Raw genomic sequence first — 56,704 nt, 5'->3', positions numbered from 1 at the left:
CAAATCCCCCCGTTCGGCTCTTCACCGTGGCCGATGGCATCAGCACCGAAGACCTGCTGGTCAACCTCAGCGAAACACTTGCCTCGGCCAATGCGCTGAGCTGCGACATCGCCTTTAACCTGGAAGGCGCACCACGCGAGGAATTACTGGGCGTTGCGCAGTTGATCGAGCTGGCGCAGTTGCTGGCTGATCGGGTACACGATGGTGTTGGGCAGACAACAGCCGCAGGCAGCGAATAACACGACTGTGATCGTCCCCACGCAGAGCAGGGGAACGATCAAATTAGGCAGTGGGAACTCCGTGTACCTGCATATCAACGCCCAGGGCTTTTCTAATCACCGCAAAAATCGCCGAGAGATTATCCATGCTTGGATTACCACTGGCTGATAGCATCCGATGCAGGCTTTTGCTCGGTTTGGCGGTTTCCTTTGCGAGTCCTTCAAAGCCCACTGTGGCGTTGACCAAATCGCGCAGAATCACACGTGAAATTTCCGGTTCACCATTGAGAAACAGTGTAGCGGCCTCATCAAGAAGAGCTTGGGCGAATTCAGGATCACGTTGAGCACGCTCGGCGATTGTGTGTTTGTAGCTGCGGGTAAGCGCCATGCTGGTTACCTCTTTTGTTTCACTTTCTTGTCACGCTGATACTGATCGATCAGCGACTTCACGGTCTTGATATCGCGCTTTTGACTGGACTTGTCGCCACCACCGAACAGAATGATTAATCGGTGGCCCTCTTGTATAAGATAAATTCGTAGGCCTGGCCCCCAGTCGATGCGGTATTCGCCGAGCCCATCGAACCATTTGATGTTGCTTGTATTGCCCATTTCAAGTCGAAACAAAGCAGTTGAAACTTTGGTTGCTGCCGGCACACTCAACGATGAAAACCACTCATCGAATGGGCTCAACTGGTTATCGCGTCGGTATTCTTCAATTTCAATCATTGGTCGCCCTGAAGGTAACAAATAGGTTACTAATCAAGCAAGCGAGCGATCCTGACTTATCGAATGAAATCTGCCAACGAATCGATTGTTTCCGCGGGCGACAAAAGCTCCCGATCCACAGCCGCCAACACCGGCCGCTTCATCACCAATACCGGCACCCCACGCTCCCTCGCCACTTCCAGCTTCGGCTCCGTCGCTGCGCTGCCGCTGTTCTTGCTGATCAGCACGTCAATGCCACGCCGTTCGAACAACGCCCGTTCATCCTCGATCAAGAACGGCCCGCGCGCGCCGATCACTTCACAGCGCTCATTGCCCGGATACACATCCAGCGCCCGCAGTGTCCAGAATTGCTCCGGCGGGATCTCATCAAGGTGCTGCAGCGGCTCTCGTCCCAACGTGAACAGCGGGCGCTTGAACGGTTTCAACGCTTCAATCAACGCGGCCCAATCGCTGACCTCTCGCCAATCATCCCCCGCCTGCGGCTGCCACGCCGGACGCCGCAACGCCCAACACGGCACACCGCACACCCTTGCTGCCTCGGCGGCATTGCGGCTGATCTGCGCCGCGTACGGGTGGGTGGCGTCGAGGATCAGGCTGATGTGTTCGTCGCGCACAAACTGCGCCAGCCCTTCGGCGCCGCCATAACCGCCGACACGCACTTGGCAGGCGAGATCGGTCGGCACACGGCCCACACCGGCCAGGCTGTAGATATGCTCCGGCCCCAACGTACGAGCGATAGCCAGCGCTTCGGTCACACCGCCCAGCAGCAGGATGCGTTTCATCGCGGCTTGACCACTTCCAGCAGGGTGATCGGAAGCGCTTGCCGCCACGTATCGAATTCACCCAGCGGCTGGGCCTGAGCGACGTGGATACGGGTCAGTTCACCGCCATGTTGAGCGCGCCAGTTCATCAAGGTCATCTCACTTTGCAGGGTCACGGCGTTGGCGACGAGGCGGCCGCCGGGGCGCAGGTGTTGCCAGCAGGTGTCGAGCACGCCCTCGCGGGTGACACCGCCGCCGATGAAGATGGCGTCGGGTGCTGTAAGGCCGTGCAAGGCTTCCGGGGCTTTGCCACGAATCAACTGCAAACCGGGCACGCCGAGGGCGTCGCGGTTGTGTTCAATAAGGCCCTGGCGGCCTTCGTCCGCTTCAATCGCCAGTGCGCGGCAACTGGGGTGCGCACGCATCCATTCGATGCCGATGGAGCCGCTGCCCGCACCCACGTCCCACAGCAGCTCGCCGGGCATCGGGGCGAGGCGGGCGAGGGTCATGGCGCGGACGTCGCGCTTGGTCAGTTGGCCGTCGTGCCGGAAGGCGGAATCGGGCAAGCCAGCGAGGCGCGATAGGCGGGGTGTGTCGCTGGAGGCCAGGCAGTCGATGGCGACCAGGTTCAAGTCGGCGACCGAGGCGTGTTGCCAATCCTCGGCCAAACCGTCGATGCGCCGCTCATCCGCGCCGTCCAGGTGTTCAAACACTGTCAATCGGCTGGGCCCAAACCCGGATTCGGCCAACAACGAAGCAATCAACGCGGGACTGCCGCCGTCATTACTCAGTACCAATAAACGCACACCCGTGGCCAGATGCGCATTGAGCGCCGCCACCGGCCGGGCCACCACGGACAGCGTCACCACCTCCTGCAACGGCCAGCCCAACCGCGCCGCCGCCAACGACACCGACGACGGCGCCGGCAAGATCAGCAGTTCTTCAGCCGCCACCTGGCGCGCCAAACTGGCGCCCACGCCATAGAACATCGGGTCGCCGCTGGCCAGCACGCACACAGGCTCGCCACGCCGCGCCAGTACCGGTTCCAGGGAAAACGGGCTCGGCCACACCTGGCGCTCACCACGAATACACACCGGCAACAGGTCCAACTGGCGCTGACCACCTATAATCCGCGAGGCGCGCAACAGGGCATGCCGGGCATTCCTGCCCAGCCCCTTGAAGCCGTCTTCACCGATGCCTACAACCGTCAGCCAGGGCGACATATCAATTCCTTGAACGACATCCGACGGGCAGGCTTTTCATGCCGCCGGACAAAGCAGGCATAATACCGCGCCTTTACCCGTGAACCGGTAGCCCTGTGAACCCAACGCCCGCTCTGAACACCTTGCGCCCCTCGGCTTGTCCGGGGTTGCTGCGTATCGTCCAGGCGCTGGATGGCGGCATTTGCCGGATCAAATTGGCCGGTGGCTCGATCAGCGCCGCCCAGGCCCATGCCGTGGCGGATGCGGCCCAGGCGTACGCGGGGGGCGTGATCGAGGCGACCAACCGCGCGAACCTGCAGATTCGCGGGATCGGTGTCGAGCAAGACGCCTTGATCGCCAGGCTGCTGGCCGCCGACCTGGGTCCGAGCAACGCCGCCGGGGATGACGTACGCAACCTGATGCTCAGCCCCAGTGCCGGCATTGATCCACAGATGCTGTTCGACACCCGCCCGCTGGCCGAGCAGATCCTCGCCACCCTGCAAAATCATCCGCGTTTCCATGAGTTGTCGGCCAAGTTCGCCGTGCAACTGGACGGCGGCGAGGCCCTGGCGATGCTCGAGCATCATCACGATCTGTGGCTGTCGGCGTTCGTGCGCAATGGCCAGACGCTCCTCGCGTTCGGCCTGGCAGGTTGTCCGGGGCTGGATGCGCCGTTGGCTGCCGTGCCGTTGGCGCAGGGGCATGCGTTGGTGGTGGCGGTGCTGGAGGCGTTTCTTGACCTCGCCACCCCAGAACAAACGCGCATGCGCCATCTGGCTGTGGATAAGTTGCTGAGCCGCCTCAGCCTGCCGCTGCTGCCAGCCGACGGCTTCCAGCGCCCGCCCAGCGGTGCTTTGCTGCACCTCGGGAGTTATCCACAGTCTCAAAAAAATCAATTCTACGTCGCTGCCATCGTACCCTTGGGGCGCCTGGATTCGACGATGCTCAGGGGCGTCGCGCAACTCGCCAACGAACATGGCGACGGCACATTGCGCTTCACCCCTTGGCAAGGTGTGCTGCTGCCCAACGTCGAAAAACCTCACGCCGTGACCAAACGCCTGGGGCAGTTGGGCTTCCTCTGCACGCCCGACCAACCCCTGGCGCGCATGACCGCCTGCACCGGTTCCAGTGGCTGCGTAAAGGCCCTGGCCGATACCAAGGTCGACGCCATGCGACTGGCCTCATTACAGACCGAGCACGAGGTTCACCTGTCCGGCTGCCCACGCTCCTGCGCTGCGGCACATACCGCGCCGGTCACCCTGCTGGCGGTGAGTCCTGGCCACTACGACCTCTATTTTCGCGATGCCGCCCACCCAGGCTTCGGCCGGCTGCACGCGCGCACTCTTTCCATTGAAGCGGCGGGCGCCCTGCTGCGCGCTCGCCCACGGAGCAACACCGATGATTGATTACATCCGCGACGGTCAGGAGATCTATCGCAACTCCTTCGCCATTATTCGCGCGGAAGCCAAGTTGGAGCGTATCCCGGCTGATTTGGAGAAACTCGCGGTGCGGGTGATTCATGCCTGCGGCATGGTCGAGGCCATCGACGGCCTGCAGTTTTCCGAAGGCGCGGGCAAGGCCGGGCGTGATGCGCTGGCTGCTGGCGCGCCGATTCTGTGTGATGCGCGGATGGTCTCCGAAGGCGTGACCCGCGCGCGCCTGCCGGCCAACAACGAAGTGATCTGCACCCTGCGCGACGACAGCGTGCCGGAATTGGCGCGGGAGCTGGGCAACACCCGTTCCGCCGCCGCACTGGAGCTGTGGCGCCCGCACCTGGCAGGCAGTGTGGTGGTGATCGGCAACGCGCCGACGGCTTTGTTCTACCTGCTGGAGATGCTCGACGCCGGTGCGCCGAAGCCGGCGCTGATCCTGGGGTTCCCGGTCGGTTTTGTCGGCGCCGCCGAGTCCAAGGCCATGCTGGCCGCCGATAGCCGTGGCGTGCCCTTCGTGATCATGCAAGGCCGCCTGGGCGGCAGTGCCATGGCCGCCGCCGCGGTCAATGCCCTCGCCACGGAGGTCGAATAATGCCGGCCCGCGGACGTTTGATCGGCCTGGGCGTCGGTCCCGGTGACCCGGAGCTGATCACCCTCAAGGCCCTGCGCCTGCTGCGCGAGTCGCCCGTGGTGGCGTACTTCGTGGCCAAGGGTAAGAAAGGTAACGCCTTCGGCATCATCGAAGACCATCTGGTGCCGCAACAGACCCTGATGCCGCTGGTGTACCCCGTGACCACCGAAGCGCTGCCGGCGCCGCTGTCCTATGAGCAAGTGATCAGCGACTTCTACGACGGCGCCAGCCTCGACGTCGCCGCGCATCTGGACGCCGGCCGTGACGTGGCGGTGATCTGCGAAGGCGACCCGTTCTTCTACGGCTCCTACATGTACTTGCACGACCGCCTCGCCGAGCGCTACGAAGCCCAGGTCATCCCGGGCGTGTGCTCGATGCTCGGTGGTGCCTCGGTACTCGGCGCGCCATTGGTGTATCGCAACCAGAGCCTGTCAGTGCTCTCGGGTGTGTTGCCCCATGACGACCTCAAGCGCCGCCTGGCGGATGCCGATGCGGCGGTGATCATGAAACTGGGGCGCAATTTCCCCAAGGTGCGCCAGGTGCTGGAAGAACTCGGCCTGGCCGAGCGTGCGCTGTATGTGGAGCGCGCCACCATGGCCAACCAGAAGATCGTGCCGCTGGATCAGGTGGAGCCGATGTCGTCACCGTATTTCTCATTGATCATCGTGCCCGGTGAACGGTGGCAAGGTTGATGAAGCCGGCGATTGTCATCCTTGGCCAGGGCAGCCTGGCCACTGCGCGCAAGATTCAACAGGTTTACCCTGGCGCGCTGATCCATGGCCTGGCCGGGCGGGTCGACGGCGCGGACCAAGCCTACAGTGAGTTCGGTGCGACCCTGCGCCAGCTGTACCAGCAAGGCACGCCGCTGATTGCGTTGTGCGCGGCCGGTATCGTGATCCGCACCCTGGCGCCGCTGCTGCTGGAAAAAGGCGAAGAACCCGCCGTGCTGGCCGTGGCTGAAGACGGCAGTGCCGTTGTACCGCTGCTGGGCGGCCTGGGAGGCGTAAACGTCATGGCGCGGGATATTGCCGCGGCCCTGGGCGTGCACGCTGCGATCACCACCAGCGGCGAGTTGCGTTTCGGCACCTGCCTGCTCAACCCGCCGGCGGGCTATCAACTGGGTGACCTGGAGCTGGGCAAGCGCTTTGTCTCGGACCTGCTGGCCGGCGAAAGCGTGCGCATCGAAGGTGCCGCGCCGTGGCTGGACCAGGCCAACCTGCCGCAGGATCAGCAGGCGCGCCTGGCGATTCATGTGGGCAATACCGAGCGTGCGCCTGCGGCCAATGAATTGCTGATCTATCCGAAGAACGTCTGCGCTACGTGCAAGCCCGGTGCGCAGTTGGCGGCGCGTGTGCGCACGGCGTTGCATGACGCGGGGATCGCCGTGCAATCCCTGGCCTGCCTGTTGGCCAGTGAGACGCAGATGGCGCAAGCATCGTTGCAGGATGCCGCGTTGGCGTTGGGCGTGCCGCTGCGCTTCGCCAAGGTGGAGCAAGACGCAGAGATCATGATCACTGTCGCCGAGCAGCCCCTGGATGTGTCGCAAATTGGCCGCGCGCGTGGGCGCCTCGCCGTGATCGGCCTGGGCCCTGGCGCGGCCGAACTGATGGTTCCGGCGGTGAAGGCCGAGCTGGCGCGTTGCACCGATGTACTGGGCTATGAAACCTATGTGCGCATGGCCGGGCCTTTCCGTGACGACCAGGTGCAGCACTGCACTGATAACCGTGAAGAAATGCAGCGTGCGCGCCACGCGTTCGAGCTGGCAGCCCAAGGCCGTTCGGTGGTGGTGGTGTCGTCCGGCGACCCTGGTGTATTCGCCATGGCTGCGGCGGTGATCGAGGCGTTGCACGAGTCCAGTGACCCGGCGTGGCATCAGGTCGACCTGGAAATCCTGCCGGGGGTGTCCGCCAGCCTGGCCACGGCTGCCCAGGCAGGCGCACCGTTGGGACATGATTTCTGTGTGATGTCGCTGTCGGATAACCTCAAGCCTTGGGCGATTATCGAAAAGCGCCTGGACCTCGCTTCCCAGGCCGACCTGGCCCTGGCGTTCTACAACCCGATCTCGCGGGCGCGGCCATGGCAATTGGGGCGTGCCCTGGAAATCGTCGCGCAGCACCGCACGGCCGACACGCCGGTGGTACTGGGCCGCGATATCGGTCGCCCCGGCCAGACCCTGCGGGTCACCACGCTGGGGCAACTCACGCCCGACCAGGTGGACATGCGCACCATGGTGCTGGTCGGCTCATCCACCACCTGCACGTTCCCACGTGCTGGTGGCGGTGAGTGGGTGTACACGCCGCGCTGGTACGGGGCCAAGCCCGTCGCCTGAAAACGGCCCCGCAGTGGCCCGAAAGCTCCGAGTGACGATGGGTGAACACCTGCCGTTATGCGGGGCTTTTTCTTTTTTTTGTCGATGAAAACCGGAAGGCCGGGGGATACGCCCAACGATCGCTGGGAGGCGTTTTTCGCGGTGTGTTCGCAAGCGATGTTTGTCGTCTGGAAAACCCGCCAGCCCCTGGACTAGTGTGGTCACACGCCCTATGTGGGGTGCTTGTGGAGAACTGGAAAATGGAGCGACATCACAGAAGGATCAATCACACCAAACGGCGCAAGTTGATCGCCGCGTACAAACTGCCTGGGGCGCCTGGGGCGCAGCCGGTCAAGATCGACGTCGAGGATGACTGCAATGCGGCGGTGGTGAACAACGGCGTGATTTCATTTGCCGACGGCCTGAGCGGCCTGAACCGCGAGTACATTCGCAAAAGCTATCTGCTGGCCAGCAGCTACGTGAGTGATGTGTTGAAGGTCCACCGGGGTACGGAACAGTGGTACGACGAATTCATCAAGGTCATGGTCAGCCTGGGCTGGCTGCCGGTGCGCAGTCGCTTCGAGCGGATCTCAAGCTCTGGCAAGGGCCTGACGGTGCAACTGGCAGCGTTGAATATCATTGCTGCCATGCTGGCGTCGACATCCCTGAGCGGACCCTGGCTGGAGGCGCTGCCGAAGTTGGCGGCCGATGCGTTGGAAGCCTTGAAGCAACAGCCGGCTTCTTTCGAGCTGTTCAAGCGCAACAGCACCGTACGCCAGGGCGGTGATTTTGGCCTGGCATCCTGCGCCGAGCGCGACGGCGAAGTGATGATGGTGCTGGTGACCTACAGCAGCCAGGGCGTGAGCAAGCAGGTGGGCTTGCCGTTTCTGGAGTGGGACAGCTCGTCGTTCGAGGCTTTCAGCGGGCAAACCTGCCTGGTGCTGAATACCTCGGTGGTCAACGAAAAAACCATCCAATTGATGCGTGAGAGTGCGGGCGACAAGGTCCAGCTGGCAATCGCCAAGTACCGGATCTAGGGCACCAGGTAACCGCGCACGCCGGTAAAGATGATTTGCGCAGCGAGGGCGCACACGAACAACCCCATCAACCGGCTGACAATCTGTAAGCCCTGGTCGCCGAGAATGCGTTCGATACGGTTGGACAGGTACAGCACCACGCCCACTGTGAGGCTGGCCAGGGCGATGCTGAGGATGGCGGAGATCTTGTCATCCCAATGGGGCTGGCTGACGCCCATCACCAGCAGCGCACCGATAGTGCCGGGGCCGACCGTGAGCGGGATCGTCAGCGGCACAATGGTGACGTCCTGTTGCACGTTGTCGGTCTGTACCGCCGACTTGCCCTGGGCCATCCCCAGGGCGGAGATAAACAGCACACTGCCGGCGCCGATGCGGAACGCATCCACGGTGATGCCGAACACACTGAAAATCACCCGGCCGAACAGGTAGAGCAGCACGCTTGAGATCAGGGTCGCCAGCGCCACTTTCCAGGCCAGGCGCCGCCGCTCCTTGCTGGAGTAGCCACGGGTCAGGCTGATAAAGCAGGACAGTACGAAGAACGGGCTGTAGAGCACCAGCATCTTCAGGTAAACGCTGAATAGCACGTGGAGCATGGGAGCGGCTCGTGGGCGGGGAAAGTGTGGAGAGTCTATCAGGCGCCAGAGATCAAATGTGGGAGGGCGCGTGCCCCGATGACCATGGGTATCTGCCCCACTTTTCAGCCCCAGACAAATCCCCCTGTGGCGAGCGGGCTTGCCCCGCGTTGGGCTGCGAAGCGGCCCCAAGCCCAGCCTCTACAGAGTGTCTGATACACCGCGTTCTTTTTTTACTGGGGCTGCTGCGCAGCCCAACGCGGGGCAAGCCCTAATGCCGTTCAGTTAAGCGTACATCGCCTTCTGTAGGAGCGAGCTTGCTCGCGAAAAACGTCAACGATAACGCGTGTTTCCTGAGTGAACGCGGCGCCTGTGAGTTCTTCGCGAGCAAGCTCGCTCCTACAAAAAAGCCTTAACTGAACGGCATTAGGGCAAGCCCGCTTGCCACAACAAGCGGGCTTGCCACAACAGTTCTATCTGCCGGGTGTTCTGCGTTCAGGACGGGGCGTGTTCCGGGCGTTGTTGACGCTGCGCCACCCAGAACTCCACCAATTCGCGCAGCTGCGACAGCTCTACCGGCTTGGCCATATGCCCGTCCATTCCGGCCTGGCGTGCGCGTTCTTTATGTTCCGAGAGGATGTGCGCCGTGAGGGCGACGATCGGCGTGCGGATGCGTTGGTGGCTGACCTCCCACGCACGCAATTGCTGGGTCGCCGAGAAGCCGTCGAGGATCGGCATTTCACAGTCCATCAATACCAGGTCGTAGCGCTGGGCTTTCATCGCTTCCAGGGCTTCTTCGCCATTGCTGGCGGTGTCCGGGTTGAGGTTGAGCTTGCCCAGCATGCCGCGGATCACTTTGGTGGAGATGCTGTTGTCTTCAGCGACCAGGATGCGGAAATCACTGGGCACGATGACAGGCGCTGGCACGCTCAGGGGCGCGCGGGGCTGTACATTGCCTTTGCTGCGCTGGGTCAGCTCGTCGGCCAGGGTGGTCTTGAGGGTATAGCCGGCCACCGGCTTGGCGAGGATGCGCTTGATTCCGCAATTGCGCGCAATGATCTTGCTCGGCGCGTTGCTGATGCCGGTGAGCATGATCAGCAGGATGTCGTGGTTCAGGCTCGGGTCTTCCTTGATTTTCGCCGCCAGTTGCATGCCGGTCATGCCCGGCATGTTCTGGTCGAGCAGCACCACATCGAAGTAATCACGCAGGTGCGCCTTGGTGCGCAGCAGCGCCAGGGCTTCCTTGCCCGACGGCACGGCGCTGACGTTGAGGCCCCAGGCGGTGCATTGCTGCACGAGCACTTTGCGGCAGGTGTCGTTGTCGTCCACCACCAGTACCCGCGCGCCCTTGAGCGGGCCATCGAGGTCGGAGGTCGGGTGCTCCAGGCGTTCCGGGTCCAGCGGCAGGGTCAGCCACAGGGTGCTGCCCTGTTGCGCGCCACTCTTGATACCAAATTCGCCATTCATCAACAGGATCAGTTGGCGTGCGATCACCAGGCCCAGGTGGCCGGTCAAGCGCGTCTCCGACAGGAAGTTCTTGCTGTGCAACTCACTGTGCAGCAACGCGTCGCGCTCGGCGGCTTCCATCGGCAGGCCGCTGTCTTGTACGGCAATGCGCAGGCGCGGCTTGGTGCTGCGTTCGTCCAGTGCCACGACGATCAGCACTTCACCTTCGTCGGTTTTCTGCAGGGCGTTTTCCAGCAGGCTCAGCATCGCCTGGCGCAGGCGTGTCGGGTCGCCGCTGATCACGCGCGGCACCTGGGGCTGGATAAAACTGATCAGCTCGACGTTCTGCTGCTCGGCCTTGGCGCGGAAGATGCTCAGGCAGTCTTCGATCAGGGCATTCAGGTCGAACTGCACGTCGTCCAGTTCGATTTGCCCGGATTCGAGCTTGGAGATATCGAGAATCTCGTTGATCAGCGTGAGCAGTTCATTACCGGCGCTGTGAATGGTCTGCACATAGTCGCGCTGCTTCACCGACAAAGGCGTGCCCAACAGCAGTTCGGTCATGCCCAGCACGCCGTTCATGGGGGTACGGATTTCGTGGCTGATTTTCGCCAGGAACTCGGCCTTGGCGGCGATTTCGGCATTGCTGGCGGCCAGGTCGCGGCTGACACTGAAGCGTTTTTCGACAATCGCGCGCTGGCGCTCGCCCAGGGCCAGGCTCATCAGCAGGCCGCTGAGGCAGACAAACCCGAGCAAGGTGATGATCAGGCCTTGGGGTGCTACCAGGGTCAGACCGAGCAGGGCGGGCAGGATGATCAACGTGCCGATGTTGAATACGACCATCGCCGCCACGAACAGCCGCGCCGGGCGGTAGCCTTTTTGCCAGTGGTAGGCCGAGACAAACAGCATGCTCAGGCCCGCCAGCGCTACCAGGACGTAGGTGATGATGTTCAGCGGCAGGGTATTGACGAACAACAGCAACAGGCCGCACAGCACGATCAGCAGGATGTCGGCCATCAGCAGCTTGTTCAGCGGGTGCGGGCCCAGGGGCATGAAGAAGCGGTAGGCAAACATCAGCCCGCAGGGTGCAGTCAGCAGAAGGGCGAGGTAGGCGCCTGGCGTCTGGATCGCGTGCCAGTCGGGCAGCCATGGCCCCACCAGGTTGAGCAGCAGCGCCAGGCTGAGCATCAACAGGCCTTCGCACGCCGCCAGCCACAGGCTGCTGCGCGAGCGGTGGTAGGCGAAACGTGTGAGGTTGTGCAGGATCAACATCAACAGGCAGCCGAACAGCAGGCCATAGATCAGCGTCTGGTTCTGGTCGGCGGCGGCCAGGACGGCCGGCTCCAGGGTGATGTAGGGGCGCAGTTCGTGTTCCGAGACCAGGCGCAGGTACACCTCGAGGGGCTTTTGGCTCTGGGGCATCGGCAGCATGAAATCGCTGCTGGGCAACGGGCGTTCCGCCTGGGGCTGGCGGGTGCCGGTGCTCTGTTGTTCGATCAGGGTGTCGCCGTCCAGCACATAGAGGCTCAGGTGTGAGACGTCCGGGGCGAATATGCGCAGCACTTGCTCGTGCTTGCCGGGCTGCAGCTTGAAACGTACCCACAACGCACCGTCCGGCGCGGCGGCGGTAATCCGGTCCAGTTCGATGGGGCTGAATTGATTGGTGTAGCGCGAGGAACGGATGTCGCTCAGTTGCAGGTCGGCCTGTTCATCAAGCAATACCGCCCAGCCACTGCCTTGCGCGGCGGCCTGGGCCGGGAACAAACAGAGCAGTGTCAGCAGACTGACAGTAAAACCTATGGCGATCCTGAGCCAGCGCACGGCGAAATCCCTTCGTAGGTTGATGCACGGTTAACTATGCGCGGGGAGGCCTGTATACGGCAAGGGCCAGAGGCCCTTGCCTAACCGAACGGATAGCTAGTGTTACTGGTTTTCGCCACGTTCGCGTGCAATGGCGCGATAACCGATGTCCGTGCGGTAGAAACAGCCTTTCCAGTCGATCTTCGCCGCCAGCTTGTAAGCCTGTTGCTGCGCAGCGTCGACACTGGCACCCATCGCGGTAGCGCACAACACACGGCCACCCGCGGTGACAACCTTGCCATCCTTGAGCGCGGTGCCCGCATGGAACACCTTGCCTTCCAGCGTAGCAGCCGCGTCCAGGCCTTCAATCACATCGCCTTTGGCGTAGTCGGCAGGGTAGCCGCCGGCTGCCAGCACGATGCCGACGCTCGGGCGTGGATCCCACTGTGCTTCAACCTTGTCCAGCGCCTGGGCGAGGGCGGCTTCCACCAGCAGCACCAGGCTCGATTGCAGGCGCAGCATCACGGGTTGGGTTTCCGGGTCACCGAAGCGGCAGTTGAACTCGATGACTTTCGGGTTGCCGGCCTTGTCGATCATCAGGCCGGCGTACAGGAAGCCGGTGTACACGTTGCCTTCGTCGGCCATGCCGCGCACGGTTGGCCAGATCACCAGGTCCATGACGCGCTGGTGCACCTCGGCGGTCACCACCGGGGCCGGGGAGTAGGCACCCATGCCGCCGGTGTTCGGGCCGCTGTCGCCGTCGCCGACGCGCTTGTGGTCCTGGCTGGTGGCCATCGGCAGTACGTTCTTGCCGTCGACCATCACGATAAAGCTGGCTTCTTCGCCGTCGAGGAACTCCTCGATGACCACGCGCGAACCGGCATCACCAAACGCGTTGCCGGCGAGCATGTCGCGCACCGCGTCTTCGGCTTCCTGCAAGGTCATGGCGACGATCACGCCTTTACCGGCGGCCAGGCCGTCGGCCTTGATCACGATCGGTGCGCCTTTTTCACGCAGGTAGGCCAGGGCCGGCTCGATCTCGGTGAAGTTCTGGTAGTCGGCGGTCGGGATCTTGTGGCGCGCCAGGAAATCCTTGGTGAAGGCTTTCGAGCCTTCCAGCTGGGCCGCGCCAGCGATTGGGCCGAAGCAATCCAGGCCGCGGCTGCGGAACAGGTCCACGACACCGGCAACCAATGGCACTTCCGGACCGACGATGGTCAGGGAGACGTTTTTCTCGGCGAAGTCGGCCAGTTGTTCCAGGGCCAGTACGTCGATGGCGACGTTTTCGCACTTGGCTTCGATGGCGGTACCGGCGTTGCCGGGGGCGACGAAGACTTTCTGGACGCGTGGGTCCTGGGCAACTTTCCAGGCCAGGGCGTGTTCACGGCCACCGCTGCCAATGATCAAAACATTCATGTCAAAAACCTCTGTGAAACGCTGTGCTTTCCGTAGGAGCGAGCTTGCTCGCGAAGATCGTCAACGATGACGGGGGGCATCTGGCTCCCCGTGGCGTTTTCGGGCTTTTCGCGAGCAAGCTCGCTCCTACAGTAGGAAAGCAGTGGTGTTTAGTGACGGAAGTGGCGCATGCCGGTGAAGACCATGGCGATGCCGGCTTCATCAGCGGCGGCGATCACTTCGGCGTCACGCATCGAGCCGCCCGGTTGGATCACGGCAGTCACGCCAGCTTTCGCGGCATTGTCCAGACCGTCGCGGAACGGGAAGAACGCATCGGAAGCCATCACTGAACCGGCGACCTGCAACCCGGCGTGTTCGGCCTTGATCGCGGCGATACGCGCCGAGTTCACGCGGCTCATCTGGCCGGCGCCGACACCGATGGTCTGGCGGTTCTTGGCGTAGACGATGGCGTTGGACTTCACATACTTGGCCACTTTCCAGGCGAAGATCAGGTCGTTGATTTCCTGCTCGGTCGGCGCGCGCTTGGTCACTACCTTCAGGTCGGCGCTGCTGATCATGCCAATGTCGCGGCTCTGGACCAGCAAGCCGCCATTGACGCGCTTGTAGTCCCAGGCGGCGGCGCGTTCGGCCGACCACTCGCCGCAGGCCAGCAGGCGCACGTTGGCTTTCGCGGCAACAATGGCGCGGGCTTCTTCGCTGACGGAGGGCGCGATGATCACTTCGACGAACTGACGCTCGACGATGGCCTTGGCGGTCTCGGCGTCCAGTTCACGGTTGAAGGCAATGATGCCGCCGAAGGCCGACTCGGTGTCGGTGGCGTAGGCCAGTTCGTAGGCCTGGCGAATGCCGCCTTCAGCGTCGGGGCTGACGGCCACGCCGCATGGGTTGGCGTGCTTGACGATCACGCAGGCGGGCTTGACGAAGCTCTTCACGCATTCCAGCGCGGCGTCGGTATCGGCCACGTTGTTGTAGGACAGCTCTTTGCCTTGCAGTTGGGTCGCGGTGGCGATGCCCACTTCGGCCGGTTTGGCTTCCACGTAGAACGCCGCGCTCTGGTGCGGGTTCTCGCCGTAGCGCATTTCCTGGGCCTTGATGAACTGGCTGTTGAAGGTGCGCGGGAACTGGCTGCGGCCTTCAGTGCTCAGGGTTTCGGCGGCCTGGTTCACGGTGCCCATGTAGTTGGCGATCATGCCGTCGTAGGCGGCAGTGTGTTCGAACGCCTTGAGCATCAGGTCGAAACGCTGGGCGTAGGTCAGGCCACCGGCCTTCAGGCTTTCCAGTACTTGGGCGTAGTCGCTGGCGTTGACCACGATCGCCACGTCTTTGTGGTTCTTGGCCGCCGAGCGCACCATGGTCGGGCCGCCGATGTCGATGTTCTCGATGGCGGTCGGCAGGTCGCAGCCTGGCTTGTTGATGGTGGCTTCGAACGGGTAGAGGTTGACGGCCACCAGGTCGATCGGCTTGATGCCGTGTTCGTTCATGATCGCGTCGTCGACGCCGCGACGGCCGAGGATGCCGCCATGGATTTTCGGGTGCAGGGTCTTGACCCGACCGTCCATCATTTCTGCGAAACCGGTGTAGTCCGCGACTTCTACTGCGGCCACGCCGTTGTCCTGCAGCAGTTTGAAGGTCCCGCCCGTGGAGAGGATTTCCACGCCCAGGGCTTCCAGCCCCCGGGCAAATTCGAGGATCCCGGTCTTGTCGGAAACACTGATCAAGGCGCGGCGGATCGGCAGGCGGGTAGTCTGGTCGGTCATTTCAATTTCCATCAAAAGCAAAGGAGTCAGCAAAAAAGGCGACCGGTTTTACGCGGGCGCCTTTCTGGTTGGATTGAATGCTTACAGCAAATCGTATTGTTTGAGCTTTTTGCGCAAGGTGCCACGGTTGAGGCCCAGCAGCTCACTGGCTTTGGTCTGGTTGCCCTTGACGTAGTTCATCACGCTTTCGAGCAAGGGTGCCTCGACTTCGGAGAGCACCAGGTTGTACACGTCCGTGACGGAAGCGCCCTCAAGGTGGGCGAAATAATTGTGCAGCGCCTTCTCGACACTCCCGCGAAGGGTCTGGCCTTCTTCGCTCGGCGTGTTGAGGTGCTGTTTCAAATTGACGTTGTCGCTCACGGGTGTTGTTCCACTCACTAAAGTCTCGGTCATCATCGTCATGCGGCCACCCCCTTTCCGTCCCCTGTCCCCAGGCTCTTGTAACGTTCGCTGAAGAACTCACGAACGTTGGCGCACTGTGCTTCCGTATCATCCAAACGATTGAAGTGGGCGCGGAACTCCCTGGCGCCCGGCAGGGTTGCGAGATACCAGCCGACATGCTTGCGAGCAATGCGTACTCCCATCACGTCTCCATAGAAGGCGTGCAGGGCGGCCAGATGCTCTAGCAGAATACGTTCCACCTCGATCAACTCCGGTGCCGGCAGGGTTTCGCCCGTACGCAGAAAATGCTCGATCTCACGAAAAATCCACGGTCGCCCCTGGGCGGCCCGGCCAATCAACAGGCCATCGGCACCGGTTGCGTGCAGCACGCGCCGGGCTTTCTCGGCTGAATCGATATCGCCATTGGCAAACACCGGCATCGACACCGCCTGCTTGATCGCGGCAATGGTGTCGTACTCGGCTTCACCGGTGTACAGATCGGCGCGGGTGCGGCCATGTACCGCCAGCGCTGTAATACCCGCCTGTTCGGCGATCTTCGCCACCGTCAGGCCATTCTTGTTGTCCCGGTCCCAGCCGGTACGAATCTTCAGGGTCACCGGCACATCCACTGCGGCGACAACGGCCTGCAGGATCTCGGTGACCAACTGCTCGTCCTTCAACAACGCGGAACCGGCGGCCTTGTTGCAAACCTTCTTGGCCGGGCAGCCCATGTTGATATCAATGATCTGCGCACCCAGCTCCACGTTGGCTCGGGCCGCATCCGCCAGCATCTGTGCATCTCCACCGGCGATCTGTACCGAGCGGGGCTCGGGATCACCCTCGTGGATCATGCGCATCCGCGATTTGCGGGTGTTCCACAAGCTCATGTCGCTGGTGACCATTTCCGAGACTACTAGACCCGCGCCCAAACGCTTGCACAGCTGACGAAAGGGCTGGTCGGTGACGCCCGCCATGGGGGCGAGAATCAAGCCATTCTGCAATGTGTATGGGCCGATGCGTACCGCCGACATAGGACTTCCCTGTTGTGGGGCCGGATCATTAGAGTTCGAAAAAGGGTTGGCATGATACCCGCTCTCGATGACTGGATAAAGGCTGAATTGGATAAAATCTGAACAGTTATTTCTTTATCGCCACCGGTTTGGTCGCCGGTGACTCAGTCTGGAATCTGTCGTAAAGCTTCGCTGCGTGAACCGATTCACTCGGGCGAGTGGAAGCTCAGGCTGTAATTCACGGCTTTGTTGCCCGGATCGAGGATGTCCAGGGAGATATGGATCGGCGTCTGGGAGGGCATTTCGCTCACCCCGGCCAGCTCGCCACTCAGGTATTCGGCGGGCTTGAAGCGACGACTGGCGATCAGGCCGCCGTTCAAATCGGCAAAGCGCAGTTCCAGCAGCGGGAATGGCTGGGAAAACGTCGCGCGGTTATAGATGATCGCGTCCACCACCAGCGCCCCGGCGAAGTCCGGATGGCTGCGTACCACCAGGTTGCTGCTCTTGATATGGGCGATATCGACGCGCGACGGCACGGTGCAGCCCAATGTCGGGCATAACTGCTGGAACCATGGGCGGTAGGCGTCCTGGCGGGCCAGGTCGTCGAATTGGTAGGCGATGTACTGGCCGGCAAGGCCGGCGGCGGCGATCAGCACCAGCAACAGCCAGATCAGGCGACGGCCCCAACCCGACGGGCGTTTCTGCGCGTAGAGGTGCAGCGGGTCGTCTTCCAGGTCCTGGAGGACATCGTCGTGGGCACCGGTCTCGGCGCGCGGGCGTTTGCGGCGGGGCAGGGGGCGTTCTTCGGGGGCTGCCGTGTCTGCTTCGTCGGTAATGGGGGTGACGGGCGGGTCGAGTTCAGCCGCGTCATGGGTGGCATGCAGCGGTGGTTCGTCATCGATATCGTCCATGCTGAATGACATGGACGGTTCGGTGCGCTGTCGGGGCGCCGTTGCCTTGGCTGGCTCAGGCTCGTCTTCAGCGGCTTGGGTGCGTTCTTCAGGCGGCTCGCTGAACAGGCTGGCGGCCCACTTTTCTTCCTCGGCCTTGACGGTATCGCGGCTGGCGCTGAGGGGCTCTTCTTTTTGCCGGCGGTCGGAGCCGGGTTGGCGACGCTCCGCACCCACCGGCTGGGTGTGCTGAATCTCGCGGCGTTCCAGCTTGGCCAGTTCTTCGTCCAGGTCCAGGTTATCCAGGTCCAGCTCTTCGGCTGTCCACTGCTTCTGGCTGATTGCCCGTGTTGTCTCGGGCGCTGCCTGCGGGGCTGGCTCAAGGGCCGCCGGTGGTTCCACAGCGGTGGCGGGCGCGTGGGCGCGCTGCTCGAGTAACTGGCGAGCGGCGTTGAACACTTGCAGGCACGAGCCGCAGCGCACTACGCCGCGGGCCACGCTCAATTGAGCGTGGTTGACGCGAAAGCGCGTTTGGCAATGCGGACATTGGGTGACGAAACTGTCGGTCATGCGGCCATCCGATTCAGGCAAGCGCTCATTCTAGCGCCGACGCCCGCTGATGCGTACCCAGCCATCGCGGTTGGCGATCGGATCCAGCTCGAAATCCTTCGCGTACGCGGCGGCAACGTCTTCGCCTTGCTCGGCAAGGATGCCCGACAGCGCCAGGCGGCCACCCGGCTTGACCAGGCTCGACAGTTGCGGCGCCAGGGAGACCAGCGGGCCGGCGAGGATATTGGCCACCAGCACATCGGCTTGCACCTGGGGCAAGTGCTCCGGCAGGTACAGTGGGAATTTGCCTTCAGGGATGTTGTTGCGCCCGGCGTTGTCGCGGGAGGCTTCCAGGGCTTGCACGTCGATGTCGGTGCCCACGGCTTCCTTGGCGCCCAGCAGCAGGGCGGCAATCGCCAGGATCCCCGAGCCGCAGCCGAAGTCCAGCACGTGGCTGTCGGTCAGGTCCTGGCCGTCCAGCCATTCCAGGCACAGGGCCGTGGTCGGGTGGGTGCCGGTACCGAAAGCCAGGCCCGGGTCGAGCAGCAGGTTGACTGCATCCGGTTCAGGGGCGGCATGCCAGCTTGGCACGATCCACAGGCGCTGGCCGAAACGCATTGGCTGGAAGTTGTCCATCCAGCTGCGTTCCCAGTCCTGGTCTTCGATCACTTCACTGTGGTGCTCTGGCAGCGGGCCACCGGTGAGCAGTTCCATATGGGCGAGGACGGCGGAGGCATCGGTGCCGTCTTCGAACAGGGCCAGCAGATGGGTGTGGGACCACAGCGGGGTGGTATTGAGTTCCGGCTCGAAGATCGGTTGGTCTTCGGCGTCCATGAACGTCACCGACACCGCGCCCACTTCGAGGAAAGCGTCTTCGTAGGTTTCGGCTTGTTCTGGGCTGATGGCGAGGCGGACTTGCAGCCAAGGCATGGCGGGCACCTTTGAATAAAAATGAGTGTGCGACGAGCGAGGTCGCGAAAGCGCGCAAGTTTACGCCAGCGAACAGCAGAAGACGACACTACTGACTGCACGCCGGTCAAATGTGGGAGGGGGCTTGCCCCCGATGCAGTGTGTCAGTCTCAGTATCTGTCACTGATCCACCGCTATCGGGGGCAAGCCCCCTCCCACATTTGGACTGTGTACATCTTCAAAGTAGAGGGCCCACAAACAACAAAGCCGCCCGAAGGCGGCTTTGTTGGGTGGAGCACTTACTGGTTGGCCAGCTTGTGTTCCAGGTAGTGAATGTTCACACCACCTTCGCAGAAGCCTTCATCGCGAACCAGGTCCCGATGCAGCGGGATGTTGGTCTTGATGCCGTCGACCACGATTTCGTCCAGGGCGTTGCGCATACGGGCCATGGCCTCGTCGCGGGTGGCGCCCCAGGTGATCAGCTTGCCGATCAACGAGTCGTAGTTGGACGGGACCTTGTAGCCGCTGTACAGGTGCGAATCGACGCGAACGCCGTTGCCGCCTGGGGCATGGAAGTGCTTGACCAGGCCTGGGCTCGGGATAAAGGTCTTCGGGTCTTCGGCGTTGATCCGGCACTCCAGGGAGTGGCCGTGGATCTTCACGTCGTCCTGGGTGAAGGACAACACGTTGCCGGCGGCGATGCTCAGCATCTCCTTGACGATGTCGATACCGGTGACCATCTCCGAAACCGGGTGCTCTACCTGCACGCGAGTGTTCATCTCGATGAAGTAGAAGCGACCGTTCTCGTAGAGGAACTCGAAGGTACCGGCGCCACGGTAGTTGATGTCGATGCACGCCTTGACACAGCGCGCCAGGACTTCCTGGCGGGCTTTCTCGTCCAGGCCCGGTGCTGGTGCTTCTTCCAGTACCTTCTGGTGACGACGTTGCAGCGAGCAGTCGCGATCACCCAGGTGGATGGCGTGGCCCTGGCCGTCAGACAGAACCTGCACTTCCACGTGACGTGGGTTGGTCAGGTACTTTTCCAGGTAGACCATCGGGTTGCCGAACCAGGCGGCAGCTTCCGAGCGGGTCTGCTTGGCCGCTTCGATCAGTTCTTCTTCCTTGTGCACCACGCGCATGCCGCGACCACCACCGCCACCGGCGGCCTTGATGATCACCGGGTAACCGACTTCGCGACCAATGCGCAGGGCGGTTGCCTCGTCTTCAGGCAGCGGGCCGTCGGAGCCAGGCACGGTGGGTACGCCGGCGGCGATCATGGCATCCTTGGCCGAGACCTTGTCGCCCATCAGGCGAATGGTTTCGGCTTTCGGGCCGATGAAGGCAAACCCGGATTTTTCCACCTGTTCGGCGAAATCGGCGTTTTCCGCGAGGAAGCCGTAGCCCGGGTGGATGCCATCAGCGCCGGTCACTTCAGCGGCCGCGATGATGTTCGAGACTTTCAGGTACGAGTTCGTGGCCAGTGGCGGGCCGATGCAGATGCTTTCGTCCGCCAGTTTCACGTGCATCAATTCGGTATCGGCCGTCGAGTAAACAGCGACGGTCTTGATGCCCTCTTCCTTACAGGCGCGCAGGATACGCAGCGCGATCTCGCCGCGGTTGGCGATCAGGACTTTTTGCAGTTTCTTCGCAGGTTTCAACATCGAAGGCGCTCCGCGGTTCAAACGATGGTGAACAGCGGCTGGTCGTACTCAACCGGCTGACCGTTTTCTACCAGGATGGATTCGACGACGCCGGCTTTTTCAGCGGTGATGTGGTTCATCATTTTCATCGCTTCCACGATGCAGATGGTGTCGCCCACTTTCACGGTCTGGCCTACTTCAACGAAGGCTGGCGAGGTCGGTGCCGGGGTGCGGTAGAACGTACCGACCATTGGCGACTTGACCACGAAGCCGTTCAGCGCTGGCGCGGCCGGTGCGGCTGGAGCAGCGGCAGCAGCAGGTGCGGCGGCCGGCGCGGCAGCAGGTGCCGGTGCTTGCATTTGTGGTGCGTAGAACTGTTGGGCCGGGGTCTTGCTGTGACGGCTGATCCGTACGGACTCTTCGCCTTCCTTGATTTCCAGCTCGTCGATACCGGATTCTTCCAGCAGTTCGATCAGTTTCTTAACTTTACGGATATCCATGAATCATCAACTCCCAAGGGTCGGTCAGGGGCGCTTGGCCTGTTCTTCAAGCTGTTCCAGGGCGGCCTCCAGGGCCAGTCGGTAACCGCTGGCGCCAAGGCCGCAGATCACTCCTACCGCTACGTCGGAGAAGTAAGAGTGATGGCGGAAAGGTTCGCGTTTGTGCACGTTGGACAAATGCACTTCGATGAATGGGATGCTCACCGCCAGCAACGCGTCACGTAATGCAACGCTTGTATGCGTAAAAGCGGCGGGATTGATCAGGATAAAGTCCACGCCTTCGCCGCGCGCGGCATGGATGCGATCAATCAATTCGTACTCGGCATTGCTTTGCAGGTAGAGCAAATGGTGGCCGGCATCACGGGCCCGTCGTTCCAGATCGAGGTTGATCTGATCGAGGGTCACTGCCCCGTAGACGCCCGGTTCACGGGTGCCGAGCAGGTTCAGGTTGGGTCCGTGAAGAACCAGTAAGGTCGCCATCGGCTGTTCCTTGTTATTGATGTGGGTACGGCAGAACCCGGCGACTATGCCGCAAAGCCTTTGTGACTGTCCAGTTCTATGCAGTAGGCGGCACGATTAGCGAGGATAGCGCAAAATTTATGACTGAGGCCTGGGATCCGGTCATGGGTAATACCGTCTTGAAACCTGTAGCGATCAAATGTGGGAGGGGGCTTGCCCCCGATAGCGGTGGATCAGTCACATAGATGTCGACTGACACTCCGCTATCGGGGGCAAGCCCCCTCCCACATTTGATCTTCATATGATTTTGGATCTTCATGGGGCAGGTCAGACGCGGAACGCCTGGACGGCGGTATTGAGCTGCCCACCCAGCACCAGCAGGTGCTCACCCTGGCTACGTCCCTGGCCGATGCGCAGCAAATTATCCTCACCCAGTTGGTGAATCCGCTCGCTGTTATCGCGAATCTCACTCACCGCGCCACTCTGCTGCGCGGTCACATCGGCGATGCGCACGGCGGTGTCGGAGATGGTCTGGATCGCGCTGACGATTTCATCCAGGGCGCCGTCCGCTGCCTGGGCTTGCTGGGCGGTGGCCTCGGCGTGTTCGACCTGGGCGCGCATGCCCTGCACCGATTGGTGGGCCGCGGTTTGCAGGCCGGTGATCAAGCCCTGGATTTCGGCGGTGGCGCCAGCGGTACGTTGGGCCAGGGTGCGTACTTCGTCGGCGACCACGGCAAAACCGCGCCCGGCCTCACCGGCACGTGCGGCTTCGATGGCGGCGTTGAGTGCCAGCAGGTTGGTCTGGTCGGCAATCGAACGGATCACTGTCAGCACCCCACCGATAGTCGCGGACTCTTCGGCGAGTTTTTCGATCATCTGTGCGTTTTGCTGCACTTCGCCTACCAGCGCATGCAGTCCGGTCAGGCTCAGGCCGATCACCCGCTGGCCTTGCTCGACCGCCTGGCCCGCGCTGCGGCTGGCGCCGGCAGCCTGGCTGGCATCGCCGGCCACCTGCTGGATGGTCGCTTCCAGTTCGCCCAGGGAATCGCGGATCTGCGCGGTATCCCCGGCCTGGCGTTCGGCGCCATCGTGCAGGCCGCTGCTCAACTCGGCCAGGGCCCGGCTGCTGCCGGCCACTTCTTCGGCATTGCCGCGAATGGTGCCCACCAGGTCCACCAGATAGGCGCGCAGCCGGTTCAAGGACGCCTCGATATCGCGCAGTTCGCGGTTGGTCTTGCCCAGGGCAATTGGCTGGCTGAAGTCACCTTCGGCCCATGTCGACAAGGCCGGTGCCAGGTTGGTCAGCACCCTTGCCAAGCGCCGTTGGAGGGTGTCGATCAGCAGCGCGATCAACAGGATCAGGCCAATCATCACCCCTTGCATCAGGCGCACTTCGCCCTGGATCTGCGCATGCTGCGCGCGCACCACCGGTTCCAGGCTGGCGATGGCCTGCTGCACGGCGGTGATTTTCAGGTGGGTGCTGGCGGCCAGGGCGGTGCGTTGCTGGATCTGCTCGCGGGTGCGCTTGAGTTCGGCGGGGTAGCGGGTCAGCAGGCTGTTGAGTTCGCGCTTGAGGTCGACGCCCGTGTCCTGGGCTTCGGTTTTTTCGCTGTTTTCCAGGCCCATCAAAGCGGAAAAGTCATCGGTGTTGGACTCGGTGCTGGCCTTGACGCCAAGCAATGGCAATTGCTCCAGCAGGTCTGCCTGGCTGCGGATATTGCCGACTTCACGCTCCACATCATCGGCCAGCTCCGCGCGACCGCTGCTCACCAGCTTGTCGCGGGCCAGGGACAGCTTGCCCAGGTGTTGGGCGGCGGCTAAAAGCGGCGGCAAGTAGCGCGCGGCGTCCGGCGTGTTGACGCCGATGGCGTACCGGCTCAACTGCTCCAGGTTTGCGCCCAGTTCGCGCTCGGCTTGCAGCAACAGGGCTTGTGGGTCGCCGGCCAGTTTGCCAGCGGCGAGCAGGTCGGTTTTGCTGAAGGCATCCAGTTCCACCAGGCTGGGCCGCAGGTTTTGCGCCAGTGCCGTCGGCAGTTCGTCCAGGTGTTTCAGCAGGTTTTCCAGGCTCTGGCTGGCGCTGCTCAAGCGCAGGGCATCGCCACTGGCCAGGTAGTCGTCGATATTGCGCGCGGCCTGGTTCTGGAAGGTCTGCGACAGGCTCAGGTAGCGTTCCATCAGCAAATAGGGGCGCTCAAGCGCTCGTTGCGACCACCACAGCGTCGCCCCAAGGGCCAGGCATACGGCCACCAGCAGGAGGGTATTGAGATTGGTCAGCAGCTTCAGGCGCATGCGTAATTTCAACCGACAGCGAAGATAAGTGCCTGAAGTTATTGCGTTTGCGTTACAGAGTTATGACGGAATCACTGGATTCCGGTGAAAAGATGGCACTTTGCTTTGATGTGCGCGCCGCTTGTACGCGATTGCGCCCGGCGTCCTTGGCGCGGTACAGCGCTTCATCGGCCTGGGCGGCCATCATCAGGCTGTCGGAGCCGTCGCACAGCTCCACCAGCCCGGCGCTGAAGGTGCACCACAAATCCTGTGGCTGGGCCGGGTAGTGAATTTCGGCAAAGCGGCCACGAATTTCATCCAGCACCTTGCAGGCCGATTCCAAGTCGGTGTCGGGCATGACAATCGCAAATTCTTCACCGCCATAGCGACCGATGTAGTCGGTCTTGCGCAAACGTTGCTTGAGAAACAACGCCAGGCTCTTGATCACCCGGTCGCCCATGGGGTGGCCGTGGCTGTCATTGACTCGCTTGAAGTGGTCGATATCGAGCATGGCGAAGCTCAACGGCTTGTTCTCGCGGCGCGCGCGGAAGCTACAGTCTTCGAGCAATTGCAGGATGTGGGTGTGGTTGTACAGCCCGGTCAGGCTGTCACGCACCATCCGCGCCTTGAGGTTGCGCGCACGGGCGGCGCGGTTGCGCACCGTGGTGATCAGGTGGCGCGGCTTGATCGGCTTGGTGAGGAAGTCGTCGCCGCCTTCGCTCATGGCGTCCAGCTGTTTATCCAAGTCGTCTTCGGCCGACAGGTAGATGATCGGTACGCTGACATAGCGGTCATTGTGGCGAATCACCTTGGCCAGTTCAGTGCCGGTGCAGGCCGGCATATACATGTCGAGGATGATCAGGTCGGGCTGGAAGTCCGCCAGTTCGGCCATGGCCTGGATCGGTTCGATCAAGGTGCGGGTGACGATGCCGGCGCTGTTGAGCAAACGCTCGGTGTGCAGGGCCTGGGCCCGCGAGTCGTCGATGATCAACACTTTATAGGGTTCGTACTGGGCGACGCAGGTCAGCACTTCGATCTTTTCCAGCAGGCTCGAGGCTTCCAGCGTACCGGTGAGGAATTCCTGGCCGCCAGCGCGTACGGCCGCCAGGCGGGTCGGGGTATCGGTTTCGTGCAGGCTGAAAAACAGCAACGGCAGCTTTTGCTCCAGACCTTCCTGGGCTTCGGCGGCCAACTGGAGGCCCAGGCCCGGGCCGCAAAAATCCACGTCCATCACAATCGCCGATGGCAGGCGGTCGGCCATGCATGCGCGGAACGCTGCCACGCTGTCCAGGGACTGGGCGCTCAAACCGAAGAACTCCAGCTGCTTGGCCAGGCGTTCGGCGCGGTCATGATCGGCCAGCATTACGTAGATCGGCTTGCGCATCGGCGGCAGGAAGGTTTGTTCCAGCTGGTCGCCCTGGCGCAGGCCGGTGCGGGACAGACGTTGCATCAAGCGGTTGAGTTCGGTGATCAGTTGGCTGCTCAGGCGGCCGCGATTTTCGTCCACGGCCTTGAGTGACTCGCCGATATGGTGCGCCAGTTGACCGTGCTCCGGCTGTTCGAAGCGCTCGGCGAAGCGCAGCAGGCGCAGGTTGGCTTCGCTGAGTTCGGAAAGGTCGGCGCTGGACCATTCGCTGCGTTGCAGGCGCTGCCAGATCTCAAGAATTTGACGTGCCTGATGAATTACCCGCTGGGCAAAATGGTGCTTGAGGCGCTCACGGCTGGGATCTTCTGGCTCGGTCATATCCTGACTACTAGTTAGGGTGCATGCTGAGGTCGAACTGATGGCTCTATGCTAGCACCTCTTTTCCGTTCGATGAGTGTCATACGTCAATTAACTGCATGTCCCTGGTATTCAGTTACCGACCTATTAGTCGCGCAGCGGAAATGGCGTGCATCCTTTATAGTCGGAAGTTCGCCAACCGCCCGTTTGATTAAAAGCGCCGCACGCGCTGGCACGATGGGGTAGGGTTGTGGTCGTAGTTTTTGAACGCACGCCGTCGATTAGAAGTGCATGAACTCAAGTGATTGAAAGGATATCGCCATGCTGGACTGGAAAAACCGTGAAGGCAGCGCAAAGGGCCCGGCCCCTGCGCCCAAGTCGGCTCGCCGCGGCTACCTGGGTAACCTGTTGATGAGTCGGGCCTTGCTCTCCCTGGTTGGCCTGTATTTGGTCGTGACCGGTGCCCTGGGTTGGTACTGGAGCGAAGAACCGGCCTTGTTTCCGGTCCAGCAAAATGCGCAAATCGCCGCCGAAAAGGATGGCAAGCAGATGGTGGTGGGCTTTACCACCGTCGAAACCCTGAAGACCGTGGTCGGCACCTTGCTCAATAAGCCGGGTGGCTACATCTCCAACGACCGCTTCCCGCCGGGCCTGTGGATGGACAACATGCCCAGTTGGGAATACGGCGTGCTGGTGCAAGTGCGCGACCTGACCCGCGCCCTGCGTAAAGACTTCGCCCGCTCGCAATCACAGTCGGCCGAAGACAGCGACCTGGCCAAGGCCGAGCCGCGCTTCAATTTCGACAACAAGAGCTGGGTGCTGCCCTCCAGCGAGTCGGAATACCAGGAAGGCATCAACTCCCTGAGCCGCTATGAAGCGCGCCTGTCTGACCCGAACCAGAAGGGCGCGTTGTTCTATGCCCGCGCCGATAACTTGAACAACTGGTTGGGCGACGTCGCCACGCGCCTGGGTTCGTTGTCGCAACGCCTGTCGGCAAGTGTCGGCCGCGTCAAGCTGAACACCGCCCTGAAAACCGAAGCCCTGGCGCCCGGTGAAGTGCCGCAGGTTGATGAAGAAGTGGTGGAAACCCCCTGGATGCAGATCGACAACGTGTTCTACGAGGCCCGTGGCCAGGCCTGGGCCCTGTCCCACCTGCTGCGCGCCATCGAAGTCGACTTTGCCGACGTGCTGGCCAAGAAAAACGCCACCGTCAGCGTCCGCCAGATCATTCGTGAGCTGGAGGCGTCGCAGGAGCCGGTGTGGAGCCCTATGATTCTTAACGGCAGTGGCTTTGGCGTATTGGCCAACCACTCGCTGGTCATGGCTAACTACATTTCCCGGGCCAATGCGGCGGTGATCGATCTGCGCCAGTTACTCAACCAGGGTTGATGATGGACGCGACTCAAAAGGAGGCCGCGCACCGTGCGGCCTCTGATGCCGAACTGATCTGCTGGGTCGACGAGCAGGACAATCTGCTCGGCCACCTCGTCAGGTCCGACCTTCGCCAGCGCGGTCTGATCGGCCGTTGCACCTTTATCTTCCTGTTCAATTCGGCCGATGAGTTGTGTGTGCATCGGCGCACCCTGAGCAAAGCCCTGTACCCCGGATTCTGGGACACGGCAGCGGGGGGCATGGTCGCGGCCGGTGAGTCCTATGCATTGTCGGCGGCTCGCGAGCTGGAGGAAGAGTTGGGCGTCAGCGGGGTAGCGTTGACCGAGCACGACCATTTCTACTTCGAAGATGGCGAGAGCCGCCTCTGGTGCAAATCCTACTCCGCCGTGTGGGACGGCCCGCTGCAATTGCAGCCCGAAGAAGTCATGGAAGCACGCTTTTTGCCGATTGAAACGGTCCTGCAGGATGCGGAACAAAAGCCCTACTGCCCGGACGCCCAGGAGGGCTTGCGCCGCTATCTGGCCCTGCGTCGCTAAAGTTGTATAAATTGGCGCCATTTGGCTCTTAGCAAGTCGGCTTTTTGCCGTTACACTGCGCGACTTTTCACCCGAACCGCCATTGTTTCACCCTGGGATCACTGTAGGAGCGTGACCTTGGCGGGTCGGTAGCGCTGCCCCTGCCTGAGTGGGGCTTCGCGGTCGGTGGCGCCTGGCGCGCCGATCAGTCTTTGTCCTCCCAAGAGGATTGCCGGTGGCCAAAAAAGCCGCATCCTTCGCCGCCCTTGGTGGCCTGGTATTTTCCACCGACGCAGGTCGACACTGCCCGGACTGTCGTCAGCCCGTGGACGCGTGTACCTGTAAACAGACCCTGATCCCCGAAGGCGACGGCATTGCCCGCGTGCGCCGCGAGAGCAAAGGCCGTGGCGGCAAGACGGTGACCACCATCACCGGCGTGCCCCTGGCTGAAGACGCGCTCAAGGAGCTGGCTACCACGCTGAAGAAGCGTTGTGGAACCGGTGGCGCGTTGAAAGACGGCGTCATCGAAATCCAGGGCGATCACGTCGAGTTGCTGTTGGCCGAGTTGATCAAGCTCGGTTACAAGGCCAAGAAGTCCGGCGGCTGAAAGCCTCTTCGCAACCTGTGTCTAAACTCTGTCCTGCGAGTGGGGTCTACCTCCCTTACAGGCAAATCGTCATTTTCATTCTTTAGACTGCGCCTGCCTCCACGAGGGGCAGCGCCTTCGCCTTCATTTATAGGGGACTTCGATGTCCGTACGACGCACACGCAAAGACGATGGCAGCCAATGGACAGTTGCGGACAGCCGCAGTGTTTACGGGATTCGCCATTGGGGGGCCGGGTATTTCGCGATCAATGAAGCCGGTCGCGTTGAAGTCCGTCCGAACGGCCCGAACAGCACGCCGGTCGACCTGTACGAGCAAGTGGACGAACTGCGCAAAAGCGGCCTGTCGTTGCCGCTGCTGGTGCGTTTCCCCGACATTCTGCAAGATCGCGTGCGCCAGCTGACCGGTGCTTTCGATTCGAACATCGAACGCCTGGAATACCAGAGCAAATACACCGCGCTGTACCCGATCAAGGTCAACCAGCAGGAAGCGGTGATCGAAAACATCATCGCCACCCAGAACGTGTCCATCGGCCTGGAAGCCGGCTCCAAGCCGGAGCTGCTGGCCGTGCTGGCCCTGGCACCGAAGGGCGGCACCATTGTCTGCAACGGCTATAAAGACCGCGAGTTCATCCGCCTGGCGTTGATGGGCCAGAAGCTCGGCCACAACGTGTTCATCGTGATCGAGAAAGAATCCGAAGTTGAGCTGGTGATCGAAGAAGCCGCCAACCTCAAGGTCAAGCCACAGGTCGGCCTGCGCGTGCGCCTGTCGTCCCTGGCGTCGAGCAAGTGGGCCGACACCGGTGGCGAGAAGTCCAAGTTCGGTTTGTCCGCGGCGCAATTGTTGTCGGTGGTCGAGCGCTTCCGCGTGGCCGGCCTGGACCAGGGCATCCGCCTGCTGCACTTCCACATGGGTTCGCAGATCGCCAACCTGGCCGATTACCAGCACGGCTTCAAGGAAGCCATTCGTTACTACGGCGAACTGCGTAACCTCGGCCTGCCGGTGGACCATATCGACGTGGGCGGTGGCCTGGGCGTGGACTACGACGGTACTCACTCCCGTAACGCCAGCTCCATCAACTACGACATGGACGACTACGCCGGTGTGGTCGTGGGCATGCTCAAGGAATTCTGCGATGCGCAGAGCCTGCCGCACCCGAACATTTTCTCCGAAAGCGGCCGCTCCCTGACCGCCCACCACGCCATGCTGGTGGTGCAAGTCACTGACGTCGAGAAGCACAACGACGACGTACCGGTGATTGAGAACAAGGAAAACCTGCCGGAAACCGTGCAGTGGCTGGTGGACCTGCTCGGCCCGACCGACATCGAGATGGTCACCGAGACTTACTGGCGTGCCACCCACTACATGAGCGACGTGGCCAGCCAATACGCCGACGGCAAGCTGACCCTGGCCGAAAAAGCCTTGGCCGAGCAGTGCTACTTCGCCGTGTGCCGCCGCCTGCATAACTCGCTGAAAGCCCGCCAGCGCTCGCATCGCCAGGTGCTGGACGAACTCAACGACAAGCTGGCCGACAAGTACATCTGCAACTTCTCGGTGTTCCAGAGCCTGCCGGACACTTGGGCCATCGGCCAGGTATTGCCGATCCTGCCGCTGCACCGTCTTGACGAAGAACCGTTGCGTCGTGCCGTGCTGCAAGACTTGACCTGCGACTCCGACGGCAAGATCAAGCAATACGTCGACGAGCAGAGCATCGAGACCAGCCTGCCGGTGCACGCCTTGAACGATGGCGAGGACTACCTGCTGGGTATCTTCCTCGTCGGCGCCTACCAGGAAATCCTCGGTGACATGCACAACCTGTTCGGTGACACCGACTCGGTGAACATCTACCAGCGTGAAGACGGTTCGGTGTACAGCGCCGGTATCGAGACCCACGACACCATCGAAGACATGCTGCGCTACGTGCATTTGTCGCCGGAGGAACTGATGACGCATTACCGTGACAAGTGTGCGAGTGCGAAGATCAGTGCATCTGAGCGCACGCAGTTCCTCGATGCCTTGCGCCTGGGGCTGACGCGGTCTTCATACCTGTCTTCCTGACACCCATTGGTCTTTAACGGGGGGATTGGCAGCGTCTGCGGCTATCCTCCTAAACCATGTGTGGGGGCTCCTCCACGTCATATCGATCCCGCAGCGGTACGTTCATTTCTGCGCGCAGGGCGTTTTCGTTGAATGGCCAGGGGTTGGTTGTGATGGGAGGGGTCAGCGGGTTGTTGTCGTGATCGAAGGGTGGAAGGCCTACGGCTTGATACTCGCGGTTCTCCACTTGCAACTGCTGGCCCTGGTCCATGGCCGGGCTGCCATCTTTGTTAAATATCAGCGAAGTGCCTGGTATGAACCGCCCGGTGGCGCCGTCATAGGCATGACTCATCTCGTGGTACAGCGCAATCAAGGGCGATAGGGTAAAGGTCTTTTCGAAGTGATCGGGGTCAAAGGCTATCTTTGCATGTGTGGCGGGCGACCCGGCAACACCATCTTTTATATAGCCAAGCTCAGGCCGGTACTGGAATTTTTCATACTCCCCGTCAGGTATGTTGTCGCTGAACGCATTGGCGAATTGATAAGAGTTTATCGCGATGAAGTCGGAGAGCATTATGGTCACCGGCCCGCCATTTTTCTCGGCAAGGCGGTCCATTTCCTGAAACATTTTCTGCCCCGCCGGCGACCCCCTGAGTTGCTCGAGATAGTCCTCTACCCGTTCAACGAATTCTGCGGGGCCCTCTATCTTGAAGCCTTGTTTGCCTGCGTTGGTGTATTCGACTGAGGCTGGTGTTACCTGTTCGGGGGCGTGGACCCTATCGGTTTTTTTGGCGTAGATCCGATCCTGAGTGTCGTAGGAGTGGACCGAATCCTGGCCCGCCCCGGTATAGATCGTGGTCTGGCGGTAGCCAACGAGTTTATCGTCGCCAAGTCCACCGTTTAAGATGCTTTTACCCGTCCCCGCATAGAGTTCGTCGTTACCCTGGTCGCCATTGAGGTACACCTGGCGCAGATCTGTCTTTTGTGCGGGGTAGCTGGCGTACAGCTTGTCATTGCCTTTGCCGCCCGATATCACGGCATTGCCGGCGCCTGCGATCATGATATCGTCGCCGTCACCGCCAAACGCCACGACATGGCCGGTTCCCAAACGTATGTAGTCGTTGCCTGTATCGCCGGTTACGCTGCCCACACGTCCATTCGCCACAATAAAATCGTCGCCGTCGCCACCGTGTATGTGCATTTCGATGTTGATCTGCTCGTCGACGTTAATACGGTCATTTCCTCCTGCAGTTTTGATTCTCAGCGAGTGCGCATCGTTATTGGCGGTCAGTGGGAGTTTGTAGTCTTTGCCATTTATACGTGCGTTGAGCTGGTGGTCTGCGCCTACGCTGATACTGACAATGTCGGCCTGGTCGTAGGTGGTAATCAGGACCCTGCAGATGTCCAGGACCTGCTCGCCTTTGGCATTCGTTTCATAGGTGGACAGGCTTCGGATCCTGGCGTTTCCATCGTCCGCCAGCACAGCGAAATGCCGAGTCTTGTCCGGTTTCGCCGGTGCTTCGGCGGGGGGAGCAGAGAGGAGGGACGCCGGTGGCGTCGTAAGTATGTTCATTCAGGGGCGACCTTAATTCGGGGGGTTGGATGTCTAGCCACGCAGCTATCAAGTGCTCTGTGGTTTTTGTGTCCCGAAAATGTCAAGCCGCTTTGTAACAATCCAATGATGCCTACTGTGCTCAGGGGGGGCTGAGCCATCGGTCCTGATCGTTAAGTCGCCAGGCGATCGCCCATAACGTGAGGCTGCGCAGCGCCATGAACAGCAGAAACGTGATCCAAAGCCCGTGATTGCCCAACCCCTGCAACGCCCAGGCAACGGGCAACACCAATATCACGGTCAGCAACATCCCGTTGCGCATCTCCCGCGCCCGTGTGGCGCCGATAAACAGGCCATCGAGCAAATAACTCCACACCGCAATCAACGGCAGTAGCGCCAGGTAAGGCAAGTAGATGTCGGCGGTTTCGCGCACGCTGGGAATGTCGGTTTGCATGGCGATAAACAGGTGTCCGGCGAAGGTGAACAGCAGGGCGAAACCGACGCTGGCGATCAGCGACCAGCCACAGGCCACCACCAATGAACGCCGCAACGATTGGCGATCGCGGGCGCCGATGGCGTGGCCGCACAGGGCTTCGACCGCGTGGGCCAGGCCGTCCAACGCATGAGCAGTGAGCAGCAGGCCGTTCAGCAGCAGCGCATTGGCCGCCACCGTGGCATCCCCCAGGCGGGCGCCTTGTACCGTGATCATGAAAAACACCGACTGCAACGCCAGGCTGCGGATAAAGATGTCGCGGTTCACCGCCAGCAGCGGGCGCCAGCTTTGCCACCGCTTGAGCGCGGCCCAGGCAATATGCCCAGGATAGGCACGCAGGGCTTTTTGCGTCAGGGCCAGGCCGAGCAGCGCACCGGTCCATTCGGCGATCACCGAGGCGCGGGCGGAGCCGACTACGCCCCAGTCCAAGCCAAGGACGAACCACAGGTTGAGGGCTATGTTGACCAGGTTGGTGGTCAGCAAAATTGCCAACGGCGCCCGCGCGTTCTGCGTGCCGAGGAACCAGCCGACCAGGGCATAGCTGGCCAACGCGGCGGGCAGGCCGAACAGGCGGGTATGGAAGAATTCGCGGGTCAGTTGATTGAGTTCGGGGGAGGGCTGCATCCATTCCAGGGCCAGGTGGCTCAGCGGAATACCCACTGTGCCGAGCAACATCGCCAGGCCCAGCGCCAACAGCAAACCTTGCAACAGGATTTGCCGCAACGCCGCCCCGTCATTGCGCCCGGCGGCCTGGGCGGCGAAACCGGTGGAGCCCATGCGCAGAAAACCCATGGCCCAGGCCAGGAAGGTATACAGGCTGGCCCCGACCGCGACGGCACCCAGTTGGTGGGCATGGGGCAGGTGGCCGATGACCATGCTGTCGACCAGGGCCACCAGCGGTACCGAGATGTTCGACAGAATCATCGGCGCGGCCAGGGCCCAGACCCGGCGATGGGTGGGGCGGTGGCGCCAGTCGGTCAGTAGGGTGGGCATGCAGGCTCCTTGGTGGAGCGGCATTGTAACCGTCCCCTCGACCCGCCGCAGAACCAAACCACCCTCCGTCGGTCAATGTGACCAGCGCCACATCGGCTTGGCCGGCGCTGATATATAGTTCACCCCTCGGTTCCCTCTGACTACGAGTGCCCCATGCTTAACAAAGGACTGTTCCTGGCTTGCGCGCTGGCCCTGCTGAGCGCCTGTGATTCTTCCGATAAACCGGTTGCGCCGAGCGCACCTGCGGCGGCAACCAGCGTGGCGCCGAAACCGGCCAAGGCGGCGGTGGATGTGGCGGCGTTGAAGCAGCGCTATGCCGGTCGCGAGTTGAGCGTGGTGGACGTGTCCGAGGTGCAGTTGGATGGGGCCAGCACCTTGTCGGTGAGCTTTTCCATTCCGTTGGATCCGGAGCAGAAGTTTGCCGACAAACTCCATCTGGTAGACAGCAAGTCCGGCAAGGTCGACGGCGCCTGGGAACTGTCGGATAACCTGATGGAATTGCGCCTGCGCCACTTGGAGCCGCAGCGCAAGTTGGTGCTGACGATTGATCCCGGCGTGCGCGCGGTGAATAACAACCTGCTGCCCGCCGAGTACAGTGCTCGCCTGGAAACACGCGACCTGCAAGCCACTGTCGGCTTCGCCAGCCGCGGCACGTTGTTGCCAACGCGCCTGGCCGAGGGCCTGCCGGTGATCGCGTTGAACGTCGACAAGATCGACGTTGAATTTTTCCGTATCAAGCCCGAATCCCTGCCGTCGTTCCTGGCGCAGTGGGGGCGCAACACCAGCCTGCAAAGCTATGAATCGCGTGAACTGCTGCCGATGGCCGACCTGGTCTACGGTGGGCGTTTCGACCTGAACCCTGCCCGCAATACCCGCGAAACCCTGTTGTTGCCGATTGCCGGTCTCAAGCAATTGCAACAGCCGGGGGTTTACCTGGCGGTCATGCGCGCGTCAGGCACCTACAACTACTCGCAACCGGCCACGCTGTTTACCTTGAGTGATATCGGCTTGTCGGTGCACCGCTACGCCAATCGCCTGGATGTGTTTACCCAGGCTCTGGAAGGCGGCAAGGCACTGGATGGCGTCGACCTCGAGGTGCTCGATGCCGACGGCCGTGTGCTGGGCCAGGGCAAGACCGAGAAGGGCGGCCACGCCGAGTTGCCGTTGCCGAAAAAGGCCCAGGTACTGCTGGCCAAGCAGGGCGAGCAGACCAGTCTGTTGCGCCTCGACAGCGCGGCGTTGGACCTGGCGGAGTTCGACATTGGCGGCCAACCCGCACACCCGCTGCAATTCTTTGTGTTTGGCCCGCGTGACCTGTATCGCCCCGGCGAAACCGTGTTGCTCAATGCGCTGTTGCGCGACAAGGACGGCAACGCCGTCAAGCCGCAACCGGTGAGCGTCGAAGTGCGCCGCCCGGATGAGCAGGTCAGCCGTAAATTCGTGTGGGACGCCGACGCCTCCGGCCTGTATCAATACTCACTGCAACTGGCCGGCGAAGCGCCGACCGGGCGCTGGCAATTGGTGTTCGACCTGGGTGACGGCAAGCCGCAGTTGTATGAGTTCCTTGTCGAAGACTTCCTGCCCGAGCGCCTGGCGCTGGAGCTCAAGGGCAGCGACAGCGCGTTGAGCCCGGCCGATAACCCGGTGATCCACGTCAACGGCCGCTATCTGTATGGCGCCCCGGCGTCAGGCAATCGGGTCAGCGGGCAAGTGTATGTACGGCCGCTGCGCGAAGCGGTGAAGTCGCTGCCCGGCTACCAGTTCGGCTCCGTCACCGAAGAGGAGCTGAGCCAGGATTTCGAGCTGGACGAAAGCGTGCTCGACGCCAAGGGCCAGGAGGCCCTGACCTTGGAAAGCAAATGGGCCGAGGCCAAATCGCCGCTGCAACTGATCGTGCAAGCCAGCTTGCAGGAGTCGGGCGGGCGGCCGATTACCCGGCGCCTGGTGCAGCCGATCTGGCCGGCCGAGCAACTGCCGGGCCTGCGCGGGCTGTTTGACGGCAAGGAAACCAATGGCGATGGCCCGGTGGAATTCGAGGTGCTGGTGGCCAACCAGGAGGGGCAGAAACTCGCCGCGCAAAACCTCAAGGTGCGCCTGGTACGCGAGCGCCGCGACTATTACTGGAACTACTCGGACAGCGATGGCTGGAGCTATCACTACAACGAAAAATTCCTCAACCTTGACGAACAGACCCTCGACATCAAGGCCGGCGACACCGCCAAGGTCAGCTTCCAGGTGGAGTGGGGCCCGTACCGTGTCGAGGTCGAAGACCCGCAGACCGGGCTGGTCAGCAGCCTGCGCTTCTGGGCCGGCTACCAGGCCCAGGACAACACCGAAGGCGGCGCCGTGCGCCCTGACCAAGTGAAGCTGGCGCTGGATAAGCCGGCCTATGGCGACGGTGATACCGCTAACGTCACCGTGACTCCGCCGGCCGCTGGCAAAGGCTACCTGTTGGTGGAATCCAGCGAAGGGCCGTTGTGGTGGCAGGAAATCGATGTCCCCGCCGAGGGCAAAAGCTTCGCGGTGAAGCTTGACCCGAAATGGTCGCGCCATGATCTGTATGTGAGCGCCCTGGTGATTCGTCCCGGCGAGCGCAAGGCCAATATCACCCCCAAACGCGCGGTGGGCCTGCTTCACCTGCCGCTGGATCGCACCCAGCGCAAACTCGGCCTGACCCTCACCGCCCCGGAAAAAATGCGGCCCAAGCAGGCGCTGACGGTGAAAATCGCCGCCAGGAATGCCGACGGCAGCGTGCCCAAACAGGTGCATGTGCTGCTGGCGGCGGTGGACGTGGGCATTCTCAATATCACCGAATACCCCACGCCCGACCCGTACTCCAGCCTGTTCGGTCGCAAGGCCTATGGTGTGGACCAATTTGACATCTATGGCCAGTTGATCGAAGCCGGCCAGGGCCGTCTGGCCAGCCTGGCGTTCGGGGGTGACGCGGCGTTGGCCAAGGGGGGCAAGCGCCCGGACACCAGTGTGACCATCGTCGCCCTCCAGAGCGCGCCAGTGACGTTGAACGAGCAGGGCGAGGGCGAAGTCAGCGTCAATATCCCCGATTTCAACGGTGAGCTGCGCCTGATGGCCCAGGCCTGGAGCGACGACCGCTACGGCATGGCCGAAGGCAAGACCGTGATCGCCGCACCGCTGATTGCCGAATTGTCGGCCCCGCGTTTCCTCGCCGGGGGAGATGAAACCACCCTGGCGCTGGACCTCTCCAACCTGTCGGGCAAGGCGCAGAAGCTTGATGTGCAACTGACCGCTGAAGGGCAGTTGGAGTTGGTCAACGCGGGGGCTCAAACCGTCGAGCTCAAGCAAGGCCAGCGCACCACCTTGCGGATCCCGGTGAAAGCCTGGGGCGGCTTGGGGCAAGGCAAGGTCAAGGTCAGCGTGAATGGCCTGGACCTGCCGGGCGAAAACCTGCCGCCGTTCAGTCGTGAATGGACCTTGGGCGTGCGTCCGGCGTACCCGGCGCTGCTCAAGCATTACCGCGCCGTCCTCAAGGATCAGCCGTGGAGCCTGCCGTCGGGCGCGCTGGATCAGTTCGATGCATCGGGGCGCCAGGCATTGCTCAGCCTGTCGAGCCGACCACCGTTGAACCTCGGCGCGCAGATCAGTGCGCTCAAGGCTTACCCTTATGGTTGCCTCGAACAAACCGCCAGCGGCCTTTACCCATCGCTGTATGCCGACGACGCCTTGCTCAAGCGCCTGGGCGTCAAGGGCGAGCCGGATGCCGCGCGCAAACGCAAGATCGAACTGGGTATCGAACGCCTGCTGGGCATGCAGCGCTACAACGGCAGCTTCGGTTTGTGGGGCGCCGATGGCGAAGAAGAATATTGGCTGACCGCCTATGTCACCGACTTCCTGCTGCGCGCCCGCGACCAGGGTTTTGCCGTGCCACCCGAAGCGCTGAAAAAAGCCAGTGAGCGTCTGCTGCGCTACGTGCAGGAACGCAACCTGATCGAAGTCGACTACAGCGACAACGCCGACCACACCCGCTTTGCCGTGCAGGCATATGCGGGCATGGTCCTGGCGCGCAGCCAACAGGCGCCATTGGGCGCGTTGCGCAGCATCTTCGAGCGGCGCAGCGATGCACGCTCCGGCTTGCCGCTGGTGCAATTGGCCATCGCCTTGCAGAAAATGGGCGACCAGCCGCGTGCCGATCAGGCGCTGCTGGCCGGCTTGGCGGCGCAACGCAATGCCAATGAGTGGCTGGCCGACTACGGCAGCCCGTTGCGTGACCAGGCGATGATCCTGGCCTTGCTGGAAGAAAATGATCTGGCCAAGGGCAAGCGTGAGGAGCGCTTGTTCACCCTGTCGGATCAACTGGCCGCCAGCCCGTACCTGTCGACCCAGGAGCGTAATTCCTTGTTCCTGGCCGGCCGCCTGGGCTTTGCCCAGCCGGAGGCCAACTGGCAGGTATCGCTCACCGGCAGTGGTGGCGTGCATGAGTTGAACAATCAGCAGTCGACGCTTGAGCTGGATGGCAAACAGTTGTCCAGCGACCTGAGCCTGAGCAATCAGGGCCAGGCGCCGGTGTACCAGCAGTTGACGATTTCCGGTTATCCACAGGTGCCACCGGCCGCAGGCGGCGACAACCTGAGCATCCGCCGTGAATACCTGGGCATGAACGGGCAGCCGCTGAACCTGCGTAATGTGAACAGCGGCGATCTGGTGCTGGTGCATGTGGCGGTGAGCGCCAAGCAACGGGTGCCGGATGCGTTGGTCGTGGACTTGCTGCCCGCGGGCCTGGAGCTGGAGAACCAGAACCTCGCGCAGAGTGCGGCGAGCCTGGAGAACGCCAGCAGCCAGGTGAAGGAGTGGCGTGAGTCGATGCAGAACGCGTCGCTCAAACATCAGGAGTTTCGTGATGACCGCTATGTGGCGGCGATCAACCTGGACGGCTCTGGCACCACGCATTTGCTGTATCTGGCGCGGGCGGTGACGCCAGGCACCTACCGCGTGCCGCCGCCGCAGGTGGAGTCGATGTATCGACCGAACTGGCAGGCGGTGGGTGAGACACCGGCGGATCTGGTGATCAAGGGGCGCTGATAGCCCCGCTTGGTATAAGCCCTTTTTGTAGGAGCGAGCTTGCTCGCGAAAAACTCACAGGCGCCGCGTTCATTCAGGACACACGCGTTATCGTTGACGTTTTTCGCGAGCAAGAACTAGGCGTCCCCCTCGCTCCTACAGAAGCCGATGTACGCTTGCAGGGGAATGGCTGCACGCTCGGGGTTAGTGGACGACCCAGCTGAGCAGCCACAGGCCGAGCATCAACCAGATGACGCCGACGATGATCGAGGCCCGCATAAAGGCGCGCACGGCCGAATACAAAAAGAGCAGGCCGACGATCAGGGTGATGATGCTGATGATTGAGGTGTCCATGCCCAATGCCCGGGACAGGCCTTCGACAAAATCGCCACCGGCGTTGGACAGCATATTGAACAGCCCGCTGAAGAACTCGACGATGTAATGGATGATCAAGCCCAGGGTGTGACCCAGCCATCCGAAAAAGTCTGCTTGCATAGGTGTGTCTCGATGAAGGAGTGGACAAAATTGCCAGGACTGAGCCTTTGGTCGTGCCTGGGGGCGGCTAGTTCCCTGAAGCATAGAGGTTTGCGGGGTTGAATTTGCGATTAATCTCCCATGGGGATGCGCCGACGAATGTGGGAGGGGGCTTGCTCCCGATGGCGGTGGGTCTGTGACCGCTATACCCAATGGCTCGCCGCCCTCGCGAACAAGCCGCCTTAAACGGGTACTGCGGTGGGCGTTGGGCGCTGTATTGCTGCTGGTTGCGCTACTGTGGCTGGCTGATCGCATCTGGCCTTTGCCCTTGCCCAAGGATGACCTGGCGCGCGTGGTGCTGGCTGAGGATGGCACGCCATTGTGGCGGTTTGCCGATGCCAATGGGGTGTGGCGTTATCCGGTGCAGACCAGCGAAGTATCGCCGTATTACCTCGATGCGTTACTCACCTATGAAGACCGTTGGTTCTACCAGCACCCCGGTATCAACCCGCTGGCACTGGCGCGCGCCACCTGGCAGAACCTGACCGGCGCGCGGGTAGTATCGGGCGGCAGCACCTTGTCGATGCAGGTCGCGCGCTTGCTGGACCCGCATTCGCGCACCTTCTACGGCAAGCTGCGCCAGCTATGGCGTACGGCGCAGTTGGAATGGCACCTGTCCAAGGAAGAAATTCTCAACCTGTACCTGAACCGCGCGCCGTTTGGCGGCACCTTGCAGGGCGTGGCGGCGGCCAGTTGGGCGTACCTGGGCAAGTCGCCGGCGCAACTGACCCATGCCGAAGCCGCTTTGCTCGCCGTACTGCCCCAGGCGCCAAGCCGCCTGCGCCCGGACCGTCATCCCCAACGCGCCCAGCACGCGCGGGACAAAGTGCTGCGCCGGCTTGCCGAGTTCCAGGTTTGGCCGCCCTCGGCGGTCGATGAAGCCCTTGAAGAACCACTGCTGCTGGCGCCCCGCCTGGAGCCGAGCCTGGCCCCCTTGCTCGCCCGCCGCCTGAACCGCCCCGACAGCCCGCCGCTGATCCGCACCACCCTGGACGCCACCCTGCAACGTCGCCTTGAAGACCTGCTGCTGGGCTGGCGCGCACGTTTGCCGGAGCACACCTCGGCCGCGATCCTGGTGGTGGAGGAAGAGACCATGGCCGTGCGCGCCTACCTGGGCTCGGTGGATATCAACGACGCCAGGCGCTTTGGCCATGTGGACATGATCAGCGCGTTGCGATCGCCAGGCTCCACCTTGAAACCGTTCCTGTATGGCATGGCCCTGGATGAAGGGTTGATTCATTCCGAATCCCTGTTGCAAGACGTACCCCGGCGTTATGGCGATTACCGGCCGGGCAACTTCTCGATGGGTTTTACCGGTGCGGTGCCGGCAAGCACGGCGCTGTCCAGTTCGCTGAACCTGCCGGCGGTGCAACTGCTGGAAGCCTACGGGCCCAAGCGCTTTGCCGCGCAGATGCGCATCGGCGGTATACCGTTGGCGTTGCCTGCATTGGCCGAGCCGAACCTGGCGCTGATCCTGGGGGGCGCGGGTAGCCGTCTGGAAGACCTGGTCAGTGGCTACAGCGCGTTCGCCCGGGACGGCAGAAGCGCCACGATCCGCTTGCAGCCGGACGATGTGCTGAGGGAGCGGCCAATGCTATCGCCCGGTGCCGCCTGGATTGTACGGCGCATCCTCAGCGGCCAGGCGCGGCCGGACCGCGACCCGCGCGCCGAGCTGGTGCAACGGCCGGTGCTGGCCTGGAAAACCGGCACCAGCTACGGTTTCCGCGATGCCTGGGCGATCGGTGTGGGCCCGCGTTACTTGATCGGCGTGTGGATCGGCCGACCGGACGGCACCCCGGTGCCTGGCCAGTTCGGCTTGGCATCGGCCGCGCCGTTGATGTTGCAGGTGCACGATGTGCTGACTAACCGCGACAGTCAGCGCGGGATCACTGCGCCGGTTAAGGCGGTGCCGGCCAATGTCGGCGTGGCGGCCATCTGTTGGCCGCTGGGCCAGCCCATGAGCCGCAGTGATCCCAATTGTCGGCGCCAGCGCTTCGCCTGGACCCTGGACAACACCACGCCGCCAACCTTGCAGGCGCTGGATCAACCGCTGAGCGTGGGCTTGAAGGAAACCGTGTGGGTCAACGCCAAGGGCTTGCGGGTCGATGCCCATTGCCCAGGGGCGCTTTCCAAAGACATCGCCCTATGGCCCGCGCCGCTGGAGCCCTGGCTACCCAGGGCCGAGCGACGCGAAGCGCGTATCCCGGCAGCCGACCCGGATTGCCCGCCGCCGGCACTGGCCGCGTCTTCGCCGCTGTCGATTGTCGGCGTGCGCGAGGGCGATCAACTGCGCCTGCCCGCCGCCAGCCAACAGGCCCTGCGCCTGAAAATCTCCGCCTTGGGCGGCAGCGGCCGACGCTGGTGGTTCCTCAATGGCGCGCCGCTGGGCGACAGTGCCAACCAGGACAGCATCAACGCCAGTTTCGAGCAGTTGGGCCGCTACCAGCTCAGCGTGCTTGATGAAGCCGGCCAGACAGCCCGGATCGAGTTCAGTGTCGTCGACTAGGCGCTTATTGGGGGCAAGTGCCCCCGATGGCGTCTTTAAGAACACCCCCCGCTATTCACTTGCCTTCAAGGCCCATCCCCCCGAAGCTATACCCCTTCAGGAGCCTTTCATGAATATCGAACACCTCACCGAACGCTTGCACCGCATCCGCGATACCAATGCCTGGAAGCCGTTCCACAGCCCGAAAAACCTGGCCATGGCGGCCAGCGTCGAAATGGCCGAACTGGTGGAAATCTTCCAGTGGCTCACCGAAGACCAATCCCGCCAGTTGCCAGCCGACAAGCTTGCCCATGCCGGGCAGGAAGTCGGCGATATCGTCCTGTACCTGTTGTTGCTGTGCAGCGAACTGGGCCTGGACATGGACCAGGTCGTACGCGCCAAACTGGCCGACAGCGAACGGCGGTTCGCCCATGACTGATCGTCATTTCGACCAGTTGGCCACGCGCTTCGCCGAGAAGATCTACGGCGGTGCCAAGGGCGCGATTCGCCTTGCCGTATTGCAGGCCGACCTCAGCGAAGCCTTGCCGGACCGGCCCCTGCGCGTGCTGGATATCGGCGCCGGCCTGGGGCATATGTCGCTGTGGCTGGCCGAACGCGGCCACCAGGTGACCCTGGCCGAGCCCGCCGAACCCATGCTCGAGGGCGCGCGCCAACGCTTTGCCGACGCGGGGCAGAGCGCGACCTTTATCCAGGCACCCTGGCAAGACCTGCTCGGCCAACTCACCGAGCCCTATGACCTGGTGCTCTGCCACGCTGTGCTGGAGTGGCTGGCCGAACCCCATGCGATCCTGCCGGTGCTGCACCAGCTGACCGCGCCCGATGGCCTGTTGTCGCTGGCGTTCTATAACCGCGATGCGCTGATTTATCGCAACCTGCTCAAAGGCCACTTCCGCAAGATGCGCAAGAACGACATGGCCGGCGAAAAGCAGAGCCTTACGCCCCAGCAACCTCTGGATCCAAGGGCGTTAGCGGCGCAACTCGAAGGGCTTTGGCGGGTCGAAAGCCAAAGTGGTGTGCGGGTGTTCCACGACTATATGCCGGTGGAATTCCAGGCCCGTGCTGATTTGCAGGACTTGCTGGAAATGGAACTTGCTCACCGTCGTCACCCAAGCTTTGCCGGACTTGGGCGTTATTTGCACTGGATTTGCCGTCCGGTTTAAGCGGCCCAGTCTGCGGAGGTCGAAATGCGTCGTCTCTGTTTAATCATGTTGTCACTCGGGTTGGGCGCTTGCTCCAGCCCCAATCCCTATGTTGCTGCGTCGGCCCCGATGCCACCGGCGCCGGCCCAGGCGGCGAACACCTTCGATGCCAGCGCTTATCCGGCGCCGGTGCGCGACTACGGCGCCTACCGCAACTGGGCGTGGCGCAACGGCCAGTTGCCGGCGGGGACGGCCTGGGCGGACTCGGCACAGGTGGCCGAGGCGGTCAGTGGAGCGTTGGACCAGCGCGGCTTGCGGCCCCTGCATGACAATCGCCCGCCGGACCTGCTGGTCAGCGCCGATGTGCACCTGGAGAAGCGCCTCAAGCAAGTCCAGGATGACTATGGCTACGGTTACGGTGGTTATAACCGTTATGGCAATGGCTACGGCATGTACAACTCGGTGCCGATCGTGCGCACCTACGAGGTGCAGGTCGTGGTGGTCCGGGTCAATCTGTTCGACGCCCGCAGCGGCCAGCCGGTATGGAGCGCCAGCGCGGAAACGGGCAGCCAGGGCAGCCTCAGCGAGCGGGGAGACGCGTTGCGCCAGGCCGTGCAAAAGGCAATGAGCGCCTATCCGCCCAGTTAACAGCTATTCTCATTAAAGTGCAGGTCGCGCCTTGGAGAACCACCATGTTCCGTCGTATCGCTACGCTCGCTGTTGTACTGCTGCTGGGCGGTTGCCAGACCAACCAGGTCAATCACGATTTTGACGCCAGTCGAGACTTCGGTGCCTATCGCAACTGGGCCTGGAAAAACCCGGCCCTGCAGTACCGCCCCGATGATCCACGGATCAAAAGTGACCTGACTGAACAACGTATCCGCCAGGCGGTGGGCGAACAACTTGACCAGCGCGGCTTGCGCCCCGCCGCACCAGGCACCAGGGCTGACCTGAACGTACAGGCATACCTGATCGTCGAAGACCGTCAGCAACAGGTCACCACCAACTACGGTGGGGCCTGGGGCGGTCCATGGAACGGTTACTGGGGCGGCCCGATGTACAACGAAACGCGCAACATCACCTACAAGGTGGCGACGATCCAGATCGACCTGCTCGATGGCAAGGACGGCAAGCTTGTGTGGCGGGGCAGTGACGAACAGATGATGGCCAACTCGCCTGAACCCCAGGATCGCAGCAACGCCATCCGCACCACCGTCACCAAGATCCTCTCCAACTACCCCCCGCACTGACCGATCCGGCGTCGGCACATGTCGTCAGGCAATCGGTCGCCACGTGCCGACCATATGTTCAATATCGCCCGCGCCTTTGAGTAACAACTCGCCACTGGAACCGGCAGCGCTGGCATACAAACGCACTTCACTGGGCAGGCGCACCGGTTTCTTGAACTCGACCTGGATGTCGATATTGGCGGCGGGCAGGTGTTCGGTGAGGGCGGCGAGGGTGCGTGCCTTGTTCCACAGCCCGTGCGCAATGGCTTGGGGGAAGCCGAAGAGTTTGGCGGTCAGGGCGCTCAAGTGGATCGGGTTGTAGTCGCCGGAAACCCGCGCATAGCGCCGTCCGATATCGGCAGGGGCTTTCCAGTGCGTCAGCTCACTGACTTGGCTGGGCGCTGGCAAGGTGTCGTCTGCCGCTTCGCCTTCGAGTTTTACACCGCGGCAGAGCATGCGGCTTTCCGCTTCCCAGAGCAGGCCGAGGGCGTCTTCGACGCGGGTGACCAGGTCAAAGGTTGCGCCCTTGGCGTGGGGCTTGAGGTTCTGGGTGTGCACGCTGAGGGTCAGGTCACTGATGGCGCCCAGGGGCCGATGGATGCGGATGCGATTGCTCAGGTGGATCAAACCCAGCAGTGGGAACGGAAATGCCTTGTCCGTCAGCAGTTGCATCTGCAGGCCGAACGCCAGGATGTGCGGATACGTCGCCGGCAGGATGGGGCTGTCGGCAAAACCGCACACCGTGCGATACGCCGCCACGTGCTGGGGATTGACGTTCACCCGGCAGCGCAAGCCCTGCTCGGGCAAGCGACTGCCGCTGATCTTGCGCTTGAGTGCCGCGCGCCAGTACAGCGGTGGAAGAAACGGCGTGTTGCCCAAGGTTCGCCATTGCATGCTTATGCTCCCAGAAGACTTTGCCCGCACACCCGCAGTGCCTGGCCGCTGACTGCTCCGGAACCCGGCTGGCCGAGCCACGCCACCGCTTCGGCGACGTCCTGGGGCAAGCCACCCTGGCCCAGTGAGCTCATGCGCCGTCCGGCCTCGCGCAGGGCGAAGGGGATATGCGCGGTCATCTGGGTTTCGATAAAGCCCGGTGCCACGGCATTGATGCTGATCCCGCGTTCCTTCAGCAGCGGTGCCCACGCTTCGGCCAGCCCGATCAGCCCGGCCTTGCTCGCGGCATAATTGGTTTGCCCACGGTTGCCGGCGATACCGCTGATGGAGGCCAGCAGCACCACGCGAGCGTTGTCGTGCAGGGTGCCGCTGTCGAGCAGGGCCTTGGTCAGCACCTGCGGCGCATTGAGGTTGACCGCCAGCACGGCGTCCCAGTACTCCGGGGTCATGTTGGCCAGGGTTTTGTCGCGGGTGATACCGGCGTTGTGCACCAGGATGTCGAGGCCCGCCGGCAGGTGTTCGATCAATTGGGCGGCGGCATCTTCGGCGCAGATATCCAGCACGAGGGTGCGCGCACCCAGGCGCGCGGCCAGGGCTTCGAGGTCGGCTTTCGCCTGGGGAACGTCGAGCAGGATCACTTCGGCGCCATCGCGGGCCAGGGTTTCGGCGATGGAAGCGCCAATGCCCCGGGCGGCGCCGGTGACCAGTGCCTTGCGCCCGGCCAGCGGGCGCGTCCAGTCCTCCACCGGTGTGGCGCAGGCTTGCAGGCGAATCACCTGGCCGCAGATATAGGCGCTCTTGGGCGAGAGGAAGAACCGCAGGGCGCCTTCGAGCTGGTCTTCGGCACCGTCGCCGACGTACAGCAACTGCAACACGCCGCCGTTGCGCAGTTCCTTGGCCAGAGAGCGGCTGAAGCCTTCCACGGCGCGCTGTGCGCTGGCGGCGAATGGGTCGCTGAGGCTCTCCGGGGCGCGGCCGAGGATCACCAGGTGGGCGCTGTGATCGAGGTTTTTCAGCAATGGCTGGAAGAACTCGCGCAGTTGCTTGAGCTGGTCGGTGTGCTGCAAGTCGCTGGCATCGAACACCACGGCTTTGATTTTGGGGCCATGCCCGGGAATCCAGGTCGTTGCTTCCAGCGGCTCGGGGCCATAGTGGTAGGTGGCATCAGTGAGTTTGTTGGCAAATGCCAGCACCTTGGCCGCCAGCGCGCCGCCGCCCAGCAACAGTGCGCCTTCGACCGGGCGCAGGCGCCCGGCTTGCCAGCGCTCCAGACGTACCGGTGACGGCAAGCCAATGGCGGCGACCAGTCGATGGCCGAGGCTTGAGTTGGCGAAGTCGATATAACGGTCAGACATGGAACGCTCTCCGAAGGCTGGGGTTCAAAGGGTTGACCACCCCGGGGCGGCAGTCGTTCGATTGAGCCTAGGCTAGTCTGAGAGTCTTACCCCACAACCGACAGGGAGCTTTCCATGACTCAATTGCGCCGTGTAGCGATCATTGGCGGTAATCGCATTCCTTTCGCCCGCTCCAATGGCCCTTATGCCACGGCGAGCAACCAGGCGATGCTGACCGCGGCCCTGGAGGGCCTGATCGAACGCTACAACCTGCACGGCCTGCGCTTGGGCGAGGTGGCCGCCGGGGCGGTGCTCAAGCATTCCCGTGACTTCAACCTGACCCGCGAGTGCGTGCTCGGTTCGCGCCTGTCGCCGCAAACCCCGGCCTACGACATCCAGCAGGCCTGCGGCACCGGGCTTGAAGCCGCGTTGCTGGTGGCCAACAAGATCGCTTTGGGCCAGATCGAGTGCGGGATTGCCGGCGGGGTGGACACCACGTCCGATGCCCCCATCGGTGTGAATGAAGGGCTGCGCCAGATTCTGCTGCAAGCCAATCGCAGCAAAACCTTGGCGGATAGACTAAAAGTCCTGTTACAACTTCGTCCCCATCACCTCAAGCCGGAACTGCCGCGCAATGGCGAACCACGCACCGGTTTGTCCATGGGCCAACACTGCGAGTTGATGGCGCAAACCTGGCAGATTCCCCGTGCAGAACAGGACCAGCTGGCCCTGGAAAGCCACCAGAAAATGGCTGCGACCTATGCCGAGGGCTGGCACAACGATTTGCTGACACCGTTTCTCGGCCTGACCCGTGACAACAATCTGCGCCCCGACTTGACCCTGGAAAAACTCGCTGCGCTCAAGCCTGCCTTCGAACGCAGCGAGAAAGGTACGCTCACCGCCGGCAATTCCACGCCGCTGACCGACGGCGCCTCCCTGGTGCTGCTCGGCAGCGAAGCCTGGGCTCGGGAGCGCGGTTTGCCGATCCTGGCGTACCTGCGCGATGGCGAAGCGGCGGCGGTGGATTTCGTCAACGGTGCCGAGGGCCTGTTGATGGCGCCGGTGTACGCCGTGCCGCGTTTGCTGGCGAGGAACGGCCTGACGCTGCAGGACTTCGATTACTACGAGATTCACGAAGCGTTCGCGGCCCAGGTGTTGTGCACGCTCAAGGCGTGGGAGGATGCGGACTACTGCAAGACACGCCTCGGGCTGGATGCGCCGCTGGGGTCTATCGACCGCAGCCGGCTCAACGTCAAGGGCAGTTCGCTGGCAGCCGGGCACCCGTTTGCTGCCACCGGTGGGCGTATCGTCGCCAACCTGGCCAAGCTGCTGGATGCCGCGGGCAAGGGACGCGGGCTGATTTCGATCTGCGCCGCCGGTGGGCAAGGTGTGACGGCAATCATCGAACGTTGATTGCGCCGGAAATTGGCATATTGGATGCATTCTTAAACGGTCAAAGGTCGGTAGCCCCTCCCCGAGGCGAGTGGATTGCCGTATAACGAGTGCCATACGCGTGTTTGGTAATAAAGGACCCACAATAAAAGCTGATGAAGACTCCTAAACGCATTGAACCCCTGATCGAAGACGGTCTGGTCGACGAAGTGCTGCGCCCACTCATGAGTGGTAAAGAAGCAGCTGTTTATGTGGTGCGCTGCGGCAACGAATTGCGTTGCGCCAAGGTTTACAAGGAGGCGAATAAACGAAGTTTTCGTCAGGCGTCCGAATACCAGGAAGGCCGCAAGGTCCGCAACAGCCGGCAGGCCCGGGCCATGGCCAAGGGTTCCAAGTTCGGTAAGAAAGAAACCGAGGACGCCTGGCAGAACGCTGAAGTCGCGGCGTTGTTCCGCCTGGCCGGTGCCGGCGTTCGCGTGCCCAAGCCCTACGACTTCCTCGAAGGCGTGCTGTTGATGGAACTGGTGGCCGACGAGTACGGCGATGCGGCGCCGCGTCTGAATGATGTGGTGCTGGAGCCGGACCAGGCGCGCGAATACCACGCCTTCCTGATTTCCCAGATCGTGCTGATGCTGTGTACCGGCCTGGTGCACGGTGACCTGTCCGAGTTCAACGTACTGCTCACACCTACGGGGCCGGTGATCATCGACCTGCCCCAAGCGGTGGATGCGGCGGGCAACAACCACGCGTTCAACATGCTGGAGCGGGATGTGGGCAACATGGCGTCCTACTTCGGGCGTTTTGCGCCGGAGTTGAAGAAGACCAAGTACGCCAAGGAAATGTGGGCGTTGTATGAAGCCGGCACTTTGCACCCGGCCAGCATCTTGACCGGCGAGTTCGACGAACCGGAAGAGCTGGCGGATGTCGGCGGCGTGATCCGCGAAATCGAAGCAGCGCGGCTGGATGAAGAGCGACGCCAGGCGATTCGAGCGGCGGATGATGCGCCGCCAGGCAAAGCGTCGGAAGAGCCTCCGCCGCCGCCTTGGATGCAGTGATCCCTACGCTGTTGTCGATCTAAAAGTGAGGAAGTGATCTTCAAGCAATTGGAGATCTAAAAATGTGGGAGGGGGCTTGCCCCCGATGGCGCCGTATCAGTCGATACTTGTATTGACTGGTCCACTGCTATCGGGGGCAAGCCCCCTCCCACATTGGTTTTGTGTACACCTTTTACTCCTTCAGGCGCAGCAACTGCCCGACGCCAACTCCTTGAGAATCGGACAATCCGGCCGGTGATCCCCCTGGCAGTGCTCCACCAGGTCCTGCAACGTATCGCGCAGTTGCCCCAGCTCGCGAATCTTCTGGTTCAACTCCTCGATATGCTGGCGCGCCAAGGCTTTCACGTCGGCGCTGGCCCGGTGCCGGTCTTGCCACAGGGCCAGCAACTTGCCGACTTCCTCCAGGGAAAACCCCAGGTCCCGCGAACGCTTGATAAACGCCAGGGTGTGCAACTCGTCGGGGCCGTACACGCGGTAGCCGCTGTCGGTGCGATGGGCGGCTTTCAGCAGGCCGATGGATTCGTAGTAGCGAATCATCTTCGCGCTCAAGCCACTTGAGCGCGCCGCTTGGCCGATGTTCATGCTCATGGGTGCGGGTCCTCCAGATCCTTGGGTTTCCAGGTTTTCAACAGCAGGGCATTGCTTACCACGCTGACGCTGGACAGCGCCATCGCCGCGCCGGCCAATACCGGGTTGAGCAGACCGAACGCCGCCAGGGGAATGCCGATCAAGTTATACACAAAGGCCCAGAACAGGTTCTGGCGGATTTTCGCGTAGGTCTTGCGGCTGATCTCCAGCGCGGCCGGTACCAGGCGTGGATCGCCGCGCATCAGGGTGATGCCGGCTGCGTGCATGGCCACGTCGGTGCCGCCCCCCATGGCGATACCGATATCGGCGGCGGCCAGCGCCGGGGCGTCGTTGATGCCATCGCCGACCATCGCCACCACGCCGGTTTTCTTCAGTTCGGCCACGGTGGCGGCTTTATCGGCGGGGAGCACTTCGGCATGCACATCGTCGATGCCCAGCGCTTGGGCGACCACCTGGGCACTGCCGCGATTGTCGCCGGTGAGCAAATGGCTGCTGATGTGTCGCGCCTTGAGTTGTGTCACCGCCTCCAGCGCGCCGGGCTTGAGGGTGTCACCGAAGGCGAAGAGCCCCAGTACACGCGGTTGCGCGCCTTGTTCGATCAACCAGGACAAGGTACGGCCTTCGGCTTCCCAATGCTTGGCGGAGGCGGCCAGGTCGCCTGCCTCCAAACCGCTTTCCTCCAGCAGGCGCCGGTTGCCCAGGGCCAGTAACCGGCCGTCGAGGGTGCCGGCAATGCCGCGCCCGGTCAGGGATTGGCTGGCGCTGACATCCTCGACCTTCAAGCCTTGCTCGTTGCACGCATCCAGCACGGCCTTGGCCAGGGGGTGTTCGCTGCCGCGTTGCAGGGCGCCGGCCTGTTGCAGCAACAGGGATTGGTTGCCGTCGACCGCCGCCAGGTGCGCGATTTTTGGCGTACCGGAGGTGAGGGTGCCGGTCTTGTCGAATACCACGGCGCTCACGGCATGGGCACGCTCCAAGGCTTCGGCGTCCTTGATCAGGATGCCGTGGCGCGCGGCGACGCCGGTGCCCGCCATGATCGCGGTCGGTGTGGCCAGGCCCAGGGCACATGGGCAGGCGATCACCAGCACCGCGACCGCATTGATGATCGCTGTCTCCAGTGAGGCGCCATACAGCCACCAGCCCAGCAGCGTGATCAACGCCAGTACCAGCACGGTCGGGACGAAGACCTGGCTGACTTTATCCACCAGTTTCTGGATCGGAGCCTTGGCGGCCTGGGCGTCCTCCACCAGGCGGATGATCCGCGCCAGTACGCTCTCTGCGCCGAGGGCCAGGGTACGTACCAGCAAGCGTCCTTCGCCGTTGATGGCGCCGCCGGTGACCTTGTCCCCCGGTTGTTTTGGCACCGGCAGGCTTTCGCCGCTGATCAGGGCTTCATCGGCGTGGCTCTGGCCCTCCACCACTTCACCGTCCACCGGGAAGCGTTCGCCGGGGTTGACCAGCACCAGGTCATTGAGGGTCAGCGCGCTGATGGCGACGTCCTCTTCCTGGCCCTCACGCACCCGGATCGCCCGCTCCGGGCGCAGGGCTTCGAGCGCACGGATGGCGCTGGCGGTCTGGCGTTTGGCGCGGCTTTCCAGGTATTTGCCGAGCAGCACCAGGGCGATCACCACCGCCGAGGCTTCGAAATACAGATGGGGCATGCTGCCGGCCGGGGCAGTGAGCCACTCATACAGGCTCAGGCCGTAACCGGCGCTGGTGCCGATGGCCACCAACAGGTCCATATTGCCGGCGCCGGCACGCACGGCTTTCCACGCGGCGATATAAAAACGTGCACCAAAGATGAACTGCACCGGCGTGGCCAGGGCGAACTGCACCCAGGCCGGGAGCATCCAGTGCAGGCCGAAGGGTTGCACCAGCATCGGCACCACCAGGGGCAACGCCAGCACAATAGCCAGCGTCAGCGACCAGCGTTCGCGGTGCAGGCGCTGGGCCTGATCGGCGTCGGTCTTGGTTTCGGTTTGCGGCAGGGAGGCGGTGTAGCCGGCCTTGTCGACGGCGGCGATCAACACGGCGGGGTCCATCTGGCCGAGTACTTCGATATGGGCGCGCTCGTTGGCCAGGTTGACGCTGACACGTTGCACTCCCGGCACCTTGCCCAACGCGCGCTCGACACGCCCGGCGCAGCTGGCGCAGGTCATGCCACCGATGGGCAGGTCAAACGTGGTGGATCCATTCATGGGGCAGTCCTCCTAAGACGTTGCCCCTAGGATCAACCTTGACCTGTGGGGAAGGTCAAGCGCCTTTAATACTCCAATGCCGCGGGCTTGAGGTACATGCCTTCGGGGCCTTGGGCGATGCGCAGCTTGCGCACGTCACCGGCCTTCAGCGTGATGTTCTGCGCGGGTGGCGCCAGCAGGCCAGGCAGGCAACCGGGCGATTGGCCCGGCAGCAACTTCAGGCGCAACGACACATTGCCGGCGGGCAGGTTGAATGAGGTGGACTGTTCCTGAAACAAGCGCCCGGCCAACTGGTCCTGGATGTACAGGCCGATCTCGCAGTTGGTCGGTACTTCCAGGCGTTCGCGGGAAATGATCAGCACTGCATAGTCTTCGGCGGCACTGGCCATGGGCGCAGCGGTAGACAGGCTCATCAGGCCGGCAAGGGCAAAAAACGACCAGCGCATGGCGAATGCTCCGTGGTTCACATCAAAGATAAGTGAAGCTTGGCCGAGGCCGCGCCCGAATACCAGCCCGGCTGATATTTTCAAAACTTGACCTTGCTATCGTGGCAAGGTTGAGACTGGGTCCAACCTCATTCAAGGAGTCATGTCATGCAAATATTCAACGTTCAAGGAATGACCTGCGGCCATTGCGTTCGGGCGGTGACCCAGGCGGTGCAGGGTCAAGACCCGGCGGCCAGTGTGAAGGTCGATCTGGCGGCCAAGAAGGTTGAGGTTGAAAGCCGCCTGCCTGCCGAGCAGATCATCAGCCTGATCGGCGAAGAGGGTTACACAGCCACGCTCGCCTGATTTTCTGATAGTTAGCGAGCTAACGTAATGTTCAAGGCACTCAAGCGCGGCTAGACTGTCGGGCTGCCGACTCACTTGGGTGCCCGATGAACCTGCGAATAATCCTGATTTTGGGTGCCTTGAGCGCCTTTGCGCCGCTGGCGATCGACTTCTACCTGCCCGGTTTTCCGGCGATGGCCACGGCTTTCGCCACCGATGAAAAACATATCCAGCTGACCCTGGCGGTGTATTTCGGGGGGCTGGCGATCGGTCAATTGATCTATGGTCCGCTGGCGGACCGCTTTGGCCGACGTGTGCCGCTGCTCAGCGGCGTGACCCTGTTCACCCTGGCATCCTTTGCCTGTGCCTATGCACCCTCCCTCGAATGGCTGATCGGCGCACGTTTCGTGCAGGCCCTCGGCGGATGTGCGGGCATGGTGATTTCGCGAGCGGTGGTCAGCGATAAATGTGATGCCGTGGGCTCGGCCAAGGTGTATTCGCAATTGATGCTGGTGACCGGCCTGGCGCCGATTCTCGCGCCGTTGGCGGGTGGGGTGATGGTGGGGGTGTGGGGTTGGCAGTCGATTTTCCTGGCCCTGTCGGTGTTCAGCGTGATGGCGGCCATCGCTGTGGCGTTCGGGTTGCCGGAAACCTTCCCGGCCCATCAGCCGCGCCAGCCTTTGTCCGGGTCGCTGCGCCGTTATGGCGCGCTGCTGTCAGACCCGGTTTACCTGGGCTACGCGTTGACCGGGGGTATTTCTATTGCCGGCATGTTTGCCTATATCGCCGGATCGCCGTTCGTATTCATCAAACTCTATGGCGTGCCTGCCGAGCATTACGGCTGGTTGTTCGGCTCCAACGCCGCGGGCTTCATCCTGGTTGCCCAGGTTAACGCGCGCTTGCTGGCCAAGCGCGGCCCGGCGTTTTTGTTGTCGCGCACGGTGTGGGTCTATGTCCTGGCCGCGTTGACCTTGCTCGGTATTGCAGCGTTACGCACGCAGGCCTTGTGGCCATTGCTGGTGCCGCTGTTTATCTGCATCGCCAGCCTGGGCTGTATTTTGCCCAACACCTCGGCGTGTGCGATGAGCGGGCAGGGCGCTCGGGCCGGGAGCGCTTCGGCGTTGCTCGGCTGCATTCAGTTCGGTGTGGCAGCGGGTGCCGCTTCGTTGGTGGGCGTGCTGCATGACGGCACGGCGATGCCGATGGCCATGGTCATCAGCTTGTGCGGTGTATTGGCGGTGACGATTGCGATGTCGACCCAGCGCCTGCAACGGGCCAGGGCCGTGCAGGCGCAGGACTGAGGTACGGATCAGCCAGCGGCGGAGCGTTGCTGGCCGAGCGGAAAGCGATGGGGGGCCTGGATGCGGGCTTGCAGGGTGTCGGCAAAGGCGCGGGCCTCGGCTTCACTGCGGAAGGTGAAAGCGTCGCCGTCGAGACGGACCTGCCATTTATTGCCCGGGGATTTTGCTAACGCTTTTATCAGGATCTTCATTGCTGACTTCCTCATGTAAAAGAATCGTGGCAAAGGCGGCCAATATAAACCCGAACACGTTCACAAATATGACAAAAGTCAACTCTCTGACTAGCGGTGTCGTCCGTTCTTCGCAGGAAGAACGGGCGACACCGACAGACCGGTCTTAAAACCCTTCCAGCACGATCTTGCCCTTGGCCTTGCCGCTTTCCAGCAGCGCATGGGCGCGGCGCAGGTTCTCGGCATTGATCACACCGAAGTGCTCGCCCACCGTGGTTTTCAGGGTGCCGTCATCGATCAGCGCGGCCACGCGGTTGAGCAGGTTGTGCTGCTCGATCATGTCCGGCGTCTCGAACATCGAGCGGGTGTACATGAATTCCCAGTGCAGCGACAGGCTCTTGCGCTTGAGCTTGCTCACGTCCAGCGCCTTGGGGTCGTCGATCAGTGCCAGCTTGCCCTGGGGCTGCAAGGCTTCCACCAGTTGATCCAGGTGATGGTCGGTCTGGGTCAGGCTGGCGACGTGGGTGACTTGCGGGTGGCCGGCGGCTTCCAGCGCTTCGCTCAGGGGTTGGCTATGGTCGATCACCAGGTCGGCGCCGAGGGCCTTGGTCCACGCTTGGGTTTGCGGGCGTGACGCGGTGCCTATGACTTTCAATGCGGTGAGCTGGCTGGCCAACTGAGTCAGGATCGAACCTACGCCGCCGGCCGCGCCGACGATCAGCAGGCTCTGGCCTTCGTCTTCTTTACCTTCACGCACTTGCAGGCGTTCGAACAACAGTTCCCAGGCGGTGATGGCGGTCAGCGGCAGCGCAGCAGCCTCGGCATAACCCAGGCTCTTGGGCATATGGCCGACGATGCGCTCGTCCACGGTGTGCAGCTCGCTGTTGCCGCCCGGGCGAACCAGGGAGCCGGCGTAGAACACCTTGTCGCCGGCCTTGAACAGCGTCACGTCGCTGCCGACCGCCTTGACCACGCCGGCCACGTCCCAACCGAGCACTTTGGCGGCGCCGTTTTCCGGGGCGACGTTCTGGCGCACCTTGGTGTCCACCGGGTTGACCGAGATGGCTTTGACCTCCACCAGCAGCTCGCGCGGGCCGGCGATGGGCGCCGGCAGCTCGATGTCTTGCAGGGACTTGGGGTCGTTGATTGGCAGTGAGGCGTAGTAGGCAATGGCTTTCATGGGGGGCTCCAGAAGTTGGGGATTGACTGTAGGAGTGAGCCTGCTCGGGGAAAACGCATAGGCGCCGTGCTGAACCAGAAGCGCTGCGTCATCGTTTACGATTTTCGCGAGCACGCTCGCTCCTACAAAAAAAGCAGAGTGATCAGGCGAGAAATTTCAGGCGCTTGAGTTCGAAGTGCTCGAGCACATCAGCGGCCTTGGCGCGGAAGCTCTGGATATGGGCGCTTTGGTCGTGGGCGGCGAGCGCTGCATCGTTGCTCCAGCGTTCGAGCATGTAGAAGGTCTCGGGGTGTTGCAGGTCCTGATGCAGGTCGTACTGCTCGCACCCGGCTTCCAGGCGGGTCGGTGCCAACAGGCCACGCAGCAGGGGTTCCAGGGTGTCTTGTTGGCCGGGTTTGGCGATCAGCGTGGCGATGACGTTAAAGGCAGCGGACATATTCGACTCCTGACACGGGATGAATGAGATGCACCGATCATTGGCTATTTCAGGCGAAGATAAAAGCGGCTAAAACAGCAGTCTGTTTCAATAATATTTTGATAATGGATGGGTTGAATGCTGCGTTTCGATGATTTGCAGTTGTTTGTTCGGGCGGCGGACTTGGGCAGTTTGTCGGCGGCGGCGCGGGTCATGGACCTGTCGCCCGCGGTGGCCAGTGCCGCCTTGAAGCGAATTGAACAACAACTGGGCGCGCGGTTGCTGGCGCGCTCCACCCGCAGCCTGCGCCTGACCGCCGAAGGGGAAGGCTTCCTGGAATATGCACGTGCGGCGCTGGGGTCGTTGGATGAAGGGCGCCGCTTGCTCGCCAGCGGCCAGGACCATGTCAGCGGCGTGTTGCAGCTGTCAGCCCCGTCGGATTTTGGTCGCAACCAGCTGTTGCCGTGGCTGGACGAGTTCCAGCGTGAGTACCCGCAGTTGACGGTGCGCCTGTTGCTGGGCGATCGGATCGCCGACCTGTTCCGTCAACCGGTGGACATCGCCCTGCGCTACGGCGAGCCGGAGGACTCCAGCCTGATCGCGTTGCCTGTCGCACCGGACAATCTGCGTGTGCTGTGTGCGGCGCCCAGCTACCTCGCGCGGATGGGGGCGCCGCGTCATCTGGAGCAACTGGCCCAGCACAATTGCCTGTTGTACATGCTCGGCAGTCGCGTCCATGACCATTGGAGTTTCCACGACGGCAAACGCGAAGTCAGCCTGACGGTCAGCGGTGACCGCTTCAGTGATGACGCTGATGTGGTGCGACGTTGGGCGGTGGCGGGTGTAGGCATTGCCTACAAGTCCTGGCTGGATGTGAGCACCGATGTACTGGCTGGGCGCTTGCGCGTGATCCTGCCGGAGCTGCGCGGCGAACGTACGCCGCTCAATCTGCTGTGCGCGCACCGCGCGCAATTGAGCAAACCCATCAACCTGCTGCGGGAAATGCTCGTGTCCCGCTGTGCGAAATTGACAGCGCAAAGGTTGGAGTAATTGACCTCCGGGTAATTGCCTCCAGCAAAGCAGGAAACTTCACTCAGGTCCTGTCCTGTTCTGAGCTGTCGGACGCCGCGGAACCGGCTGTTTGCGCACCTATACTTTGGCGCCAACCGCAGCAGACATATGATTTAACAGGGAGTGAAACGATGGAACAGGCACCTTGCATCAGCCAGATCGCCAGCTTGCTCGCCGAGCCCAAACGCACCGCAATGCTCTGGGCGTTGATGGACGGATCGACCAAGTCTGCGGATGAGTTGGCGACACTCGCCGGGCTGTCACCGGCGTCGGCCAATGCGCACCTGGCGCGCCTGGCCGGCAGCGGCTTGCTGCGGGTCGAGGCGCGTCGCGGCAAACGGCTGTTTCGCGTGGCCGCCGCCGATGTCACCACCGCCATCGATGCCCTGGCCAGTACCACCATGGCCAGTGCGGTGCGTACTACGCCGAATGCATTACCGGTGGCACTGGTGGCGCCACCGCTGTTGCGCCGCGCACGGTTGTGCCATGGCCATCTGGGCGGTGAACTGGCGGCGGCGTTGTATCAACGGATGCTGGCGGCAGGGTGGATCGAGCGTCACGAGCAGCGTATCGAGGTGACCGTTAAAGGCGCGCAGCACCTGGCGGGCCTGGGCATTTTCACCCAGGCCCTGGCGTCTCCGCTGGTCTGCGACTGTTTCGACTGGAGCCAG

The 56,704-nt window shown here is 62.4% G+C and carries 50 protein-coding genes (2 of these 50 cut by a window edge); 22 read left to right on the top strand and 28 right to left on the bottom strand.

Translation table 11 applies throughout. The features are described 5' to 3' along the window. Positions 1-239 carry the 3' portion of a DUF6124 family protein gene (locus tag QU606_RS03645; RefSeq protein WP_304998121.1) on the top strand. Its footprint begins 16 nt before the window's first position, so the window shows 239 of its 255 coding nt (coding positions 17-255); its start codon lies beyond the left edge, outside the window; its stop codon occupies positions 237-239. 43 nt (positions 240-282) lie between these two features. Here the strand turns inward: QU606_RS03645 and QU606_RS03640 are convergent, their stop codons facing one another. From QU606_RS03640 to QU606_RS03625, 4 genes are read right to left on the bottom strand one after another with little or no spacing between them, the layout of a single operon-like run. Next, entirely contained in the window at positions 283-606 is a 324-nt protein-coding gene (locus tag QU606_RS03640; protein WP_024073153.1) for a DNA-binding protein, read from the bottom strand. 5 nt (positions 607-611) lie between these two features. After that, complete coding sequence (locus QU606_RS03635) at positions 612-944, bottom strand: type II toxin-antitoxin system RelE/ParE family toxin (RefSeq protein ID WP_024073154.1); 333 nt, start codon at positions 942-944, stop codon at positions 612-614. Positions 945-1,000: 56 nt separating this feature from the next. Continuing rightward, complete coding sequence (locus tag QU606_RS03630; RefSeq protein ID WP_102625508.1) at positions 1,001-1,726, bottom strand: cobalt-precorrin-6A reductase; 726 nt, start codon at positions 1,724-1,726, stop codon at positions 1,001-1,003. Next, a complete protein-coding gene (locus tag QU606_RS03625) occupies positions 1,723-2,928 on the bottom strand; it encodes a bifunctional cobalt-precorrin-7 (C(5))-methyltransferase/cobalt-precorrin-6B (C(15))-methyltransferase (protein ID WP_024073156.1) in 1,206 nt (401 codons plus the stop codon). Before QU606_RS03625 ends, QU606_RS03630 begins: the two co-directional genes overlap by 4 nt. 95 nt (positions 2,929-3,023) lie before the next feature. Here QU606_RS03625 and cobG point away from each other — a divergent pair, with 95 nt between their 5' ends. The 5 genes from cobG to QU606_RS03600 all read left to right on the top strand — a co-directional run bounded on the left by cobG (position 3,024) and on the right by QU606_RS03600 (position 8,316). Continuing rightward, positions 3,024-4,313 (top strand): precorrin-3B synthase, encoded by a 1,290-nt coding sequence (gene cobG, locus QU606_RS03620; RefSeq protein WP_304998120.1) that lies wholly within the window; start codon positions 3,024-3,026, stop codon positions 4,311-4,313. Next, on the top strand, positions 4,306-4,932 hold the full coding sequence (locus tag QU606_RS03615; RefSeq protein ID WP_024073158.1) for a precorrin-8X methylmutase: 627 nt from the start codon (positions 4,306-4,308) through the stop codon (positions 4,930-4,932). The genes cobG and QU606_RS03615 overlap by 8 nt, the downstream gene beginning before the upstream one ends. Further along, complete coding sequence (locus tag QU606_RS03610; RefSeq protein WP_024073159.1) at positions 4,932-5,663, top strand: precorrin-2 C(20)-methyltransferase; 732 nt, start codon at positions 4,932-4,934, stop codon at positions 5,661-5,663. Before QU606_RS03615 ends, QU606_RS03610 begins: the two co-directional genes overlap by 1 nt. Next, positions 5,663-7,300, top strand: a complete 1,638-nt coding sequence (gene cobJ, locus QU606_RS03605; RefSeq protein WP_024073160.1) for a precorrin-3B C(17)-methyltransferase — start codon at positions 5,663-5,665, stop codon at positions 7,298-7,300. The genes QU606_RS03610 and cobJ overlap by 1 nt, the downstream gene beginning before the upstream one ends. A 239-nt stretch (positions 7,301-7,539) precedes the next feature. Beyond that, positions 7,540-8,316: a hypothetical protein gene (locus QU606_RS03600; RefSeq protein ID WP_168232256.1), complete on the top strand. Its 777-nt coding sequence runs from the start codon at positions 7,540-7,542 to the stop codon at positions 8,314-8,316. On the opposite strand, the gene QU606_RS03595 is transcribed toward QU606_RS03600, so the two are convergent. The 13 genes from QU606_RS03595 to QU606_RS03530 form a co-directional block, all read right to left on the bottom strand. Beyond that, entirely contained in the window at positions 8,313-8,909 is a 597-nt protein-coding gene (locus QU606_RS03595) for a MarC family protein (protein WP_024073162.1), read from the bottom strand. The genes QU606_RS03600 and QU606_RS03595 overlap by 4 nt on opposite strands. A gap of 474 nt (positions 8,910-9,383) precedes the next feature. Continuing rightward, entirely contained in the window at positions 9,384-12,155 is a 2,772-nt protein-coding gene (locus QU606_RS03590) for a hybrid sensor histidine kinase/response regulator (protein WP_277379097.1), read from the bottom strand. Positions 12,156-12,257: 102 nt separating this feature from the next. Then, on the bottom strand, positions 12,258-13,550 hold the full coding sequence (gene purD / locus QU606_RS03585; protein WP_304998119.1) for a phosphoribosylamine--glycine ligase: 1,293 nt from the start codon (positions 13,548-13,550) through the stop codon (positions 12,258-12,260). 149 nt (positions 13,551-13,699) lie between these two features. Beyond that, positions 13,700-15,307 (bottom strand): bifunctional phosphoribosylaminoimidazolecarboxamide formyltransferase/IMP cyclohydrolase, encoded by a 1,608-nt coding sequence (gene purH / locus QU606_RS03575; protein WP_024073165.1) that lies wholly within the window; start codon positions 15,305-15,307, stop codon positions 13,700-13,702. An 81-nt stretch (positions 15,308-15,388) separates the two neighbouring features. Next, positions 15,389-15,709: a DNA-binding transcriptional regulator Fis gene (gene fis / locus QU606_RS03570; protein WP_002555375.1), complete on the bottom strand. Its 321-nt coding sequence runs from the start codon at positions 15,707-15,709 to the stop codon at positions 15,389-15,391. Further along, complete coding sequence (dusB, locus tag QU606_RS03565) at positions 15,706-16,719, bottom strand: tRNA dihydrouridine synthase DusB (protein WP_024073166.1); 1,014 nt, start codon at positions 16,717-16,719, stop codon at positions 15,706-15,708. The genes fis and dusB overlap by 4 nt, the downstream gene beginning before the upstream one ends. A gap of 185 nt (positions 16,720-16,904) precedes the next feature. Further along, the gene (locus QU606_RS03560; RefSeq protein WP_193690137.1) at positions 16,905-18,158 is read right to left on the bottom strand and encodes a DUF3426 domain-containing protein; all 1,254 of its coding nucleotides are present in this window, start codon (positions 18,156-18,158) and stop codon (positions 16,905-16,907) included. A 30-nt stretch (positions 18,159-18,188) separates the two neighbouring features. After that, positions 18,189-19,067: a 50S ribosomal protein L11 methyltransferase gene (prmA, locus tag QU606_RS03555; protein WP_304998118.1), complete on the bottom strand. Its 879-nt coding sequence runs from the start codon at positions 19,065-19,067 to the stop codon at positions 18,189-18,191. Between the two features lie 278 nt (positions 19,068-19,345). Next, the gene (accC, locus tag QU606_RS03550; protein WP_024073169.1) at positions 19,346-20,707 is read right to left on the bottom strand and encodes an acetyl-CoA carboxylase biotin carboxylase subunit; all 1,362 of its coding nucleotides are present in this window, start codon (positions 20,705-20,707) and stop codon (positions 19,346-19,348) included. A 17-nt stretch (positions 20,708-20,724) separates the two neighbouring features. Next, positions 20,725-21,186, bottom strand: coding sequence for an acetyl-CoA carboxylase biotin carboxyl carrier protein (accB, locus tag QU606_RS03545; RefSeq protein ID WP_024073170.1), 462 nt, complete (start codon positions 21,184-21,186; stop codon positions 20,725-20,727). A 24-nt stretch (positions 21,187-21,210) separates the two neighbouring features. Continuing rightward, complete coding sequence (gene aroQ, locus QU606_RS03540) at positions 21,211-21,666, bottom strand: type II 3-dehydroquinate dehydratase (RefSeq protein WP_024073171.1); 456 nt, start codon at positions 21,664-21,666, stop codon at positions 21,211-21,213. Between the two features lie 306 nt (positions 21,667-21,972). Further along, positions 21,973-23,016 (bottom strand): methyl-accepting chemotaxis protein, encoded by a 1,044-nt coding sequence (locus QU606_RS32810; RefSeq protein WP_370531103.1) that lies wholly within the window; start codon positions 23,014-23,016, stop codon positions 21,973-21,975. Positions 23,017-23,986: 970 nt separating this feature from the next. Next, positions 23,987-25,657 (bottom strand): PleD family two-component system response regulator, encoded by a 1,671-nt coding sequence (locus QU606_RS03530; RefSeq protein ID WP_024073173.1) that lies wholly within the window; start codon positions 25,655-25,657, stop codon positions 23,987-23,989. A 300-nt stretch (positions 25,658-25,957) separates the two neighbouring features. On the opposite strand from QU606_RS03530, the gene QU606_RS03525 reads away from it, so the two are divergent. The 4 genes from QU606_RS03525 (at position 25,958) to speA (ending at position 30,206) form a co-directional block, all read left to right on the top strand. Beyond that, positions 25,958-27,025 carry a DUF2333 family protein gene (locus tag QU606_RS03525; protein ID WP_024073174.1) on the top strand — a complete coding sequence of 356 codons (1,068 nt, stop codon included), beginning with the start codon at positions 25,958-25,960 and terminating at the stop codon, positions 27,023-27,025. A 2-nt stretch (positions 27,026-27,027) separates the two neighbouring features. Then, a complete protein-coding gene (locus tag QU606_RS03520) occupies positions 27,028-27,564 on the top strand; it encodes an NUDIX hydrolase (RefSeq protein ID WP_304998117.1) in 537 nt (178 codons plus the stop codon). A gap of 214 nt (positions 27,565-27,778) precedes the next feature. Next, the gene (locus QU606_RS03515) at positions 27,779-28,150 is read left to right on the top strand and encodes a translation initiation factor Sui1 (protein ID WP_017849660.1); all 372 of its coding nucleotides are present in this window, start codon (positions 27,779-27,781) and stop codon (positions 28,148-28,150) included. A gap of 142 nt (positions 28,151-28,292) precedes the next feature. Beyond that, a complete protein-coding gene (gene speA / locus QU606_RS03510) occupies positions 28,293-30,206 on the top strand; it encodes an arginine decarboxylase (RefSeq protein ID WP_024073176.1) in 1,914 nt (637 codons plus the stop codon). A gap of 49 nt (positions 30,207-30,255) precedes the next feature. On the opposite strand, the gene QU606_RS03505 is transcribed toward speA, so the two are convergent. Continuing rightward, entirely contained in the window at positions 30,256-31,758 is a 1,503-nt protein-coding gene (locus QU606_RS03505; RefSeq protein ID WP_304998116.1) for a M91 family zinc metallopeptidase, read from the bottom strand. A 121-nt stretch (positions 31,759-31,879) separates the two neighbouring features. Then, the gene (locus QU606_RS03500; protein WP_024073178.1) at positions 31,880-33,223 is read right to left on the bottom strand and encodes an MATE family efflux transporter; all 1,344 of its coding nucleotides are present in this window, start codon (positions 33,221-33,223) and stop codon (positions 31,880-31,882) included. A 153-nt stretch (positions 33,224-33,376) separates the two neighbouring features. On the opposite strand from QU606_RS03500, the gene QU606_RS03495 reads away from it, so the two are divergent. Then, complete coding sequence (locus QU606_RS03495) at positions 33,377-38,278, top strand: alpha-2-macroglobulin (protein ID WP_069075185.1); 4,902 nt, start codon at positions 33,377-33,379, stop codon at positions 38,276-38,278. Between the two features lie 183 nt (positions 38,279-38,461). Here the strand turns inward: QU606_RS03495 and QU606_RS03490 are convergent, their stop codons facing one another. Beyond that, positions 38,462-38,752 (bottom strand): hypothetical protein, encoded by a 291-nt coding sequence (locus tag QU606_RS03490; RefSeq protein WP_024073180.1) that lies wholly within the window; start codon positions 38,750-38,752, stop codon positions 38,462-38,464. A gap of 184 nt (positions 38,753-38,936) precedes the next feature. Here QU606_RS03490 and pbpC point away from each other — a divergent pair, with 184 nt between their 5' ends. The 5 genes from pbpC to QU606_RS03465 all read left to right on the top strand — a co-directional run bounded on the left by pbpC (position 38,937) and on the right by QU606_RS03465 (position 43,686). Next, entirely contained in the window at positions 38,937-41,297 is a 2,361-nt protein-coding gene (pbpC, locus tag QU606_RS03485; RefSeq protein WP_277379733.1) for a peptidoglycan glycosyltransferase PbpC, read from the top strand. A 109-nt stretch (positions 41,298-41,406) separates the two neighbouring features. Beyond that, positions 41,407-41,715: a MazG-like family protein gene (locus QU606_RS03480; protein WP_024073182.1), complete on the top strand. Its 309-nt coding sequence runs from the start codon at positions 41,407-41,409 to the stop codon at positions 41,713-41,715. Next, positions 41,708-42,457, top strand: a complete 750-nt coding sequence (locus QU606_RS03475) for a methyltransferase (RefSeq protein WP_024073183.1) — start codon at positions 41,708-41,710, stop codon at positions 42,455-42,457. The genes QU606_RS03480 and QU606_RS03475 overlap by 8 nt, the downstream gene beginning before the upstream one ends. A gap of 24 nt (positions 42,458-42,481) precedes the next feature. After that, complete coding sequence (locus QU606_RS03470) at positions 42,482-43,084, top strand: DUF4136 domain-containing protein (protein WP_304998115.1); 603 nt, start codon at positions 42,482-42,484, stop codon at positions 43,082-43,084. A gap of 44 nt (positions 43,085-43,128) precedes the next feature. Next, positions 43,129-43,686 carry a DUF4136 domain-containing protein gene (locus tag QU606_RS03465; RefSeq protein ID WP_304998114.1) on the top strand — a complete coding sequence of 186 codons (558 nt, stop codon included), beginning with the start codon at positions 43,129-43,131 and terminating at the stop codon, positions 43,684-43,686. A 24-nt stretch (positions 43,687-43,710) separates the two neighbouring features. Here QU606_RS03465 and QU606_RS03460 read toward each other — a convergent pair whose 3' ends face one another. Further along, positions 43,711-44,559 (bottom strand): MaoC family dehydratase, encoded by an 849-nt coding sequence (locus tag QU606_RS03460; protein WP_193690140.1) that lies wholly within the window; start codon positions 44,557-44,559, stop codon positions 43,711-43,713. Between the two features lie 2 nt (positions 44,560-44,561). Beyond that, positions 44,562-45,914, bottom strand: a complete 1,353-nt coding sequence (locus QU606_RS03455) for a 3-oxoacyl-ACP reductase (protein ID WP_024073187.1) — start codon at positions 45,912-45,914, stop codon at positions 44,562-44,564. A 114-nt stretch (positions 45,915-46,028) separates the two neighbouring features. Here QU606_RS03455 and QU606_RS03450 point away from each other — a divergent pair, with 114 nt between their 5' ends. Both QU606_RS03450 and QU606_RS03445 read left to right on the top strand, forming a co-directional pair. Further along, a complete protein-coding gene (locus QU606_RS03450; protein ID WP_304998113.1) occupies positions 46,029-47,306 on the top strand; it encodes an acetyl-CoA C-acetyltransferase in 1,278 nt (425 codons plus the stop codon). Positions 47,307-47,440: 134 nt separating this feature from the next. After that, positions 47,441-48,340 (top strand): PA4780 family RIO1-like protein kinase, encoded by a 900-nt coding sequence (locus tag QU606_RS03445; protein ID WP_024073189.1) that lies wholly within the window; start codon positions 47,441-47,443, stop codon positions 48,338-48,340. A 180-nt stretch (positions 48,341-48,520) separates the two neighbouring features. On the opposite strand, the gene cueR is transcribed toward QU606_RS03445, so the two are convergent. The 3 genes from cueR to QU606_RS03430 all read right to left on the bottom strand — a co-directional run bounded on the left by cueR (position 48,521) and on the right by QU606_RS03430 (position 51,572). Beyond that, positions 48,521-48,922, bottom strand: coding sequence for a Cu(I)-responsive transcriptional regulator (gene cueR, locus QU606_RS03440; RefSeq protein ID WP_069077361.1), 402 nt, complete (start codon positions 48,920-48,922; stop codon positions 48,521-48,523). Between the two features lie 2 nt (positions 48,923-48,924). Then, entirely contained in the window at positions 48,925-51,126 is a 2,202-nt protein-coding gene (locus tag QU606_RS03435) for a cation-translocating P-type ATPase (RefSeq protein WP_304998112.1), read from the bottom strand. A gap of 65 nt (positions 51,127-51,191) precedes the next feature. Beyond that, entirely contained in the window at positions 51,192-51,572 is a 381-nt protein-coding gene (locus QU606_RS03430; protein WP_168233598.1) for a hypothetical protein, read from the bottom strand. 147 nt (positions 51,573-51,719) lie between these two features. Here QU606_RS03430 and QU606_RS03425 point away from each other — a divergent pair, with 147 nt between their 5' ends. Together QU606_RS03425 and QU606_RS03420 are read left to right on the top strand one after the other, a co-directional pair. Continuing rightward, the gene (locus QU606_RS03425; protein WP_069075180.1) at positions 51,720-51,917 is read left to right on the top strand and encodes a heavy-metal-associated domain-containing protein; all 198 of its coding nucleotides are present in this window, start codon (positions 51,720-51,722) and stop codon (positions 51,915-51,917) included. Positions 51,918-52,003: 86 nt separating this feature from the next. Next, on the top strand, positions 52,004-53,197 hold the full coding sequence (locus QU606_RS03420) for a multidrug effflux MFS transporter (protein WP_024073194.1): 1,194 nt from the start codon (positions 52,004-52,006) through the stop codon (positions 53,195-53,197). An 8-nt stretch (positions 53,198-53,205) separates the two neighbouring features. On the opposite strand, the gene QU606_RS03415 is transcribed toward QU606_RS03420, so the two are convergent. The 3 genes from QU606_RS03415 to QU606_RS03405 form a co-directional block, all read right to left on the bottom strand. Beyond that, positions 53,206-53,388, bottom strand: a complete 183-nt coding sequence (locus QU606_RS03415) for a hypothetical protein (protein WP_024073195.1) — start codon at positions 53,386-53,388, stop codon at positions 53,206-53,208. Between the two features lie 145 nt (positions 53,389-53,533). Beyond that, positions 53,534-54,547, bottom strand: a complete 1,014-nt coding sequence (locus tag QU606_RS03410) for a zinc-binding alcohol dehydrogenase family protein (protein WP_277379109.1) — start codon at positions 54,545-54,547, stop codon at positions 53,534-53,536. A gap of 142 nt (positions 54,548-54,689) precedes the next feature. After that, positions 54,690-54,983, bottom strand: a complete 294-nt coding sequence (locus QU606_RS03405; RefSeq protein ID WP_024073197.1) for a putative quinol monooxygenase — start codon at positions 54,981-54,983, stop codon at positions 54,690-54,692. A gap of 117 nt (positions 54,984-55,100) precedes the next feature. On the opposite strand from QU606_RS03405, the gene QU606_RS03400 reads away from it, so the two are divergent. Both QU606_RS03400 and QU606_RS03395 read left to right on the top strand, forming a co-directional pair. Next, positions 55,101-56,012, top strand: a complete 912-nt coding sequence (locus QU606_RS03400) for a LysR family transcriptional regulator (RefSeq protein ID WP_193690143.1) — start codon at positions 55,101-55,103, stop codon at positions 56,010-56,012. Between the two features lie 152 nt (positions 56,013-56,164). Further along, positions 56,165-56,704 carry the 5' portion of a helix-turn-helix transcriptional regulator gene (locus QU606_RS03395; RefSeq protein ID WP_024073199.1) on the top strand. 156 nt of this gene lie beyond the right edge of the window, so only the first 540 of its 696 coding nucleotides appear in the window; its start codon is at positions 56,165-56,167; its stop codon lies off the right edge, out of view.

The organism is Pseudomonas sp. OVF7, from assembly GCF_030644265.1.
Taxonomy (GTDB): Bacteria; Pseudomonadota; Gammaproteobacteria; order Pseudomonadales; family Pseudomonadaceae; genus Aquipseudomonas; species Aquipseudomonas gorinensis.
The sequence above is the reverse complement of the archived record's forward strand: the minus strand, read 5'-3'. Positions and strand labels throughout refer to the sequence as shown.

Bases quoted from the DNA above. Each gene is read 5' to 3' on its own strand.
- QU606_RS03630 (WP_102625508.1), bottom strand. From the start codon at position 1,726: ATGAAACGCATCCTGCTGCTGGGCGGTGTGACCGAAGCGCTGGCTATC.
- accC (WP_024073169.1), bottom strand. From the start codon at position 20,707: ATGTTGAAACCTGCGAAGAAACTGCAAAAAGTCCTGATCGCCAACCGC.
- QU606_RS03480 (WP_024073182.1), top strand. From the start codon at position 41,407: ATGAATATCGAACACCTCACCGAACGCTTGCACCGCATCCGCGATACC.
- QU606_RS03420 (WP_024073194.1), top strand. From the start codon at position 52,004: ATGAACCTGCGAATAATCCTGATTTTGGGTGCCTTGAGCGCCTTTGCG.
- QU606_RS03560 (WP_193690137.1), bottom strand. From the start codon at position 18,158: ATGACCGACAGTTTCGTCACCCAATGTCCGCATTGCCAAACGCGCTTT.
- QU606_RS03595 (WP_024073162.1), bottom strand. From the start codon at position 8,909: ATGCTCCACGTGCTATTCAGCGTTTACCTGAAGATGCTGGTGCTCTAC.
- QU606_RS03460 (WP_193690140.1), bottom strand. From the start codon at position 44,559: ATGCAATGGCGAACCTTGGGCAACACGCCGTTTCTTCCACCGCTGTAC.
- QU606_RS03525 (WP_024073174.1), top strand. From the start codon at position 25,958: ATGCTGGACTGGAAAAACCGTGAAGGCAGCGCAAAGGGCCCGGCCCCT.
- QU606_RS03465 (WP_304998114.1), top strand. From the start codon at position 43,129: ATGTTCCGTCGTATCGCTACGCTCGCTGTTGTACTGCTGCTGGGCGGT.
- accB (WP_024073170.1), bottom strand. From the start codon at position 21,186: ATGGATATCCGTAAAGTTAAGAAACTGATCGAACTGCTGGAAGAATCC.
- speA (WP_024073176.1), top strand. From the start codon at position 28,293: ATGTCCGTACGACGCACACGCAAAGACGATGGCAGCCAATGGACAGTT.
- QU606_RS32810 (WP_370531103.1), bottom strand. From the start codon at position 23,016: ATGATTGGCCTGATCCTGTTGATCGCGCTGCTGATCGACACCCTCCAA.
- QU606_RS03520 (WP_304998117.1), top strand. From the start codon at position 27,028: ATGGACGCGACTCAAAAGGAGGCCGCGCACCGTGCGGCCTCTGATGCC.
- QU606_RS03430 (WP_168233598.1), bottom strand. From the start codon at position 51,572: ATGCGCTGGTCGTTTTTTGCCCTTGCCGGCCTGATGAGCCTGTCTACC.
- QU606_RS03500 (WP_024073178.1), bottom strand. From the start codon at position 33,223: ATGCCCACCCTACTGACCGACTGGCGCCACCGCCCCACCCATCGCCGG.
- QU606_RS03490 (WP_024073180.1), bottom strand. From the start codon at position 38,752: ATGCAAGCAGACTTTTTCGGATGGCTGGGTCACACCCTGGGCTTGATC.
- QU606_RS03405 (WP_024073197.1), bottom strand. From the start codon at position 54,983: ATGTCCGCTGCCTTTAACGTCATCGCCACGCTGATCGCCAAACCCGGC.
- QU606_RS03400 (WP_193690143.1), top strand. From the start codon at position 55,101: ATGCTGCGTTTCGATGATTTGCAGTTGTTTGTTCGGGCGGCGGACTTG.
- fis (WP_002555375.1), bottom strand. From the start codon at position 15,709: ATGACGATGATGACCGAGACTTTAGTGAGTGGAACAACACCCGTGAGC.
- purH (WP_024073165.1), bottom strand. From the start codon at position 15,307: ATGACCGACCAGACTACCCGCCTGCCGATCCGCCGCGCCTTGATCAGT.
- QU606_RS03455 (WP_024073187.1), bottom strand. From the start codon at position 45,914: ATGTCTGACCGTTATATCGACTTCGCCAACTCAAGCCTCGGCCATCGA.
- QU606_RS03445 (WP_024073189.1), top strand. From the start codon at position 47,441: ATGAAGACTCCTAAACGCATTGAACCCCTGATCGAAGACGGTCTGGTC.
- QU606_RS03530 (WP_024073173.1), bottom strand. From the start codon at position 25,657: ATGACCGAGCCAGAAGATCCCAGCCGTGAGCGCCTCAAGCACCATTTT.
- QU606_RS03615 (WP_024073158.1), top strand. From the start codon at position 4,306: ATGATTGATTACATCCGCGACGGTCAGGAGATCTATCGCAACTCCTTC.
- QU606_RS03610 (WP_024073159.1), top strand. From the start codon at position 4,932: ATGCCGGCCCGCGGACGTTTGATCGGCCTGGGCGTCGGTCCCGGTGAC.
- QU606_RS03505 (WP_304998116.1), bottom strand. From the start codon at position 31,758: ATGAACATACTTACGACGCCACCGGCGTCCCTCCTCTCTGCTCCCCCC.
- QU606_RS03640 (WP_024073153.1), bottom strand. From the start codon at position 606: ATGGCGCTTACCCGCAGCTACAAACACACAATCGCCGAGCGTGCTCAA.
- QU606_RS03410 (WP_277379109.1), bottom strand. From the start codon at position 54,547: ATGAAAGCCATTGCCTACTACGCCTCACTGCCAATCAACGACCCCAAG.
- QU606_RS03495 (WP_069075185.1), top strand. From the start codon at position 33,377: ATGCTTAACAAAGGACTGTTCCTGGCTTGCGCGCTGGCCCTGCTGAGC.
- QU606_RS03435 (WP_304998112.1), bottom strand. From the start codon at position 51,126: ATGAATGGATCCACCACGTTTGACCTGCCCATCGGTGGCATGACCTGC.
- QU606_RS03470 (WP_304998115.1), top strand. From the start codon at position 42,482: ATGCGTCGTCTCTGTTTAATCATGTTGTCACTCGGGTTGGGCGCTTGC.
- QU606_RS03600 (WP_168232256.1), top strand. From the start codon at position 7,540: ATGGAGCGACATCACAGAAGGATCAATCACACCAAACGGCGCAAGTTG.
- QU606_RS03450 (WP_304998113.1), top strand. From the start codon at position 46,029: ATGACTCAATTGCGCCGTGTAGCGATCATTGGCGGTAATCGCATTCCT.
- QU606_RS03625 (WP_024073156.1), bottom strand. From the start codon at position 2,928: ATGTCGCCCTGGCTGACGGTTGTAGGCATCGGTGAAGACGGCTTCAAG.
- QU606_RS03475 (WP_024073183.1), top strand. From the start codon at position 41,708: ATGACTGATCGTCATTTCGACCAGTTGGCCACGCGCTTCGCCGAGAAG.
- prmA (WP_304998118.1), bottom strand. From the start codon at position 19,067: ATGCCTTGGCTGCAAGTCCGCCTCGCCATCAGCCCAGAACAAGCCGAA.
- cueR (WP_069077361.1), bottom strand. From the start codon at position 48,922: ATGAACATCGGCCAAGCGGCGCGCTCAAGTGGCTTGAGCGCGAAGATG.
- aroQ (WP_024073171.1), bottom strand. From the start codon at position 21,666: ATGGCGACCTTACTGGTTCTTCACGGACCCAACCTGAACCTGCTCGGC.
- dusB (WP_024073166.1), bottom strand. From the start codon at position 16,719: ATGTCGGCGGTACGCATCGGCCCATACACATTGCAGAATGGCTTGATT.
- QU606_RS03425 (WP_069075180.1), top strand. From the start codon at position 51,720: ATGCAAATATTCAACGTTCAAGGAATGACCTGCGGCCATTGCGTTCGG.
- QU606_RS03635 (WP_024073154.1), bottom strand. From the start codon at position 944: ATGATTGAAATTGAAGAATACCGACGCGATAACCAGTTGAGCCCATTC.
- purD (WP_304998119.1), bottom strand. From the start codon at position 13,550: ATGAATGTTTTGATCATTGGCAGCGGTGGCCGTGAACACGCCCTGGCC.
- QU606_RS03415 (WP_024073195.1), bottom strand. From the start codon at position 53,388: ATGAAGATCCTGATAAAAGCGTTAGCAAAATCCCCGGGCAATAAATGG.
- cobJ (WP_024073160.1), top strand. From the start codon at position 5,663: ATGAAGCCGGCGATTGTCATCCTTGGCCAGGGCAGCCTGGCCACTGCG.